At 38.7% G+C, this 57,671-nt stretch carries 61 protein-coding genes, 1 tRNA gene and 3 pseudogenes (1 of these 65 running past the window's edge); 12 read left to right on the top strand and 53 right to left on the bottom strand.

Annotated elements, in window-relative coordinates:
• The 9 genes and pseudogenes from STRINF_RS00970 to STRINF_RS00930 all read right to left on the bottom strand — a co-directional run.
• Positions 1 to 1,445, bottom strand: partial view of a hypothetical protein gene (locus STRINF_RS00970; RefSeq protein WP_006531143.1) — the 5' portion only. The gene continues 178 nt to the left of window position 1, outside the view; 1,445 of the gene's 1,623 nt are visible here — the first part of the coding sequence; it begins with the start codon at positions 1,443 to 1,445; the stop codon falls past the left edge of the window.
• 4 nt (positions 1,446 to 1,449) lie between these two features.
• Positions 1,450 to 2,181, bottom strand: a complete 732-nt coding sequence (locus STRINF_RS00965; protein WP_006531142.1) for an ABC transporter ATP-binding protein — start codon at positions 2,179 to 2,181, stop codon at positions 1,450 to 1,452.
• A 21-nt stretch (positions 2,182 to 2,202) separates the two neighbouring features.
• Complete coding sequence (locus tag STRINF_RS00960; RefSeq protein ID WP_006531141.1) at positions 2,203 to 2,496, bottom strand: bacteriocin immunity protein; 294 nt, start codon at positions 2,494 to 2,496, stop codon at positions 2,203 to 2,205.
• A 154-nt stretch (positions 2,497 to 2,650) separates the two neighbouring features.
• Positions 2,651 to 4,636, bottom strand: coding sequence for a transketolase (gene tkt, locus STRINF_RS00955; RefSeq protein ID WP_006531140.1), 1,986 nt, complete (start codon positions 4,634 to 4,636; stop codon positions 2,651 to 2,653).
• Positions 4,637 to 4,787: 151 nt separating this feature from the next.
• The gene (locus STRINF_RS00950) at positions 4,788 to 5,042 is read right to left on the bottom strand and encodes a DUF896 family protein (protein ID WP_006531139.1); all 255 of its coding nucleotides are present in this window, start codon (positions 5,040 to 5,042) and stop codon (positions 4,788 to 4,790) included.
• A gap of 130 nt (positions 5,043 to 5,172) precedes the next feature.
• Entirely contained in the window at positions 5,173 to 7,212 is a 2,040-nt protein-coding gene (gene glyS, locus STRINF_RS00945; RefSeq protein WP_006531138.1) for a glycine--tRNA ligase subunit beta, read from the bottom strand.
• Entirely contained in the window at positions 7,212 to 8,129 is a 918-nt protein-coding gene (gene glyQ / locus STRINF_RS00940) for a glycine--tRNA ligase subunit alpha (RefSeq protein WP_006531137.1), read from the bottom strand. Before glyQ ends, glyS begins: the two co-directional genes overlap by 1 nt.
• Positions 8,130 to 8,476: 347 nt before the next feature.
• Positions 8,477 to 9,625, bottom strand: a complete 1,149-nt coding sequence (nagA, locus tag STRINF_RS00935; protein WP_014334344.1) for an N-acetylglucosamine-6-phosphate deacetylase — start codon at positions 9,623 to 9,625, stop codon at positions 8,477 to 8,479.
• 102 nt (positions 9,626 to 9,727) lie between these two features.
• Positions 9,728 to 11,171, bottom strand: a pseudogene (locus tag STRINF_RS00930) (Na/Pi cotransporter family protein).
• A 384-nt stretch (positions 11,172 to 11,555) separates the two neighbouring features.
• Between STRINF_RS00930 and STRINF_RS00925 the strand changes: the two are divergent.
• On the top strand, positions 11,556 to 12,167 hold the full coding sequence (locus tag STRINF_RS00925; protein ID WP_014334343.1) for a hypothetical protein: 612 nt from the start codon (positions 11,556 to 11,558) through the stop codon (positions 12,165 to 12,167).
• 2 nt (positions 12,168 to 12,169) lie between these two features.
• Positions 12,170 to 12,679, top strand: coding sequence for a YgjV family protein (locus tag STRINF_RS00920; protein WP_081442253.1), 510 nt, complete (start codon positions 12,170 to 12,172; stop codon positions 12,677 to 12,679).
• A gap of 218 nt (positions 12,680 to 12,897) precedes the next feature.
• On the opposite strand, the gene STRINF_RS00915 is transcribed toward STRINF_RS00920, so the two are convergent.
• Complete coding sequence (locus tag STRINF_RS00915; protein WP_006531130.1) at positions 12,898 to 13,743, bottom strand: DegV family protein; 846 nt, start codon at positions 13,741 to 13,743, stop codon at positions 12,898 to 12,900.
• Between the two features lie 132 nt (positions 13,744 to 13,875).
• Between STRINF_RS00915 and STRINF_RS00910 the strand changes: the two genes are divergently transcribed.
• Positions 13,876 to 14,433 (top strand): TetR/AcrR family transcriptional regulator, encoded by a 558-nt coding sequence (locus STRINF_RS00910; protein ID WP_006531129.1) that lies wholly within the window; start codon positions 13,876 to 13,878, stop codon positions 14,431 to 14,433.
• Between the two features lie 37 nt (positions 14,434 to 14,470).
• Here STRINF_RS00910 and STRINF_RS00905 read toward each other — a convergent pair whose 3' ends face one another.
• From STRINF_RS00905 to STRINF_RS00805, 23 genes and pseudogenes are all read right to left on the bottom strand, one after another.
• A complete protein-coding gene (locus tag STRINF_RS00905) occupies positions 14,471 to 15,283 on the bottom strand; it encodes a Cof-type HAD-IIB family hydrolase (protein WP_006531128.1) in 813 nt (270 codons plus the stop codon).
• Positions 15,276 to 15,902, bottom strand: a complete 627-nt coding sequence (locus STRINF_RS00900) for a trimeric intracellular cation channel family protein (RefSeq protein WP_006531127.1) — start codon at positions 15,900 to 15,902, stop codon at positions 15,276 to 15,278. The genes STRINF_RS00905 and STRINF_RS00900 overlap by 8 nt, the downstream gene beginning before the upstream one ends.
• Before the next feature lie 89 nt (positions 15,903 to 15,991).
• The gene (locus STRINF_RS00895) at positions 15,992 to 16,198 is read right to left on the bottom strand and encodes a heavy-metal-associated domain-containing protein (RefSeq protein ID WP_006531126.1); all 207 of its coding nucleotides are present in this window, start codon (positions 16,196 to 16,198) and stop codon (positions 15,992 to 15,994) included.
• A gap of 11 nt (positions 16,199 to 16,209) precedes the next feature.
• Positions 16,210 to 18,448, bottom strand: a pseudogene (locus tag STRINF_RS00890) (heavy metal translocating P-type ATPase).
• Positions 18,449 to 18,485: 37 nt separating this feature from the next.
• Complete coding sequence (locus tag STRINF_RS00885; protein WP_006531123.1) at positions 18,486 to 18,917, bottom strand: CopY/TcrY family copper transport repressor; 432 nt, start codon at positions 18,915 to 18,917, stop codon at positions 18,486 to 18,488.
• Positions 18,918 to 19,098: 181 nt separating this feature from the next.
• Positions 19,099 to 19,647: a nucleotidyltransferase family protein gene (locus STRINF_RS00880; RefSeq protein WP_006531122.1), complete on the bottom strand. Its 549-nt coding sequence runs from the start codon at positions 19,645 to 19,647 to the stop codon at positions 19,099 to 19,101.
• Positions 19,616 to 20,194: an LOG family protein gene (locus STRINF_RS00875; RefSeq protein WP_006531121.1), complete on the bottom strand. Its 579-nt coding sequence runs from the start codon at positions 20,192 to 20,194 to the stop codon at positions 19,616 to 19,618. Before STRINF_RS00875 ends, STRINF_RS00880 begins: the two co-directional genes overlap by 32 nt.
• Positions 20,195 to 20,294: 100 nt before the next feature.
• Positions 20,295 to 20,645: a 30S ribosome-binding factor RbfA gene (rbfA, locus tag STRINF_RS00870; RefSeq protein WP_003067449.1), complete on the bottom strand. Its 351-nt coding sequence runs from the start codon at positions 20,643 to 20,645 to the stop codon at positions 20,295 to 20,297.
• Between the two features lie 260 nt (positions 20,646 to 20,905).
• Positions 20,906 to 23,560 carry a translation initiation factor IF-2 gene (infB, locus tag STRINF_RS00865; protein WP_006531119.1) on the bottom strand — a complete coding sequence of 885 codons (2,655 nt, stop codon included), beginning with the start codon at positions 23,558 to 23,560 and terminating at the stop codon, positions 20,906 to 20,908.
• Positions 23,561 to 23,579: 19 nt separating this feature from the next.
• Positions 23,580 to 23,882, bottom strand: a complete 303-nt coding sequence (locus STRINF_RS00860) for a YlxQ-related RNA-binding protein (RefSeq protein ID WP_006531118.1) — start codon at positions 23,880 to 23,882, stop codon at positions 23,580 to 23,582.
• Positions 23,875 to 24,171 carry an RNase P modulator RnpM gene (rnpM, locus tag STRINF_RS00855; protein ID WP_006531117.1) on the bottom strand — a complete coding sequence of 99 codons (297 nt, stop codon included), beginning with the start codon at positions 24,169 to 24,171 and terminating at the stop codon, positions 23,875 to 23,877. The genes STRINF_RS00860 and rnpM overlap by 8 nt, the downstream gene beginning before the upstream one ends.
• 18 nt (positions 24,172 to 24,189) lie before the next feature.
• The gene (gene nusA / locus STRINF_RS00850) at positions 24,190 to 25,374 is read right to left on the bottom strand and encodes a transcription termination factor NusA (RefSeq protein ID WP_043878260.1); all 1,185 of its coding nucleotides are present in this window, start codon (positions 25,372 to 25,374) and stop codon (positions 24,190 to 24,192) included.
• Between the two features lie 90 nt (positions 25,375 to 25,464).
• Positions 25,465 to 25,950 carry a ribosome maturation factor RimP gene (gene rimP / locus STRINF_RS00845; RefSeq protein WP_174221232.1) on the bottom strand — a complete coding sequence of 162 codons (486 nt, stop codon included), beginning with the start codon at positions 25,948 to 25,950 and terminating at the stop codon, positions 25,465 to 25,467.
• 252 nt (positions 25,951 to 26,202) lie between these two features.
• A complete protein-coding gene (locus tag STRINF_RS00840; RefSeq protein WP_006531113.1) occupies positions 26,203 to 26,436 on the bottom strand; it encodes a hypothetical protein in 234 nt (77 codons plus the stop codon).
• Positions 26,436 to 26,795 carry a hypothetical protein gene (locus tag STRINF_RS00835; protein ID WP_043878259.1) on the bottom strand — a complete coding sequence of 120 codons (360 nt, stop codon included), beginning with the start codon at positions 26,793 to 26,795 and terminating at the stop codon, positions 26,436 to 26,438. The genes STRINF_RS00840 and STRINF_RS00835 overlap by 1 nt, the downstream gene beginning before the upstream one ends.
• A gap of 83 nt (positions 26,796 to 26,878) precedes the next feature.
• Positions 26,879 to 27,535, bottom strand: a complete 657-nt coding sequence (locus STRINF_RS00830; protein WP_006531111.1) for a PilZ domain-containing protein — start codon at positions 27,533 to 27,535, stop codon at positions 26,879 to 26,881.
• Positions 27,536 to 27,636: 101 nt separating this feature from the next.
• A complete protein-coding gene (locus tag STRINF_RS10405) occupies positions 27,637 to 27,798 on the bottom strand; it encodes a hypothetical protein (RefSeq protein WP_006531110.1) in 162 nt (53 codons plus the stop codon).
• A gap of 5 nt (positions 27,799 to 27,803) precedes the next feature.
• Positions 27,804 to 28,763: a sensor domain-containing diguanylate cyclase gene (locus STRINF_RS00825; RefSeq protein ID WP_231158954.1), complete on the bottom strand. Its 960-nt coding sequence runs from the start codon at positions 28,761 to 28,763 to the stop codon at positions 27,804 to 27,806.
• A gap of 290 nt (positions 28,764 to 29,053) precedes the next feature.
• A tRNA-OTHER gene (locus tag STRINF_RS10095) sits at positions 29,054 to 29,121 on the bottom strand.
• A 45-nt stretch (positions 29,122 to 29,166) separates the two neighbouring features.
• Positions 29,167 to 29,805 (bottom strand): tRNA (guanosine(46)-N7)-methyltransferase TrmB, encoded by a 639-nt coding sequence (trmB, locus tag STRINF_RS00820; protein ID WP_006531108.1) that lies wholly within the window; start codon positions 29,803 to 29,805, stop codon positions 29,167 to 29,169.
• Positions 29,805 to 30,602 carry a cell cycle regulator CcrZ gene (gene ccrZ, locus STRINF_RS00815; RefSeq protein WP_014334332.1) on the bottom strand — a complete coding sequence of 266 codons (798 nt, stop codon included), beginning with the start codon at positions 30,600 to 30,602 and terminating at the stop codon, positions 29,805 to 29,807. Before ccrZ ends, trmB begins: the two co-directional genes overlap by 1 nt.
• A gap of 69 nt (positions 30,603 to 30,671) precedes the next feature.
• A complete protein-coding gene (locus tag STRINF_RS00810) occupies positions 30,672 to 31,706 on the bottom strand; it encodes an ABC transporter permease (RefSeq protein ID WP_014334331.1) in 1,035 nt (344 codons plus the stop codon).
• 2 nt (positions 31,707 to 31,708) lie between these two features.
• Positions 31,709 to 32,434 carry an ABC transporter ATP-binding protein gene (locus STRINF_RS00805; RefSeq protein WP_006531105.1) on the bottom strand — a complete coding sequence of 242 codons (726 nt, stop codon included), beginning with the start codon at positions 32,432 to 32,434 and terminating at the stop codon, positions 31,709 to 31,711.
• Between the two features lie 63 nt (positions 32,435 to 32,497).
• On the opposite strand from STRINF_RS00805, the gene STRINF_RS00800 reads away from it, so the two are divergent.
• Positions 32,498 to 32,917 (top strand): HIT family protein, encoded by a 420-nt coding sequence (locus STRINF_RS00800; RefSeq protein WP_006531104.1) that lies wholly within the window; start codon positions 32,498 to 32,500, stop codon positions 32,915 to 32,917.
• Positions 32,914 to 33,219 carry a hypothetical protein gene (locus tag STRINF_RS00795; protein WP_006531103.1) on the top strand — a complete coding sequence of 102 codons (306 nt, stop codon included), beginning with the start codon at positions 32,914 to 32,916 and terminating at the stop codon, positions 33,217 to 33,219. The genes STRINF_RS00800 and STRINF_RS00795 overlap by 4 nt, the downstream gene beginning before the upstream one ends.
• Positions 33,220 to 33,304: 85 nt before the next feature.
• Here STRINF_RS00795 and lytR read toward each other — a convergent pair whose 3' ends face one another.
• The 6 genes from lytR to STRINF_RS00765 all read right to left on the bottom strand — a co-directional run bounded on the left by lytR (position 33,305) and on the right by STRINF_RS00765 (position 38,422).
• On the bottom strand, positions 33,305 to 34,477 hold the full coding sequence (gene lytR / locus STRINF_RS00790) for a glycopolymer--peptidoglycan transferase LytR (RefSeq protein ID WP_006531102.1): 1,173 nt from the start codon (positions 34,475 to 34,477) through the stop codon (positions 33,305 to 33,307).
• A 10-nt stretch (positions 34,478 to 34,487) separates the two neighbouring features.
• Complete coding sequence (locus tag STRINF_RS00785; protein WP_006531101.1) at positions 34,488 to 35,000, bottom strand: GNAT family N-acetyltransferase; 513 nt, start codon at positions 34,998 to 35,000, stop codon at positions 34,488 to 34,490.
• Positions 34,993 to 35,436: a tRNA (adenosine(37)-N6)-threonylcarbamoyltransferase complex ATPase subunit type 1 TsaE gene (gene tsaE, locus STRINF_RS00780; protein ID WP_006531100.1), complete on the bottom strand. Its 444-nt coding sequence runs from the start codon at positions 35,434 to 35,436 to the stop codon at positions 34,993 to 34,995. The genes STRINF_RS00785 and tsaE overlap by 8 nt, the downstream gene beginning before the upstream one ends.
• Before the next feature lie 175 nt (positions 35,437 to 35,611).
• Positions 35,612 to 37,033: an NCS2 family permease gene (locus tag STRINF_RS00775; RefSeq protein ID WP_006531099.1), complete on the bottom strand. Its 1,422-nt coding sequence runs from the start codon at positions 37,031 to 37,033 to the stop codon at positions 35,612 to 35,614.
• Between the two features lie 104 nt (positions 37,034 to 37,137).
• Complete coding sequence (locus STRINF_RS00770; protein ID WP_006531098.1) at positions 37,138 to 37,737, bottom strand: DUF1361 domain-containing protein; 600 nt, start codon at positions 37,735 to 37,737, stop codon at positions 37,138 to 37,140.
• A 100-nt stretch (positions 37,738 to 37,837) separates the two neighbouring features.
• A complete protein-coding gene (locus tag STRINF_RS00765; protein ID WP_043878265.1) occupies positions 37,838 to 38,422 on the bottom strand; it encodes a membrane protein in 585 nt (194 codons plus the stop codon).
• Positions 38,423 to 38,508: 86 nt separating this feature from the next.
• Between STRINF_RS00765 and STRINF_RS00760 the strand changes: the two genes are divergently transcribed.
• From STRINF_RS00760 to serS, 6 genes and pseudogenes are all read left to right on the top strand, one after another.
• The gene (locus STRINF_RS00760) at positions 38,509 to 39,324 is read left to right on the top strand and encodes a Cof-type HAD-IIB family hydrolase (protein WP_006531096.1); all 816 of its coding nucleotides are present in this window, start codon (positions 38,509 to 38,511) and stop codon (positions 39,322 to 39,324) included.
• Between the two features lie 328 nt (positions 39,325 to 39,652).
• Positions 39,653 to 40,645, top strand: coding sequence for a PTS sugar transporter subunit IIB (locus tag STRINF_RS00755; protein WP_006531094.1), 993 nt, complete (start codon positions 39,653 to 39,655; stop codon positions 40,643 to 40,645).
• Between the two features lie 103 nt (positions 40,646 to 40,748).
• Positions 40,749 to 41,552, top strand: a complete 804-nt coding sequence (locus tag STRINF_RS00750; RefSeq protein ID WP_014334328.1) for a PTS mannose/fructose/sorbose transporter subunit IIC — start codon at positions 40,749 to 40,751, stop codon at positions 41,550 to 41,552.
• 14 nt (positions 41,553 to 41,566) lie between these two features.
• Entirely contained in the window at positions 41,567 to 42,478 is a 912-nt protein-coding gene (locus STRINF_RS00745) for a PTS system mannose/fructose/sorbose family transporter subunit IID (RefSeq protein ID WP_006531092.1), read from the top strand.
• Between the two features lie 77 nt (positions 42,479 to 42,555).
• Positions 42,556 to 42,928, top strand: a pseudogene (locus tag STRINF_RS00740) (DUF956 family protein).
• A 248-nt stretch (positions 42,929 to 43,176) separates the two neighbouring features.
• Complete coding sequence (gene serS, locus STRINF_RS00735; RefSeq protein ID WP_006531089.1) at positions 43,177 to 44,454, top strand: serine--tRNA ligase; 1,278 nt, start codon at positions 43,177 to 43,179, stop codon at positions 44,452 to 44,454.
• Positions 44,455 to 44,581: 127 nt separating this feature from the next.
• On the opposite strand, the gene STRINF_RS00730 is transcribed toward serS, so the two are convergent.
• The 14 genes from STRINF_RS00730 to STRINF_RS00665 all read right to left on the bottom strand — a co-directional run bounded on the left by STRINF_RS00730 (position 44,582) and on the right by STRINF_RS00665 (position 56,160).
• Positions 44,582 to 45,355 (bottom strand): acetyl-CoA carboxylase carboxyl transferase subunit alpha, encoded by a 774-nt coding sequence (locus tag STRINF_RS00730; RefSeq protein WP_006531088.1) that lies wholly within the window; start codon positions 45,353 to 45,355, stop codon positions 44,582 to 44,584.
• Positions 45,352 to 46,218, bottom strand: coding sequence for an acetyl-CoA carboxylase, carboxyltransferase subunit beta (accD, locus tag STRINF_RS00725; protein ID WP_006531087.1), 867 nt, complete (start codon positions 46,216 to 46,218; stop codon positions 45,352 to 45,354). Before accD ends, STRINF_RS00730 begins: the two co-directional genes overlap by 4 nt.
• 8 nt (positions 46,219 to 46,226) lie before the next feature.
• Positions 46,227 to 47,597, bottom strand: coding sequence for an acetyl-CoA carboxylase biotin carboxylase subunit (locus STRINF_RS00720; protein ID WP_006531086.1), 1,371 nt, complete (start codon positions 47,595 to 47,597; stop codon positions 46,227 to 46,229).
• An 87-nt stretch (positions 47,598 to 47,684) separates the two neighbouring features.
• Positions 47,685 to 48,107, bottom strand: coding sequence for a 3-hydroxyacyl-ACP dehydratase FabZ (gene fabZ / locus STRINF_RS00715; protein ID WP_006531085.1), 423 nt, complete (start codon positions 48,105 to 48,107; stop codon positions 47,685 to 47,687).
• Positions 48,104 to 48,580, bottom strand: coding sequence for an acetyl-CoA carboxylase biotin carboxyl carrier protein (accB, locus tag STRINF_RS00710; protein ID WP_006531084.1), 477 nt, complete (start codon positions 48,578 to 48,580; stop codon positions 48,104 to 48,106). Before accB ends, fabZ begins: the two co-directional genes overlap by 4 nt.
• A 2-nt stretch (positions 48,581 to 48,582) precedes the next feature.
• Positions 48,583 to 49,815: a beta-ketoacyl-ACP synthase II gene (gene fabF / locus STRINF_RS00705; RefSeq protein WP_006531083.1), complete on the bottom strand. Its 1,233-nt coding sequence runs from the start codon at positions 49,813 to 49,815 to the stop codon at positions 48,583 to 48,585.
• Positions 49,816 to 49,881: 66 nt separating this feature from the next.
• Positions 49,882 to 50,613, bottom strand: coding sequence for a 3-oxoacyl-[acyl-carrier-protein] reductase (gene fabG / locus STRINF_RS00700; protein ID WP_006531082.1), 732 nt, complete (start codon positions 50,611 to 50,613; stop codon positions 49,882 to 49,884).
• Between the two features lie 9 nt (positions 50,614 to 50,622).
• Positions 50,623 to 51,543, bottom strand: a complete 921-nt coding sequence (fabD, locus tag STRINF_RS00695; protein WP_006531081.1) for an ACP S-malonyltransferase — start codon at positions 51,541 to 51,543, stop codon at positions 50,623 to 50,625.
• 45 nt (positions 51,544 to 51,588) lie between these two features.
• Entirely contained in the window at positions 51,589 to 52,557 is a 969-nt protein-coding gene (fabK, locus tag STRINF_RS00690) for an enoyl-[acyl-carrier-protein] reductase FabK (protein ID WP_006531080.1), read from the bottom strand.
• Between the two features lie 164 nt (positions 52,558 to 52,721).
• Positions 52,722 to 52,946: an acyl carrier protein gene (locus STRINF_RS00685; protein WP_006531079.1), complete on the bottom strand. Its 225-nt coding sequence runs from the start codon at positions 52,944 to 52,946 to the stop codon at positions 52,722 to 52,724.
• Between the two features lie 60 nt (positions 52,947 to 53,006).
• Positions 53,007 to 53,981: a beta-ketoacyl-ACP synthase III gene (locus STRINF_RS00680; protein WP_006531078.1), complete on the bottom strand. Its 975-nt coding sequence runs from the start codon at positions 53,979 to 53,981 to the stop codon at positions 53,007 to 53,009.
• Positions 53,982 to 53,983: 2 nt separating this feature from the next.
• Positions 53,984 to 54,418, bottom strand: coding sequence for a fatty acid biosynthesis transcriptional regulator FabT (gene fabT / locus STRINF_RS00675; protein WP_014334322.1), 435 nt, complete (start codon positions 54,416 to 54,418; stop codon positions 53,984 to 53,986).
• Positions 54,419 to 54,533: 115 nt separating this feature from the next.
• Complete coding sequence (locus STRINF_RS00670; protein WP_006531076.1) at positions 54,534 to 55,322, bottom strand: enoyl-CoA hydratase; 789 nt, start codon at positions 55,320 to 55,322, stop codon at positions 54,534 to 54,536.
• Between the two features lie 190 nt (positions 55,323 to 55,512).
• A complete protein-coding gene (locus STRINF_RS00665) occupies positions 55,513 to 56,160 on the bottom strand; it encodes an HAD family hydrolase (protein ID WP_006531075.1) in 648 nt (215 codons plus the stop codon).
• A gap of 96 nt (positions 56,161 to 56,256) precedes the next feature.
• On the opposite strand from STRINF_RS00665, the gene STRINF_RS00660 reads away from it, so the two are divergent.
• Positions 56,257 to 57,615 (top strand): aspartate kinase, encoded by a 1,359-nt coding sequence (locus STRINF_RS00660; protein WP_006531074.1) that lies wholly within the window; start codon positions 56,257 to 56,259, stop codon positions 57,613 to 57,615.
• Positions 57,616 to 57,671: the final 56 nt, after the last annotated feature.

Below are 57,671 nucleotides of genomic sequence, written 5' to 3'. Positions count from 1 at the left end.
GCAAAAGCAAGCCACTGACCTGAATGTCGATTAAAAAGTTGGGTCACATCTTGCCAAAGCAGATTCAGATTTCTATAGTCACGCCAGTACATTAATTGACCTTGGACAACAATCATTGCACACAAACCTACCAAAAAGGCTAGCATCAAAAGTACATTTAACTGTAAGAAAACCAAGCCAACGACTAGGTAAACACAAGCAGGAACAAGAGCTTGAAGTCCTGCTAAAACCACAAACTTCTGAACAAGGAAAGCTTTAAAGTTAAGTGGTAAACTTCTCAAAAAGTTATAGTTCTCTTTTTCAAGTGAAATGCCGACACCTAGTAAAGTTGTTGGCATAGCACAAGTTGTTCCCAAAATGACTCCAACTAACAAAGCTATACCAAAATAATCCGTAGATACCTTGGTTAAAGTAAACTCATTAGTCAGCATTGGTGTTAGGAAAAAAACCACATAAATCAAAGGCATCACATAAGTTTGCGTCAATAAGGTTGCATTTTGAAGCGTTGAAAGGTGATGATGAAGCATCATCTTTGTTAAAGAAGCTGAGCTCTTTGACGTTTTTTTCGTCTGCTTCTTAGTTTTAGCTTTTTTAGGACTAGCATACAAAGTATTTTGGTAATAATTTGGCATTGCCCATTTAACCAAACCAATCATTAAGCCTAAAAGAACGACTAAAGGTAAATAGAAGTTTAACAGTGCAGCCAAACTAAATGGCGCATTAACCACGTCATAAAAACCTCTAAAATAAGGAATGATTGGACGATCAGGAATCGTCAAGCTGTCACTTCCTATATTTTTACTGTTGACAACATTCATATAAAGAATCGTTCCGACAGCACCAATCGTCGAAAGAGACATCAAGACTGTTGAAATCAATTTACGATGATTGCTGCGAACAATCACCCCACCAACCAAGCTATTCACATAAAGTGCTAATACTGTCGAAGCTGTAAAGAGAATCCCAAAAACAATCACGGTAGCAATAATTGCCACAAATAGCCCTGCCATTTGCCAATAAGCGATGAAAAATAATGATAACAAAGGCATCAAAAACGTCACGCCCATCCCAAAACTTGAAATCACTTTTGCTAGATATAGCTCACTGGATTTAATCGGTAAGTGAGCATAAAGCTTCACATCATCGCTTTCGTAAAAAATGCTATACATGGCTGAGAAAGCATTCAAGGTTGCCATGATAAAGAAAATCGCTGTGTAAAAAGAAAAATAACCAGGATAATGCTTAAAATTAAGATTAGCATACATAAAAATGTAAATCACCGCAAAGAACAAACTTAAAAATATTTGCTGACGAATCACACTTTTATAAGTTGAAAAATTTTTTCTCGGATTCTTTTCTTGCTTACGTTTAACCGCCGTTACAGCTTGGGGATTTGAGTAAAGAATATTAATCTTAACGAGTTCCCTAACAGTTGACCAGTTCATACACTCACCCCTCTTTCACCTTGCGTCCAGCAAGTTCTAGGTAAATGCTTTCCAAATCTTTGTCAGGATAATTTGCTTTTAGCTCATCCAAAGAACCAACAAAAATCAATTTGCCTTCTTTTAAAATCCCAATACGGTCACACAATTGCTCTGCAACAGCCAAGACATGTGTTGAAAAAAGAACGGTATTGCCACCACGCGCATGCTCTTTCATCATCTCTTTCAAATCAAAAGAAGCTTGCGGGTCAAGACCAGTTAAAGGCTCATCCAAAATCCAAATATCAGGATTTGAAATCAAAGCTCCAATCACAATGACTTTTTGACGCATCCCATGTGAGAAACTTTCAATCAAATCATTAACATGCTCAGCAATATCAAATAAATGTGATAAGCGGTCAATACGTTCATCAACCTCTTTTTCAGCAACGCCGTAAATCTTTGCCAAGAAATGCCAATACTCACTAGCTGTCAAATTCAAGAATAAATCTGGTGAATCTGGAACATAACCAATACGTTTTTTAATGTCATCACGATGTTCTGATAAAGCCAAATCATCCACATAAATTTCACCATAAGTCGCATCAATGATTGACGTTAAAATGCTGATAGTCGTTGTTTTACCAGCACCATTATGACCAATCAAACCAAAAATTTCCCCATTTTCAATGGTTACATTTAAATCACTAAGTGCCTCCTTGTCTCCGTATAATTTTGAAACATGTTCAAAACGAATCATTTTTCTTTCCTCCTAATCTCCTCAAAGTGGCTTTATCCACTTTGAAACTTCCTTTTTCTCATAATATTCTGCTGCCCACTTTTGAGTTAATTTTTTTAATTCCTCAACACCTCGTGGGAGTGTTAAATCAGTATGAGCACTGTAAAGATTCAAGTCACAGTCTAAATGCAAAGCGCATAAACCAGCATCTCTACTCTTAATCACTTCATTAGACGCTGACAGCAAAATTTTAGATAATTTCACGTCCTGTCTAACGACCATATCTTCATAAGCGACTTTAATAGCTGAATATAGCTTGCTACATCTTTCATCCATTAAATCTCCCCCTCTCCCAAATTAAATACATTTGTACTATTAAAATAAGACAAAATAACTTTTACAATATCTTACCCTTTCTTACACTATTTGTCAAATGATTATAAAAAGCCCTTGCCAAAAGCAAGGACTTTTTATAATCATTTATTAAGGATTACAATGATTCGTAAAGGCTAACAGCGTTATCAACTGTGAATCCATATCCTTCAAAGATTTTAGCACCTGGTGCAGAAGCTCCCCAAGTATCGATTGTAAGAGTTTTACCTTGGAGACCAACGTATTTGCCCCAACCAAAGCTTGAACCAGCTTCGATAGCCAAACGTTTTGTGACGTTAGCTGGAAGAATGCTTTCTTTATAAGCAGCGTCTTGTTCGTCAAAGATGTTTTGTGCTGGCATTGAAACCACACGAACATGAACACCTTTTGCTTCCAAAGCAGCTTGCGTATCAAGCGCCAATTTCACTTCAGAACCTGTTGCAATAAGGATACCGTCAAGGTCACCTTTTGCTTCTGAAAGGATATAAGCACCTTTATTAACACCTTCTGCTGCCAATTCTTTTGTTCCTTCAAGGACAGGAAGATTTTGACGTGTCAAGATGAGCATTGTTGGACGATCAGTTTCAGCAAGAGCACGTTTCCATGCAGCATTTGTTTCGTTACCGTCAGCAGGGCGGATAACGTTAAGGTTAGGCATAGAACGAACGCTAGCCAATTGTTCAACTGGTTCGTGAGTTGGTCCGTCTTCACCGACAGCGATTGAATCATGCGTCATGACATAAACCGTTGGTAATTGTTGAAGAGCAGCCATACGAACAGCTGGAAGAAGGTAGTTTGAGAATACGAAGAATGTACCACCGTAAACACGAGTACCACCATGAAGGGCAATACCGTTCATGGCAGCTGCCATGGCAAATTCACGAACACCAAACCAGATGTTACGACCAAGGTAGTTATCTGGTTGGAAATCAGATTCTACCTTGACCATTGTATTATTTGATGCAGAAAGGTCAGCTGAACCACCCCAGAATGATGGGACTTGAGCTGAGATTTGTTGGATAGCTTGTTGACTTGATGAACGGCTAGCAAGGCTAGTTCCAAGTTCGAAGTCGTCAAGTTTCACGTCAACCGGTTTGTTAGCAAATGCAGCTTTGTATTCAGCAGCTAATTCTGGGTAAGCAGCTTCGTATTCACGGAATTTAGTTTCCCATGCGTTTTCAGCAGCTTCACCACGGAATTTAATACCAACTTCAAAGCGTTTAGCAACTTCTTCTGGTACTGTGAATTCTGGATATTCCCAACCGTAAGATTTTTTAGCATAAGCAATTCCATCAACACCAAGAGGGGCACCGTGAACAGCTGATGTACCTTGTTTTTCAGCACCGAAACCAATGATTGTTTTCACTTCGATGATAGATGGTTTTTCTGTTTCAGCTTTAGCTTCTTCGATAGCTTTAGCAATAGCTTCAAGGTCGTTACCATCTTTAACCAAGATATGTTGCCAACCGTAAGCTTCGAATTTACCTTTAATATCTTCTGTAAAGGCTTTTGATGTTGGACCATCAAGTGAGATGTCGTTTGAATCGTAGAGAAGGACTAATTTACCAAGTTTTAAGTGACCTGCAAGACTAGCAGCTTCTTGGCTGACACCTTCCATCAAACAACCATCACCATGCAAAGCATAAGTGTAGTGGTCTACAATATCAAAGCCTGGTTTGTTAAATTTAGCAGCTAAGTGAGCTTCTGCCATTGCCATACCAACAGCGTTAGCGATACCTTGACCAAGTGGTCCTGTAGTTGCTTCTACACCATCAGTGTGGTTAACTTCTGGGTGACCTGGTGTTTTTGAACCCCATTGACGGAAGTTCTTCAAGTCATCGATTGTTACATCGTAGCCTGATAAGTGAAGTAGGCTATACAAAAGAGCAGAACCGTGACCAGCAGACAATACGAAACGGTCGCGGTTAGACCAAGAACGACTTGTCTTTGGATTAACATTCATTACATGATTCCAAAGAACGTAAGCCATAGGTGCAGCTCCCATTGGAAGGCCTGGGTGACCTGAATTGGCTGCCTGAATGGCATCAATTGAGAGCGTACGGACAGTGTTTACTGCCAACTGATCAATAGCATCAAATGTCATGAGTGAAACCTTTCTGTTTTTAAGGACTTAAAGTATTATTGTTCGGATTCTATTATATCATAAAAAACTTGACTTTTTAAATTAAATTGTCATTTGCTTTCTTGTAAGCAGTTTCTAAAAAAGCCCAGCTAAACATAGCTGAGCGATTTTCTTATGAATTTGGATCGTCAAGGCTACGACCGTGCAAACCACGTTCACGTTGCAATTGACGAAGTTTTTCTGGTGTCACATCATTTCCATCTTCATCGACGATTTTAATACCAGAGATGTGGTGAAGAAGTGAATGACGGTAACCTTCAATATACTCTTTACGCAATTTAGCCTGTTCAACTTTTTCTGGACCAGTCAAACCAACTGTTTTTTTCTTGCGTGCAAGTTCATTAATACGTTGTAATTTTTTTTTCATTCATGAGTAAGACTCACCTAACGTCTAAATTATGTTTAAACGTTATTTCCTTTCTATAATTTACCAAAACCTCTAAACTAAGAAGTCTGATATACGCCAGAAATCTACTCAAAGAGTAGATTTCTTAAGTTTATTTGGTATTCAATTTGTTAAATGCGGCAACGCTGCTTGCTTTTGCTGTCAATTCAGCAAGAATAGCTAAACGGTTATTTTTAACAGCTTCATTATCCACCATAACCATTGTATTGTCAAAGAATTTGTCGATAACTGAGCTTAGAGCAAATAATTGTGCCAATTTATCGCTAGCAGAACCAGTCAAGTTTAGGTCAGCTGCGGCTTGTGCCAAAGCTTTTTCTTCATCATTTTCAAACAAGTTAGCATCAACTGCTACACCTGCTTGTGCTTTTTCAGCAAGGTTGAAGACACGTGAAAGACTTTCAACAGCGGCTTTGTAGCCTTCTGCTTTGCTTGCTTCAACAAGAGCGTCAGCAGCTTCAAGCATTTCAGCAACAACAAAGTTTGAACCAGCAAGAACAGCTTCTTTAATGTCTTTAGAAACTGATTTGTTCATCATTTTTTCAACACGTGCACGAATGAAGTCCATCACTTCTGCTTTGTGTTCGTATGTCAAGCTATCAAATGATAAAGCGTAAAGGTTGTCAACCAATTCATCCATTGGAATTTTCAAACCAAAGGCATCCATGATACGAACCACACCAGCTGTCGCACGACGAAGAGCGTATGGGTCGTTTGAACCTGATGGAATCAAGCCAACTGAAAAGAATGATAGGATTGTATCCAATTTATCAGCAAGTGCCAAAAGTGCACCAACTTTAGTTTCTGGAAGGTCACCATCAGCTGAGTTAGGAAGATAGTGTTCGCGAATAGCTGTTGCTACTGCGGCATCTTCACCAGCAAGAAGGGCATATTTTTCACCCATAATACCTTGCAATTCGTCAAATTCACCAACCATACCAGTCAATAGGTCAAATTTGTAGATTTCGGCAGCTCGTGCAAGTGCTTTGTTTTCTTCAGCAGAAGCGCCAGCTTTTTCAGCAAGGTAAGCAGCAATCACTTTGCTACGTTTCATGTGTTCTGAAAGTGAACCAATTTTTTCGTGGAATGTTACGTTATCAAGTTTCGCGACAAGGTCAGCGATTTTAAGTTTTTGGTCTTCACGCCAGAAGAATTCACCATCTTCCAAACGAGCGACAAGCACTTTTTCGTTACCTTTAATAACGTTTTCGATGTGGTTTTCATTACCATTACGAACTGAGATGAAGTTTGGCATCAAGTTACCATCAAGGTCACGAACAACGAAGTAACGTTGGTGGTTTTTCATTGATGTCACAAGCACTTCTTCTGGAACTTCAAGGTATTTAGTATCGAAGCTTCCCATGAAGGCAGTTGGGTATTCAACCAAGTTAAGCACTTCATTAAGCAATTCGTCATCGATTTCAACGCGAACGTTTTGAGCTTTTTCGATAGCTTTGATTTGGTTAACAATCATGTCTTGACGTTCTTTTGCGTCAGCGATAACAAAGACTTTACGCAAATCTTCTTCGTATGAATCAGCAGTTGTGATTTCTGTTTCGTGACCAAGGAAACGGTGACCACGGCTCACGCGACCTGAGTGGATATCCAAGAAGTCAAGGTCAAGAGCTTCGTCATCAAGAAGTACAGTCAATGTGTGGACTGGGCGAATGTATTCAAATGTATTGTTTGCCCAGTGCATGTTTACTGGGAAAGTCATAACTGACAAAATTTCTGGAATGTCAACAAGGACTTCTTTAGCAGCTTTTCCTGCTTCGTGTTTTGTAACGTAGACATATTCTTCACCTTTGACTTCGCGGAATTCGATGTCATCAGTTGTCAAACCTTTACCACGAACAAAACCTTGAGCAGCTTTTGTAAAATTACCTTCAGCATCCAAAGCAATTTTTTTAGAAGGACCTTTGAAGTCTTCTGTCAAATCAGTTTGAGCATCTGCAAGTCCAAGAACACGAACAGCCAAACGACGTGGTGTTGAGAAGGTTTGAATGCCTTCAAAAGCCAAACGTTTTTCTTTCAAAAATGCTGCCATGCGGTCGCCAAGTTGTTTTTCACTTGGAGTAACAACATAAGCTGGTAATTCTTCTAAACCAAGTTCTACAAGTAAATTTTTAGCCATTATTCAGCATCCTCCTTCAAAAGTTTTTCACGTGTTGCTTCATCAAGTAATGGGTAACCAAGGCGTTTACGTTCAGCAACAAATGTTTTAGCAACGACACGAGCTAAGTTACGGATACGAGCGATGTAACCAGCACGTTCTGTTACAGAAACAGCTCCACGCGCATCAAGCAAGTTGAACGTGTGTGAACATTTCAAAACGTAATCGTAAGCTGGGTGAACCAAGTTTTCTTCCAAGCAACGTTTTGCTTCTGTTTCAAATTTTTCAAAGTTTTCAAGAAGCATGTCTTGGTTAGAAATTTCAAATGAGTATTTTGAGTGTTCAAATTCTGGTTGAAGGAAGATTTCACCGTATTTTACACCTGGAGCCCATTCGATATCATAAACTGAATCCACTTCTTGGATGTATGATGCCAAGCGTTCAAGACCGTAAGTAACTTCTGAAGTTACAGGACCAGTTTGCAAACCACCAACTTGTTGGAAGTAAGTAAATTGAGTGATTTCCATACCGTCAAGCCAAACTTCCCATCCAAGACCAGCTGAACCAGTTGATGGGTTTTCCCAGTTATCTTCAACGAAACGGATATCGTGTTCCAAAGTGTTGATTCCCAAACGTTCCAATGATTCAAGGTAAAGTTCTTGAATGTTAGATGGAGATGGTTTCATAACAACTTGGAATTGGTGGTGTTGGTAAAGACGGTTAGGGTTTTCACCGTAACGACCATCTGCAGGACGACGTGATGGTTCTACATAAGCTGCATTCCATGGTTCTGGACCGATGGCACGAAGGAATGTGTAAGGGCTCATTGTACCAGCACCTTTTTCATTATCGTAAGCTTGCATTAACATACAACCTTGGTCGTTCCAAAATTGTTGCAAAGTCAAAATAATTTCTTGGAAAGTCAATTTTTTAGACATACATCTACTCCTTATTTTGTTAACTTAGTTTTTGCGAAGTATCTAAGGAAATCAGCTTTTTTACAATATAAAAAACCGCCAACACACCCATATGATACCTCATAAGGGGCGTTAAAACGCGGTTCCACCCTATTTTATTACTTCATTTATCTGATTTTAACTTAGCCTAGCTAAGCGAAAGCGCCAGCGACTCATTTCAGTTCCATCCGACTTCCACCACCTCGGACTCGCTAAGAAACACCATGAGGCTTTCTCTCTTTACCAGCTATTTTAGCACAAATGTAATTGAGTGTCTAGTAAGTATCAAAAAAGCTGAATCTACTACTGTAAATTCAACTTTTAGTCTATTACGCTTTCCAGGCTTCTTGTCCGCCTAGATATGTTGCTCGTAAGTCAAGGTCCTTGTCTAGAACGATAAAATCAGCTTTGTGTCCTTTTTTGATTTGACCACATTTATCGTCAATGCCAACTGAGATTGCTGCTGTGAGACTTGCCATACTAATGGCTTGCGCTTTTGAGGCGATTCCCCAATTAACCACATTTTTAACAGCATCCTTCAACTGAAGAATAGAGCCTGCAAGGGCACCGTTTGATTTCAAACGTGCTGTTCCTTTTTCAACGATAACAGGAAATTCTCCAAGCATATAATCGCCATCTTCAAGACCACCAGCACTCATGCAATCCGTAATCAGGACAACATGTTCGTGGTCTTTTTGATGCATCAAAATATCACATGCTGATGGATGCACATGATGCCCATCACAAATCAACTCAGCATAGGTATTTGGTAGTTCATAAACTGCACCGACCATACCTGGCTCACGATGATTAAGACCACGCATACCATTATAAGCATGAACCCAAACAGATGCCCCTGCTTCGACTGCTTGCGCTGCTTGCTGGTAAGTAGCATCTGAATGTCCTAGAGCCACAATCACATTTTTACGAGTCGCATAATCGATAAAGTCTTCGACTTCGCCTCGCTCAGGTGCCAAGGCAATTTTTTTCAACAAGCCTTTTGAACTGTCAAGCCATTGATCAAGTTCTGCTGTTGAAGGATTTTTCATATAAGACGGGTTTTGAGCCCCTTTGTATTTTTCTGTAAAATAAGGTCCTTCAAAGAAAAGTCCTTGGATACGCGCACCGCTTTCTTTACCAGCAAAATCAGCTGCCGTACGACAAATATCATCTAATGTCTCAAATGATGCTGTCAAAGCTGTTGGTAAAAAGCTTGTAACACCAGCTCCCAAAAGAGCCTGACTCATTGTTTCAAAAACTTCTTGATGATTGTCCATGACATCAACACCAGCAAAGCCATGGATATGTGTGTCTACTAAACCAGGTGCCACACTAAAACCTGTATAATCTATAATGTCTGCGCCATGCGGTGCTTCTGCTTGCCAATCACCAAAAGAATCGCCTTCGATAGCAAGGTAACCTGCACCTTTAACATGGTAAGGATAGTAAAATTCATCTGCTTTGATATATTTTGTCATTTGAATCGCCTCCATGCTTATATTATAAAATAAAAGCGCTTTTTTGTAAATGGTATATACCAAAATTAGACCAATTCTAAATTGGTATTCAAAAAAATACCTTCAAAAACAAAAAGGTTCAAAGGTATTAAATGTATGATTAAATTTGATTTTCAAGTACTTTTCAACCAAGTTAAGTGCGTGATCTGTGATACGTGTACATGGTGTAATCAAATCGATGAAGTTAACCCCTGCAAGTGGTGTACATTCACCGTTGTTCATGCGTTTGATGTAATTCTTACGGATGCGACGTTCCAAATGAGCGATATCTTTGTGACGATCTACCAACTCATTTGCTAAAGGCAGATCGTTATCAATAACAACTTTCAATGAATCCAAAATCATACGATGTGTTTCATGGTAAAGTTGATCGATTTCTTGAACAGCAACTGGAGAGAAAGTAATATCTTTTGAAATATTATGCTCCATCAAATGCACCAAGCTGATACTGTGGTCACCGATACGTTCCAAATCACGTGATGAATCTAAGATACTTGATAAAATTTCACTTTCGTGTTGATTCAATTGTTCACTTGAAAGGTCAATCAAATATTTAGTCAATTCTTCATCGACATTATTGATAGTATCTTCAAATTTTTATGTCTTATCAGCATATTTTTCATTACATGTTTCAACAAACAAGAATGCTGCTTCAAAGGCTTGTGTGGCAAAGGCAACCGTCATGGCTGGTGTCAATTTAAAATGAACTTCCATCCATTGCATCAAGCTAGTAAATGGCACCAAAAGAATCATAAAGAGCACTGTTACGACAACGTTGAAGAGAACTTGAGCACCAGCCACACGTTTGGCTGCGATATTTGAACCAATCGCTGCTATCACGGCTGTGATACAAGTATCGATATTACTTCCTAAAAGAATAGGAGTTGAGCCTTGAAGGTCAGGCAAATGACCTGCATATAACCCTTGTAAAATACCAATAATGGCAGCTGATGATTGGATAAGCATGGTCAATCCAGTCCCAATCAAAACACCCATAATCGGTTTGTCACCTAAGGTTGCTAAATAATCCTGAAAGGCTGGAACAGTTTTTAATAGTCCCATGGCGTCACCCCATGATATTAAGTGAGAAGAAAATTCCTCCAACACCAAACATGATACGCCCGATATTATTCAAACGTCAGTTTGACGTGAAGAATAACAAAGCGGCACCAATAAAAATCATTGGGAGTGCATAGTCACCCAAATTAAAACCAATCAGAAAGGACGTCACAGTCGTCCCGATATTGGCTCCCATGACAATACCAATCGCTTGTAGCAAGGTTAAAAGTCCTGCTGACACAAGACCAACAGTGATAACTGTTACCCCTGAACTTGATTGGATTAGAGCTGACATGGCTAAACCAACAAGAATTCCTAAGAAAGGATTACTCGTATATTTGTCGATATAAAAACGAAGTCTGTCTCCTGCAGCCTGTTGTAGACCGTCTCCCATATATTTAATACTGAAGAGAAAGAGTCCTAGACCTCCAAAAAAACCAAAAGCAATTTCTTACCAATTTACTGACACAGTCTTATCCTCAAATATTATAATTTTACCGGAAAAACCCGATACTTCCATTTTAATGTATTCAAAGAAAACAAACAAGCGTTTTTTAAGCTTTTTCTAAATTGATAACTAACTGAAAAATACTACTCTTTTAAGATAAGCGGTCATTTTCCCCTTTTTAGCAGCCATTTCTAAACATAAATGATAAAAATACTAAAATTTGAGGGAGCTTTTTAGAAAAAAATTAATGCGCTGTCATTTATATGTTATAATAGTTAAGGACGCTGTGCTTGCCACAGAATGCTACTAAATACGTTTATTATCAAAAATGTGATAACAACTTCTTTATCACATCACATTTATTTTATTATAGAAGGAGTTTTCATGAAAGCCTCAAAAAGTGAAGTTACTTATTTTATTTTAAGTATCATTTTAATTGCCTTTGCTGGTGGTATTTACCTTTTCTTTGGTAATACAAAGACTAATACGTCAAGTTCACAACCAAAAAGCTCAATCAGTTCTTCCTCTTCTAGTCAAACTGACTTAGAAGCTAAAGCCCAAGAATTGTTATCAGCTGCTCAAGCTAATCCATCTGATGAAGCTGTGACAAATGCACAAGCGGCTATCAACAAAATCTCTGATGAAGCTAAGAAAACAGATTTTCAATCTCAATTAGATGCTGTTTCTGCTGAAGTGACAAATCAAACAAATGCTGAAAATGCTGTAAAAACTGCTGAAGACAATCAAACAAGCGACAATGTTGCTGCTGCTCAAGCTGCGATTGATGTGCTAACTAACCAAGCTACTAAAGATCAACTTCAAGCACGTCTTGATGCTGTTTCTAACGCTATTGCTGCTGCCAATACAGCAACTACAGATACAGATACTGCCGCATCTTCTGACAGCACAACTGAGTCTACTATTGACCCAAACAATGCCTCTCGCACTCCTACATCAGTTACAACTGATGGTACTTACACTTATTATAGCTATTAATGATTTCAATTGGATTTATCTTCTCAGCAATTGGTGCAACTTGCTTAGCCATTTCATCATTTGCTAAAACGAAAAAAACTATGTTAACTTGGCAATTATCGGATTATTTCTTTACGATGATTGCTAATTTTTTACTCGGTGGTTACACTGGCGCCATCTCTATCAGCGTGTCTATTATTCGTAACACGTTAATGATTAAACACTGGGATTCCATCTACACAACCATTATTTTAGTGATTATCCAAGTTTCTGCGGGGACTTATTTTAACAACCTTGGTTTGATTGGCTTACTTCCGTTAATTTCTTCAGTATCGTATACTATCGTCTCTTTTGCAACTGATAAAGTGCAATGGTTACGCTGGGTTACTGTTGAAAATATGGTACTCTGGGCATTTTATGACTTCACTATTAAAGCTTATCCTGCTTTACTTATGGATATTGTCATCACACTAACAACCTTAATTGCTATTTCAAAATACAGTTCACTTAATCATAAGAAAAATAAGTCTTGATTTTTCATCAAGACTAGAAATAAACTCATTTTCTGATACTTTCTGCCGTGTGAAAGTATCTTTTTTGTTGCTCATTTCACTCGCAAACAGTCCTAAAATCAAATTGCGGCAATAATGGCTTGAAGCGGCAATAATGGCTTGAAATTGATTTTATTTAAGACTTTTTTCATTAGTATACAAAAACTGCATGAGTCATACTCATGCAGTTTTATATTGACTTACGCTGTTTCGTATCCTAATAAAATACCGCCATCTTCACCGTAAAAGCTGCAAAGACCTGATGCTGGGATAAAGCGAACATCAGCTTGTGGGTATTTTTCTTTGATTTTGTCACTCAATTGTTGACAAGCTTTTTCGTTATTTGCGTGAGCAATCATAACCTTGCCACCTTGGTAACCTTCTTTAAACATTTCCTCAACGGTTGCTTGAACAGCTTTCTTTTGACCACGCGCTTTGTGTAGGAGTTCCAATTTTCCTTCGTCACTTGCCTTACCAACCATGCGAATGTTCAAAAGTCCAACAACTTTCCCGACTAGCTTACTCAAACGTCCATTTTTGACAAGGTTATCCACACGTGCCAAAACAAACAACAATTTTGTCTTCTCTTGATAATCCGTGATAGCTTCGACCACTTCATCAAAGCTTAGGCCCTTAGCAATCAAACGATTTAATTCTTCAACGATTAAATCAATCTCACCACCTGCAGACAAAGAGTCGATAACATGAACATTGACATTTGGATGCTCCTCCAAAAGCATATATTTTGCAACCTGAGCACTATTTTGACTTCCTGAAAGATTACCTGTAATCGTGATGGCAATAACATTTTCAGCACCTTGGTAAGCTTGTAAGAAAGCATCTGGGCTAGGGCAACTTGATTTTGATGAAACAGGACTTGCGTACATGGTTGTCATCATATTAGCAACATCTAATCCTTCATCATCCACAAAAATTTCTGAACCAATTTGAATTGTTAGTGGGACATTTTGAAATTCTGTGTGTTCTGCAAGCTCTTCAATACGTCGAAGGTCACAACCTGAATCAGTCACAATTTTCCAAGTCATATCTATTTCCTCCAATCCATTCGAGATTTAAATTCATTTGACAAACAAACTATTTTCACCTAAAATTATATCATTAATGCCTTTATCTTAGTATTAAAAACAATCAGATGTCACAAGTAAGAGGGTTTTGTCATGACGGAAAAGACAATTTCAAAAAAGTCCTTGCAAAATTTGAAAGTTTCTAATAAAGAATCACGAAAATTGACACGTGAAGCGCTAGAAACTGCACTTTTGCTCCTTCTTGAAAAGAAAACCTTGAACCAAATTACGATTTCAGAACTCGTTGCCAAAGCAGGTGTCTCACGCAACGCTTTCTACCGTAATTATAAGTCTAAAGAAGCTATTTTAGAGTCTATTCTAACCCAAATCGTTCGTCGCATTTTTCGTGGTCTCAAAGCATTTGATTTGAGAAGTCAGCTCTCCCAAGCTTGGCTTTTCATTCTGAATGAAGCCAAAAAAGAGGCACAAGTTCTTGGCTTAATTTTTGAACAACGCCTTGAAAAACTCTTGACGGGCATCGTCTCTAAACGATTAAAAGCTTACCAAAGGTTCAAGAAAAAACATGATTCACGCTACACAAATTCTTTCTGGAGTAACGCCATCATCTCAGTTCTTTCAAACTGGGTAGCTGATGACATGCGTATCCCTGCTGAGGAAGTAGCTGCAATCGGTTTGCCACTTTTCTTATAAGAAGAAAATACCGACCATAATTAGGTCGGTATTTTTATTATTTCAAGACATAATCGTAAATAGCCTGAGCTACTCCGGCATTGTCATTAGTTGTTGTTTCGTAGCGGCAAATAGATTTGACTTCGTCTGTCGCATTTCCCATAGCAACGCTATGATAAGCAAATTCAAGCATTTCAAGGTCGTTGGCAGCATCACCAAGTGCCATGACTTGCTCTGGTGAGAAGCCAAGTTTTTCTGACAAAGCTTTAAGAGCTGTTGCTTTAGTGTAGCCTTTTGGCATAGCTTCAAAGATATATTCTTGGCTACGAACCACACTAAAATCTTTAGCCAAAGCTATTTCTTTTGCTTCTTGAAATGAATTTAATTGTGGCGCTTTTGCCATGTACATAGCTTGGAAGATGATTTCGTCTGTCGCCTTCATCTCATCAAGTGTGACTGCATGAGCGTTATCGAAGACAAGACCAGCATCGTATTGGACAAGTTCTGGAACTTCTTCACCTACAGCGTAATAATGTTTTTCACCTGTCAAGGTTAAGCAAACATCTGGGTAATTAGCAACAGCTTCATTCAATTTATCTAGCTCTTCATTTGTGACTTGAGCATGAAAAACAAGTTCCCAATTTTTGGTATTGTAAATGGTGCAACCATTATTCATGATGATATATTCTTCATCACCCAAGCCCAATTTTTCAAAAAATGGAAGAATTCCTGACTTTGGACGTCCTGTACAAAGAACAATTTTTACCCCTGCTTGTGCAGCTTTTTGGATTGCTTTGACATTTTCTTCAGGAATTTTTTTATCTGAATTAAGTAATGTTCCATCTAAATCGATTGCAATTAATTTAATCATTTTTAGTGACCTTCCGTTTAATTTTTGGCAAATGCCACTGACGCCAGTAGCCTATCATACGTAAGATTGTCAGAATTAAAACTAATACATAATAGCCTGGATCATTATGAACGATTTTAAAATAAATCGCAAGCGCCGCTAAAATTGCCCAACCAGCGTATACTTCACTTCTAAGCACACTTGGTTTTCGACCAGCTAAGATATCTCGGACAATCCCGCCACCTGCACCAGTCAAAACAGCTGCGACAATCACAGCGCTTAAAGGTTGATGAAGTTTAACAGCATACATGGCCCCTTGAACACTAAAAGCCGCAAGACCAATAGCATCCGTCAAGACTTCTGCTTTTCGCCAACCTTTGTGAGTAATGATATTTGGAAATACCATGATAAATAACATGGTTGCCAAGGCAAAATAAAAACACTGACTCTGAGACCAGAGGGCGCTAATCGGCAAACCAATCAAAAGATTACGAATAGCTCCGCCACCAAAGGCAGTCACAAAACCAAGGATAAAAATCCCAAGTATATCAAAATCTTCTTCCATCGCGACGATTGCCCCAGATAAAGCAAAGGCGATAGAACCAATGATACTTAATAAATCCCAAACATTCATCCTCATTTTGATTCCAAACTATATTTTTTCTTACTAGACTAGTTTATCATTTTTAAAGAAGTAAAAAAACAGAGCAAGCTCTGTTTTTCTAAATTTTACTTAATTTCTTGTCCGAGGCTAAATTTTGTTCCTTTAAGCGCACGTTTTAAAAAGAACTTAAACGGACGTCCTGTGATAGTCGCTTGTTTTTTCTCTAAATCAACATTAACTGCTTTCACACCAGGAACAGCTAATAATTTTTCAGTCACTTTTGTGACACAACCTTGGCATTTCATGCCTGTTACTTCATATGTTTTTTCCATGAGAAACTCCTTTATTTTAATGTCATGTATTTTAAGCGAAGGGCATTTAGAACCACTGACACTGAACTAAAGCCCATAGCAAGTCCTGCAATCATTGGATTAAGCAAAGGTCCACCAAAGAGATACAAAACTCCCATCGCAACTGGAATCGCTAGAATATTGTAGATGAATGCCCAGAAGAGATTTTCCTTAACCACTTTAATCGTCAAACGACTGATGCTTAAGGCTCTTAGAACATCAGAAATTTCTGGTTTCATCAGAATAATATCCGCTGACTCAATAGCAATGTCAGTTCCTGAACCTACCGCAATCCCAATATCCGCTACTGCTAACGCTGGCGCATCATTAATCCCGTCACCGACCATAGCGACCATTTTTCCTTGGCTCTGCAAGTCCTTAATAGCTTGTGATTTTTGGTCAGGCAAGACTTCGCTAATCACAGTCTTGATTCCAGCTTGTTTGGCAATAGCTTGCGCGGTATTGCTGTTGTCTCCCGTTAATAAAACAACATCAATACCTTGACTTTGCAATTTGGCGACGGTCTCTTTACTGTCTGCTTTTAACAAATCCGCTACAGTAATTACTCCTAGCAGTTGCTCATTAGCCGAGATATAAATCGGAGTTTGACCTTTTTGGGTCGCAGCCAGCACCGCTGTTTCACTTGCGGTCAAGTCAACTTGTAACTCTTCCATCAACCTGCGGTTACCAACGTAAATGGTCTGCCCAGCAAGGTCAGCTTGTAAACCTCGTCCTGTTAGAGAAGTGAAATTTTCAACTTCTGCTAAAACAAGTTTTTCAGCGCTAGCTTTTTCCACAATCGCCTGACTAAGTGGGTGTTCTGAATATTTTTCAATAGATGCAACCTGACCAAGTAGCTTACTTTCGTCACCGTGATAGGCAATAATATCAACAACTTGTGGTTTTCCTTGCGTGATGGTTCCTGTCTTATCAAAGACCATGGTATCAATATGATGAGTATTTTCAAGGACATCACCACGTTTGTAAAGAATCCCATTTTCAGCACCGCGTCCAGTTCCGACCATGATGGCTGTTGGTGTGGCAAGACCAAGCGCACAAGGACAAGCAATCACCAAAATGGCGATAGCGACTTGGAGTGCAAAGACGAAACTTTCGCCCTTGGCAAAATACCAGAATAAGAAAGTGACCAAAGCAATAGTCATAACTGCTGGCACAAAAACCCCAGCAACCCTATCAGCAATCTTGGCGATAGGCGCTTTAGTTTGTTGAGCATCTTCTACCAATTTAACAATCTGTGCTAAAAGCGTTTCGTCACCGACTTTTTCAGCTCGAATAGTTAGCGAACCTTGTCCATTAATAGAAGCACCAAATACCTTATCATCTGCCACTTTCTCTACTGGAATACTTTCACCCGTCAACATTGATTCATCGATAGCCGAATGTCCTGACACCACATAACCATCAACAGGAATTTTTTCTACCTGGCTTGACCAAGATAAGGTCACCTACTTGAACCTGATCAATTGAGATTGTCTGCTCAGCTCCATCACGGATAAGAGTCGCCTCTTTAGCAGATAAAGTTAATAATTTTTGGATGGCATCGGATGTTCGACCTTTCGACAAGGTTTCAAAATATTTTCCCAAGGTAATCAAGGTCAAAATCACAGCAAGAGACTCAAAATAAAGCATATGCGCGTGATGCACATGGCCTAAGGCAATGTGGTAAGTGCTATAAAGACTATAAAGAAATGCTGCGCTCGTTGCCAGAGCGACTAAAGAATCCATATTAGGATGCGCTTTTAACAAAGCACGAAAACCATTAACATAAAAACGGCGTCCAAAGTACATGACTGGTAAAGTCAATGCAAGCTGAACCAGCGCAAAAATCAAAGGATGCTCACTCATGCCAATAGCCTTCGGCACCCACAATCCCATCATGCTACCCATCGATAGATAAAGCAAGGGAATCGAAAAAGCCGCTGACCACAAAAACTTATGCCACATATTATGAGTGGCTTCGCTCTGGCGTTCTGATTGGCTTTTAGCTGTTGTTGGGTCAAAGACACAAGCGCCATACCCAGCATCCACAACAGCTTTTTCAATCTCAGCTTCACTGACTAAGTCAGGATTGTAGCGTACAGTCATCTTCTCTGTTGTCAGATTAACAACCGCTGAATCGACATGATCTATTTTATTGACAGCATTTTCGACATTTAATGCACAGGCCGCGCATGTCATGCCATCAATGACAAAGACTTCTTCTTTTTTCATAAGATACCTTCCTATCAGAAATCTCACAAATCAACCGTTAAAGACCAAGATGTTCTTTACAACGACATTGTCCAGGAATACAATTACACGGTACTTCATCCAAAGCTTCTTTTTCTTTGGATGATAGCAGAGCTTGTAAATCAGCAATGTCAGAAAGTCTCATTGGCGTTTCTTTTAGCAAATGTTCAAGAATAGTCTTGTGCTTGCGCTGACAAAATTTATTAAATAAATCATCAGCTTGCTGGTTCATGGCTTCTTGCTCAGACAAGAGACTTGAGTAGATAAAAGCTTTACCAGACCTCTTTCTTGTCAAATAACCTTTATCAACTAGACGTTTCAAAAAAGTCTTAACCGTTGAGGCTGTCCAGCTATTTTTTTCACCTAGAATCTCAAGAATCTGACCACTCGTTGCCGCATCTTTGGTCCAAATCACGCGCATGATCTCCCATTCTGATTTTGAAATTGACATAGCATTCCTTTCTAAATATCTTTTTTGGTTTACATTTGTAAATTTATTATATTTCTATCGTCTAAATTTGTCAACTATAACTGCAAAAAATAGCCCGAAACCTAACATTTCGGACTTTAAACACAAATAAGCTCGTGTTCTGAGTAATTTAGAAGAGACTTTACACCTTCATTCTAGTTCTTTACGCTAGAATTTGCAAGCGCGGCCATTTCTTTTGCCAATCTTTCTTTTTCAAGCGATCATGATAAACTACCATACGATCTTTATCAGCTAAAAAATGTGGAGTGGGTTGGACGACAAAATTAACAATATCATCATCACCGTAAGGCAAAAATAATTCTAAATCCCCATCTTTTAAACGTGCTGCTATAGCTGTACAGCGTTCTGGATATTTACTGATAGCATCTCTAGCATTTTGATAAGGGGCTGTGTGCGGACTGTGACCATGCATAAAGAGCTGATTTTTGACTTCCCATTGATAACTAGGGTAAGCCGCTTGAAGCTGTTCTTGAATAACTTGAGTCTTCTTATAAGTTGTCTCAGGGTCAAAAAAAACAACATCAATGTCACTTGCATCCGACAAACCCGGCTTTCCTGATAAGGCATTCCAAAGGTAATTACGAAGTGTCCCCGCAGCTAACCAAGCATCTGGCAGCTCAAGCTCAGCTATTATGGTTAAAATCGCCATTAACTCTTTATCACTTGCAAATAAAGCTTTGAGATCTATCATTTTCCTCACTTTGATAAGCTTTTACAAATTTTTGCAGAGCCTTTAAATCATCTACAAAAATAGCCTTATCACGGTCTTCTTGTCTCAAAAATCCTGTGGTTACCATTTGGTCAAAAAGTTCTTTAAGAGGATTATAATAACCATTCAAATTAAGAAAAAGGCAAGGCTTATGATGCAGCCCAATGCGTGCCCAAGAAAAAGCTTGGACAATTTCCTCAAGGGTTCCGGGACCACCTGGAAAAGCCAAAAAAAGCTCCCCATTATCCATTAAGAGTCGCTTACGCTCATCCATATCAGCCACCAAAGTTAGATCTGTTAAATGCAAATGAGCTTTTTCACGCTTTTTAAAATCAAGCGGAATAATGCCATAAACCTCTCCGCCATCAGCTAAAACCGTATCTGCCAAAACGCCCATTAGACCATCTTTACTGCCACCATAGATTAATTGATGCTTCTGTTTGGCTAACCAATGACCTAATTCAATGATATTTTCCTTATAAATCGGGTCATTCCCAAAACTTGACCCCAAATAAACCGTAATTTTCATCTTCTCGATATTCCTCGCTAAAACACTTTCATTATATCACACTAAAAAAGGCCTGCCAAGTGGCAGACCTTTCTCATATAAAATTCTAGTTAACTAAAATTTATTTTTTAGCTTCCAAATCACGAAGCATTTGATCGATTTTATTTCCGTATTCGATTGATTCATCTTTGATGAATGTCAAATCTGGAATTTTGTACATTGTCAAGTTGCGACCGAGTTCGCGTTTGATTGTACCTTTAGCTTTTTCAAGACCAATTTGGGCTTTTTGGTTATCTGATGCAAGTTCAGAGTGTATTGTGTAATACACTTTAGCCATTGAAAGGTCTCCAAGCATTTGAACATCAGTAATTGTCACATCTTGAACACGTGGGTCACGAACTTTTTTGTGTAAAATTTCATTGACTTCGCGTTTGATTTCCATGCCAACACGATCAACACGATGATTAGCCATAATCATTTCCTTTCTAATCTTTTTGAAAAAGCTAGGCTAAGCAAGCCTAGCTTCTATTCATTTATAACTGTAACGTTTAAGAACAGCTACATAGGGATTGCCATATTCTCATTAGAGATTTTAGTTTCTTAGAAAATGGAGCGTTTCGACGTCTAAAACTTTCAGTCGATTATACTGAAAGTTTTAGACTAGTGTAACGTTTAGGCGAAGCACAATAGTGCTTGCCGTATTCCCATTAGAAACTTCAGTCTCAATGGGAATTAACGTTTAATTTCTTCCATAACATAAGCTTCGATAACGTCATCAACTTTAATATCGTTGTAGTTTTCAATCCTCAAACCACCTTCTTGGCCATTTCCGATTTCTTTAACGTCATCTTTGAAGTGTTTAAGGCTGGCAAGTCTACCGTCGAAGATAACGACACCGTCACGGATAACACGTGCGTTAGCATCACGAGTGATTTTACCACTTGTAACCATGAATCCACCGATTGTACCAACTTTAGAAACTTTGAAGGTTTCGCGGATGATAGCTTCACCGATGATTTTTTCTTTGTATTCAGGGTCAAGCATACCTTTCATGGCATCTTCAACTTCTTCGATAACTTTGTAGATAATTGAATGAAGACGAATTTCCACTTCATCAGTTTCTGCTTGTTGACGTGCTTGTGGTGTAGGACGTACGTTAAATCCAATAATGAAGGCTTTTGAGGCTTCAGCAAGGGTAACGTCTGATTCGTTAATAGCACCAACAGCTGAGTGGACAACTGAAACTTTCACGCCTTCAACATCAATTTTAAGAAGTGAGGCTGCTAGGGCTTCAACAGAACCTTGTACGTCGGCTTTGATGATGACGTTAACAGTCTTAACTTCACCTGCTTTAAGGGTATCAAAGAGGTTTTCAAGGCTAACACGTTGAGTGACTTGACGTTGTTTCATCAAAGCACGTTTAGCACGTTCTTCACCGGCTGCACGCGCAGCTTTTTCATCTTCGTAAACCGCGAAGTGGTCACCTGCCATAGGCACATCATTCAAACCAGTGATTGATACTGGTGTTGATGGTTCTGCCACTTTAACACGGCGTCCAAGGTCATTAACCATGGCACGAACACGACCGAATGTGTTACCAACAACGATTGGGTCTTGAACATGAAGAGTACCTTGTTGGACAAGAAGGGTTGCCACAGGTCCTTTACCTTTATCAAGACGAGCTTCGATAACAGTACCGATAGCGCGAACTGTTGGGTCAGCTTTCAATTCTTCCATTTCAGCAACAAGAAGAACTGTTTCTAGCAATTCATCAATGTTTTTACCAAATTTGGCTGAAATTTCAACGAATTCACAGTCACCACCCCAAGCAGTTGAGATGATTCCGTGTTCTGCCAATTCACCGATAACACGTTCTGGGTTAGCACCTGGTTTATCAATCTTGTTGATGGCAACGATGATTGGAACACCAGCAGCTTTAGAGTGGTTAATGGCTTCGACTGTTTGAGGCATAACACCGTCATCAGCGGCAACAATCAAGATAGTGATATCTGTGATTGAGGCACCACGCGCACGCATTGATGTAAAGGCCGCGTGACCTGGTGTATCAAGGAAGGTGATTTTCTTACCATTTTCAACGATTTGGTAAGCACCGATGTGTTGAGTGATACCACCAGCTTCGCCTGTAGCGACACGTGAATTACGAAGGGTATCAAGAAGGGTTGTTTTACCATGGTCAACGTGTCCCATGATAGTTACGACAGGAGCACGTTCAACCATTTCGTCTGGGTTGAGGTAGCCTTCGTCAGCAAAGAAGCGTTCGATATCAGCTTCGTCAACTTCGACTTTTTTGTGTGCTTCAATACCATAATCAACCATCAACAATTCAATTGTATCGCTGTCGAGGGATTGGTTTTGAGTGGCCATAACACCCATCAAGAAGAGTTTCTTAACGATCTCCGCTGGTTCGCGTTTGATACGTTTTGCGATTTCAGCAACAGTCATGCCTTCAGTGTATTCAAATTCTTTAGGTAATTCGTGGAACTTACGCTCTGTTACAGGTTTTGGAGCGTTGTTACGATTGTTATGTTTACCTTTTTTGTTTTTCTTGTTATTATTCCAGTTACTATTTTTTTGATTTCTCACTTGGTTATGATTATTCCAGTTTTTTCTATTCTTGCGTGGTCCATCTTCATTATCACGTTCATAATCACGTGATTTTTCAGGATGAGCTTGTTTCTTACGATGTTTATCTACAGCAGGTGCTGCTTGTTCTGCTACCACATGTTTAGGAGCAGGCGCTGCAGTTTTTGCTGCTTTTGCTTTACGCTTAGTGGCTTCTTTTTCGTGAATGCGATTTTCGCTTTGGCGAGAATACTCAGCATTTTGTTCTGCTTTCAATGCAGCTGCACGTGCCTTGAAATCGATACGTGGTTTTGCTGCTTGATTGCGATCGTTTCGTTGATCTCTTTGGCGATTATCACGCTGTTGATCTCTTCGATTATGATTTTGAGAATTGCGATCGCGTTGTTTGCGATTATTTTGAGCATTCTCTTGTCTGTCACGATTAGAACGATTGTCGCGTCCTTGATTGTTATTGCGCTTTTTATCGCCGCCTTTAGCTCGTTTTTCAGCTTCGGCTTTAGCACGCGCTTCACGTTCTGCCTTAAAATTACGGCTCTGAGGTTTAGCAGGAGCTGCTTTAGGAGCTTCTGCAACTGGTTTCTCGGCTGCTTTTTCAACTTTGACTTTTGCCGCAGCTGGTTTGGCATTTCCTGAGAATTTCGCCGCAATTCGTTTGGCATCAGATTCGTCAACGCTAGAAGAATGGCTCTTCACATCAAGTCCTAATTCTTGAGCATACTCAACAACCTCTTTGCTTGACTTGCCCAGTTCTTTAGCGATTTCATATAATCTTTTCTTTGACAATTGATGTCCTCCTATTCTGTTAGTTCATAAGAGTCCTCATTTTCTTTGAAAATCCAGCGTCTGCTATGGCAACCACTTTACGTGGTTTACCAAGCGCAGCACTTAATTCCAGTGTGTTAAACACTGTGGAGACTTCTACTTTGTAATAATGACTTTTATCAGTTGTTTTCTTTGTCAAATTATCACCAGCATCATTTGCCAGAAAAACAAGTTTTGCTTTGCCAGATTGGATGGCCTTAATGACCAATTCTTCTCCAGAAATGACTTTTCCTGCACGCTGTGCTAGTCCAATTAAATTTGACAATCTTTGGTGGTTATTCAAGACCTAACTCTCTTCTTTTGACTTTGTGATCTACGTAAGCAATCAATTCATCATAAAATGATTCAGGAACTTCCATTGAAAAGCTACGGTTAAAGACGCGTTTTTCTTTGGCTTGAAGAGCTTCTGCATTATCAAGTTTGATGTAAGCGCCACGTCCGTTTTGCTTACCAGTTGGATCGATAAAAATCTCACCTTCCTTATTTTTAACAATGCGAAGTAAATCACGTTTATCAATCACTTCACCTGAAACAACTGATTTTCTTAAAGGTATTTTACGTGTTTTAGCCATGAAACACCTCCATCTTTCTTATTCTGCGTCGTTTGCTAAAACTTCTGTATCAGCAGATTCAACAACTTCCTCAGCTGGTGCTTCTTGTGCTTCAGCTGCTTTAGCTTCACGTTCAGCTTCAAGAGCTTCGTATTCTGAAGCAGATTTAATGTCGATACGGTAGCCAGTCAAGTGTGCGGCCAAACGGACGTTTTGTCCACGACGACCGATAGCAAGTGATAATTTGTTGTCAGGAACAACAACAGTTGCACGTTTGCTATCTTCTTCGTCAAAAAGAACCATATCAACTTCAGCTGGTGCAATAGCGTTGTAGATGAATTCAGCTGGATCTTCAACCCATTGGATAACGTCAATGTTTTCTTCAACAGGAACTTCTACGCCAGCTTTAGCATCATAACGTTTTGGATGGAATTTGCTGATAACTTTCTTAATGTTGCTTCCACCACGACCAACGATTGTACCGATAGCATCAACATTTGGATTGTGGCTACGAACAGCAACTTTTGTACGATCTCCAGCCTCACGTGAAACGCTCATGATTTCAACAGTTCCGTCAAATACTTCAGGAATTTCTTGTTCCATGATACGTTTGATAAATTGAGGGTGGCTACGACTTACAAAGACGTTAACACCTTTTGGATTATTTTCAACTTTGTAAACGTAAACTTCGATACGGTCGTGTGATTTCCATGTTTCACCAGGAATTTGGTCTTGGTGTGACAATTGTGCTTCAAGAGAACCAAGGTTAACATAGATGAAACGTTGGTCGAAACGTTCAACAGTACCAGTCATGATTTCGCCTTCGTGTTGTTTGTACTCGTTGTAAGTCACTTCACGAATTTGACGACGCATTTTTTCCATGATTGTTTGTTTAGCTGATTGAGCAGCCACACGACCAAATTCAGCAACAGATTCTTCAAAGCGAATTTTGTCACCTAGTTCGTAAGCTGAGCTAATTTTCAATGCATCTGACAAGCTGATTTCTAGACGGCTATCAAAAACTTCTTCAACAACTTCACGAACTGTGTAGACTTTAAAGTCACCTTTTTTGTCGTCGAATTCAATAACACATGATTCAGATTGACCATAACGACGTTTATAAGCTGATTTCAAAGATTCTTTGACAGCGTCGATGATATCGTCTTTGTTAATGTGTTTTTCTTCTTCCAAAATACGGAAGGCTTCTAGCATTTCTTTGCTCATTTTTTTCATTGCCCTGCATGGCTAAGCAGGACGTAATCCTTTCGTTTATATCTAAGTAAAATCAGATTGTAGTTTGTTATAGTAGTTTGACTACAATTTCACTGCTAAACGCGCTTTTGCAACTGTTGAATATGGAATTTCAACGGTTTTCTTGCGTGTTTTGTCCAAATAATCAATAGTCAATGTTTCACCATCAAAAGCTACAAGGTCTCCTTGGAATACCTTAACTTTATCAATAGCTTTGTAAAGACTAACATTGACATAAGAACCTAAAGCTTTTTCAAGAGCTTCTTTAGTCTTCAATGGACGCTCCAAACCAGGGCTAGACACTTCCAACATGTATTGTTCTGGGAATGGGTCTGGTTTGATGGCATCAAGTAGAGGACTAATGATTTCAGTCAAATCAGCTGTATCATTTACGGTGATCCCTCCTGGTTTGTCAATCAAGATACTAAGGACATAGTCGCTGCCCATTTTTCCATACTCAACATCAACCAATTCAAACGGCTCTTTAATAGCTGGTGCAACCACTTCTGTAACGACATCAATGATTGTATTTGCGTTTGCGATAAGAATCGCCTCCTTTATCTTTCAAAATCAAAAATAGAAAGTTCACTACGCTCATTCACTTCTAAAAAGTGGATTTGTAGCGTCTCATCGTAGAACTTTTCTCTTAACCTCGTGTAATCACTAGCCTTTTGGGCTAAAATGAGATTTAAGCACCACAAGAGGCGAAGTCACAAACTCCGCCTCCTTCTACTTATTTTATATTATAGTAACATAATTCAAGGTCTTTGACAAGTCAAAAGCTTGATATAATAGGAAATATCATCCTTTTCCCGCAAGAATATCAGATATCTTGTAAACTCCTGGAGCATAGGTACATCCAAAAAGTTTCTTCGTCAAAGCATTGAAGGTGTAGTGGTCATCCAAAATAACAACTTCATCATAAGTTTTTAGCATGGCAATAAAATCTTTATCCGTAAAGGTGAAATCATCCCTTGCTTCAATATTTTCATTCCAAAGGTAATAACTTGTTGCGTTGTTACTGTAAGACTTCATCAATTCAAGAAATTCCTTATCTGCTTGGACAAAGTTTTCCCTGGCATCAACGTTAACATCCCAAATAAAAGCAGGTAAAAAATCATGCCAATAGAGATGTAATCCAACCTACGAATCTTAACCTTTTTCTTCCAAACCGACCACAAATAGTAAAGACTTAATAGACAGCCTATAGCAGATAAGACATAAACCGTCTCAAGCATCTCACCAACTAAACTACTAAGATGCAAGACCAAGGTAATAAATGAAAAAGTAAAGACCCAAGTCAAACGGCGATTCATCTTCAACCCATTGCGGAAAAAGGCGTCATACCCCATGGTGATAGCAAAGAATAAAAGTAATCCCAAAATCGTTATCATACTTTTTCCCTCCATTCATTTGCTAAAGCTTTAAAAGCAGGTAATTTTTCCAGAGTTGGAAGATTCACCACTTGGTACAGTGACTAATCTCTATCAATATCGTAAGAGACAAAGGCAAGCTTAAAGAACATGTCATGATAGATAAAGTCGACAATTGGCTTTCTTCGTGGGTTTTCTAGTTGCCCAGAAAAAGTCATATAATAATAATTCGTCTTTCTAAGTTGACGTCTTGTGCCGTTGTATTCAACATCCTCATTTAGACGCACTTTTGGTAAGGCAATTTGGTCGTATGCTGAAACTGGACGTTCATTACTTTGGAAACGTCGGTTAAAGTTTTTAAGCAAATCATCCCAAGTTGTCATCCAAGAATCCTTATGTGTTGGTAAATTGTGATTGATACGGTCGTAAATGTATTGATAAAATTCACGGATATCAGCTGGATTAACTTCCGTAAATTGCACACCGTAGCGCCAGCATTTTTCACCAACCACAACACGAACCACATGTCCTTTAGATCTCGCACGATAATCGCGTGATTGCAAGTGAAGCGTTATTTCCTTCGTTTTTGGCAAATAAAGTGGCAAGTTAGAACTAAAGGAAATACCTGTTTCTGAAATATCACAGACCCTCACTTGGTAAGAATCATTATCAACCTCGATAGTCATCGGTTCATCAACAGGGAAACGTTCACTGCCTCTATAATGAGGACGACCAATCGCACAGAAAATAGCAAATGTCAAATTAACAATGTGATAAAAGAGTCAGAAACTAATGATACTACCATAGAAAAGTTCCGAACCAAATTTACCATAGTTAAAGGTTACCAAACCATACATAGCTATCAGCCAAAGAACCGCATAAGGGATAGCATATAGATATAAGGTCCATGAAGAGTCGTTTCCTTAGGTTTATCTTCTCGTAAGCGAATATCTCTTAACAATTCTAGCATGCGTTGATCAGGTTCAAAGGCAGGAATAACAATAACAACATCTTGATAGATCATAAGCTTTATCCCTTCTGATTTTTATCACGATACATTCTCTCATTAGCACAAGCACAAAAATCAACAAATGTCTTATGGGCCTGATAAGAATCTGTATAAGAATCGAGCGAAGCCGTTACCGGCATATCTTTTACCATCATCTCAATCTTAACAAGATTGATCAAAAAATCTGCCTGTTGTTTCGTAACCCCCGGAAGTAAAACAGCAAATTCATCGCCACCTAGCCGTGCCACCACAGCATCTTCTGGCATAACCTTAGTTAATAACTCACCATATTCAATTAAAATCTGGTCCCCACGAGTATGACCATAAATGTCATTAGCCTCTTTAAATTTATTCAAATCAGACATGATAACCGTAATTTCTTCAGTCTTGTTAAGAACACATTCGTCAAAAGCAAGCTCAATGTAGCGACGATTATGAACTTGAGTTAAGACATCCTCATATGCCAATCTCTGCATTTCGAGTTCTTGTTTTCGTTGCTCCGTCACATCAACAACGATTGAAAAAGCTCCAATAATTTTCTTGCGACGATTATAAATCGGCGAAAACATATTTTGCCAATAAAGTGTCTTACCATCATATTCGATAGTATCTAAGGACGTAAAATTCTCACCTTTCAGTGCTCTATCGTCATTAGCTTTTAGCTCTGCTGATCTTTCAGCATCTAAATGCCGTAGCGGACAATCACCAATCTTTGGAGTGAATTTAAAGATTTCTTGCATGAGACGAATATCATTTCGATTGATAGCCATAAAACGATAATTCAAATCAAGAGCATACATATTGATATACTCAGAACTCTTAAGGATAAAGTAGGATAACATGTGACGTCTTCGATTGAGATAAGATGCCAATAAACTCACACCTAATATAATAATTGAAATGAGTAGTTCCACAGGATTCTTATGATTAATAACAATCTCATCATAAGCCAGCTTCAACATCAAATTAAATGCTACCAAAGCCCCAAGATAGGTCAACCAGCCTTAATACTTATATAATAATTCTTTGATTCTACCTAAAAGCATACAGCCTCACTATTCTAAGCAAGCTCTAAATCACTTGCTAATATCACCTAAATAACGTTTTCTAACAACATACCGCCATTAACTCTAGTAAGTTTTCCTTTTCATAATCTTATCCCCTTTTTCTTATTTAATCACTAAAACCATTAAAGAAGCAAAAAAACGCCCCAAATATTCAGATTTGTTTAAAAAATCAAAGGACGTCTCTTTTTCTATTCAATTGTGTAAGGAGAGGAAGGGACTTGAACCCTCGAAACCTAAAATTCATTTACGCTTCTCCACTAAGTACCTCTCCAACAGAAGATTAGCAGACTAACTTCTTTTTGCTAACATTAGCTGTTTACTGAAACTGTGCTTCCACACGATAAATGACTTGACCTTTTTTAGAAAATTTCTCTTCATATTCAGTCATGACATTTCCTTCAAAATCACTAGCATGTAAGTCTAACCAAACTTGTTTTAAAATCATGCCATATTGTGAGAAACTTGCCAAACTGTATTCGAACAAGCCACGGTTATCAGTTTTAAAGTGGATTTCACCGTCTTCAGGTAAGATTTGACGGTAAGTATCTAAGAATGTTTTATAAGTCAAACGACGTTTTTCGTGACGCTTCTTAGGCCATGGATCTGAGAAATTCAAATACATCAAATCAATTTCGCCATCCGCAAAATAATTTGTCAAATCAGAACCATCAACTAGCAACAACCGAACATTTGGTGCTTGACTATCTAAAACTTTATCCAAAGCGTAGCTAAGCACAGATACTTGAATGTCAATTCCGATATAGTTAATATCTGGATTTTGCAAAGCCATTCCTGTAATGAATGCTCCTTTTCCTGAACCAACTTCGATGTGGATTGGTTTATCATTACCAAAGACTTCACGCCAATGTCCTTTTGCTTCTTCTGGATTTAAGATAACATAGTGTGGGTTATTTTCTAAGTGCTCCTCAGCACCCTTACGTTTTCTAACTCGCATTATTTCTTTTTACTAACTAACTCCCTAAATTTTCGTAAGCCGTATATTTCTTGATTGACGTGTTCCATATCACGTTTGTCAAAACATTTCAAAATCTGTGATAGATATGAAAATTGTCCGTACCAAGCAACTTTACTGCGAACTTTTTCATTGTCTTTATAGCCATAATAATTCAACCACTCACCCCAACGTGTGTAAGGAATGTAGTGACTCAAAAGAAAGGCTACGTCGTACATTCGATCTGTCAAACGAACAGAATCCCAGTCAACAAGATAAATCATACCACTTGTTGTAATGACCCAGTTACTGTGCTTGATATCTCCATGTACAATGGTCGCAACTTCAGAACGAAATTCTGGTAAGCTACGTTTTAGTTCTTTTACAATACCTTGCAAATATGTATTTTCACGAATTTGCAACGGTGCATTTTTTTCCCAGTCAACCAACAAATCATATGGATTTTCAATCTTATAGTTTAACTGCAACAATTGGTTAACCAATGGTCGTGACTTGTGTAAACGCAAAAGAATATGGACAATCTGTTTACTACCCATATCCTCTTTAGTCAAAATTCTTCCATCAAGCCATTCCTGTGCACTCATTGTATCGCCATTACCAGTGCGACGCACCCACAACAATTGTGGCGCAATCTGCTCTTTAGCAAGAGCTGGTAAAATTGGTGTCGTGTTAAACTTGATAAAGATTTTTTCACCATTCGGATATTGACCAATAAAGGCTTTCCCACTTTTTCCTCGAAGTGGTGTCATTGTCAATTCCTGATCTGATACTATTGTCACCTGTCTGCCCTCCTTTTCTTTCTTATATAATACGATTCGTCACTTTTTATTTTACTTGTTTTACAGTTCCTAGTCAATCATCTTCGCAATTTTGTAAGGAAGATACCATTCTGTAACAATTACAGTAATTAAAATCAGAAGCCCTGCAGCCTTCAAAGAAAAGCATAATAACACATCAAGCAAGCAAATCATATAGGACAAAGTTCGTAGAAAAACCTTTAAATTCGCCATTTTCTGCGTTTCTGAAATGGGGTATAAGCGTGTTAAATATTGATACTCAAAATGTTGAGCAAGTCCTAACAACTGAAACAGTAAAAGATAATTAAAAGTCAAAGCAAGGCCAGCTGCTACCAGATGATTTGGAATAAATAATAAAACAAGAACACCTAACAAAACCAGACGCAAAGTCAAAGCCAGATAATCAGAACTACGAAGAAAGGCCCTGAGATAAAGGTTCGACCACGTTTTATCGTGACGTTTCTTAACCAAACCGAGTATCTTATCTAAGTAAACACGACGTTTGACACTTGCCGAAATTCCTTTAACCGTTGTAAAGAGGGCAAAGAATTTCAAAATAGATTGACGGCGCTTGGTTTCATAAGTAATGGCAGCTTCCCAAGAAAAATGCCCAGCTCTAAAAAAGACTTGTTCCTTTCTCGCCATAATCACCCACTTAATAGCAAGTAAAGCAAGTAAACAGACCACAAAAACAGGAACTGAGAAACCTAATTTAAAGAAAATAGGTGCTAGCAACAAGAAAACAGCTGTTTGTAGCACTGCCCAAACACCAAAAGAACGGACTCTTGCTTGGTGAATCCAAGCCACCACTTCTTCTTCCTTTGGCAAATAAAATAGCTTATCTGGTGCCTCAATATAAGTTGCAATTTTACCAAGACTAAGAAGAGCAAGCGTCACAATGACCAAAATGACATCAATCCACCAATGTTGCTTTGGAAAATGCTTTAATAACTCACCGTATTGGACCATCAAAAAACCTGATAAGAAAAGCAAGACCAAGACAAAATGATCATTTAAGACATAACGCAAGTATTTCAGACATTGCCCTAAAAAGAGGCTGCGTCGTTTTCGAAAAACTTCTTTCATTTCTATCCCTCTTTAGTTAAAGCCATGTAAATATCGTTCAAACTAGCATCTTCTTTTCCAAAAGCTTGACGCAATTCAGCTAGATTTCCCATTGCACGCACTTGACCATGATGCAAAATCACAAATCGATCACACATTTTTTCAGCAGCATCTAGCACGTGTGTTGACATCAAAATAGCTTTGCCTTTTGATTTTTCCTGCGCTAGCAAATCCGTCAAATCAGAAATCGCCAAAGGATCTAGTCCCAAAAATGGCTCATCAACGATAAACAAATGAGGATCAATCATAAAGGCGCAGACAATCATAACCTTTTGTTTCATCCCTTTTGAAAAATTAATCGGGAACCACTCAAGCTTATCAGACAAACGAAAAAGTTTTAATAATTCTTTCGCACGCGCCATTGCTTGATCAAAATCAAGATCATAAGCCATAGCAACCGTTTCTAAATGCTCACGTAAAGTTAGCTCTTCATACAAGCTTGGCATTTCAGGAATAAAGCCAATCTTTTTGCGATACTCTGCTTGGTTATCAGCCAAAGTCAAGCCGTCAAGCGTAATCTTTCCTTGATAAGGTGTCAAAAGTCCGATAACCTCATTAATCGTCGTTGATTTCCCAGCACCATTTAGCCCAATCAAGCCGACCAACTCACCGTCACCAACTTCAAAAGAAATATTTTTTAAAACAGGGATATTAATGTATCCACCTGTGACATTTTCAATTTTTAACATAATCTACCCACATTTTTTTGATATAATAATTATAACAAAATCAAAGGATTATAGGTGATTCAAATGGAAAATTGCATCTTTTGTAAAATTATCGCAGGTGACATTCCGTCATCAAAAGTTTATGAAGACGATAAAGTCTTAGCTTTCTTAGACATTTCACAAACCACTAAAGGACACACTCTTCTCATTCCAAAAGAACACGTTCGTAACGTCCTTGCTATGTCTGAAGAAACATCACAAGAACTCTTTGCGCACTTACCAAAAGTTGCGCGTGCTGTTCAAAAAGCGACTGGAGCTGTTGGCATGAACATTATCAACAATAACGAAGAAGTCGCTGGACAAACCGTTTTCCACGCTCATGTTCATCTCATTCCACGTTATGCTAACGACGACGAATTCTCACTTAACTTCACAGAACATGAACCAGATTTTGAAGCTCTTGGAAAATTAGCAGAGCAAATTGCTAAAGAGGTAGAAGCATGAAATTAAGCTCTTTTATCGCCTTAGGCCTAGCTGGATGCGCTGGATTTACAGCTTACCAAACTTACCAAAAACGCGAAGAGATTAAAGACGATATCGATGATGCTAACGATATCAGTGACAAAATTGCTGCAGATATTACCAAAATCAACCAAGCGATTGATAATATCAACCAACAATTACCAAAACTTGAAAGCATTAGCCAAGAATTGGACTACAAACGTCGCTTATTTGAACAAGAAAGCAAAAGCCGACTTGAACAAATCAAAATGACACTTTCAAAATACCAAGAATTAGAACAATAACAAAAAGTACTGGAAAATTCCAGTACTTTTTGTACGCCTCTCAAATCTAAAATGTAAAGCCGACCAAATAGTCGACTTTTTTATGTTAATATGCATAAGCACTTGCATCTTGTGAATAAGTATCGGTTGAGTAATCACTGTAGCCACTGTTGCTATAATCACTATAACCAGTGTCATAACCTGTGCTATAGCCACTATCATAACTGCTATAATCGCTACTGTAATCACTACTATAATAAGATGAAGTACCGTAAAGATTCTCAGAAAGAACTGCTGTCGTTTTTAATTCTGTGCTTTCTTCTAAACCAAGTTGTTTCTTAATACGGTTTTGCACCTCAAGCAAATGATCAGAACTTACGATTTCGTAAGAAATTTCATTAATCGTTTGTCCTTCACCCTCTAACTGATACGTTTCAATATTTTTTAGAGAATCCGCATAACCAAGAAGACTTGGAATGGTACGTGATGAAATTTCAACATTTGTTTGCATGTTCTTACTTACAGCAGATAGAATTTTCTTGTAAGATGACACGCTATCAAGAGCTAAAATTTTCTTAAGCACTTTTTGAATAACTTCACGTTGACGTTGTTGACGACCGTAGTCACCTTTTGGATCTTGGTGACGCATACGTGCGTATACCAAAGCTTGGTCACCATTAATTTTGTGAGTTCCAGGTTCGATTGATGACGTATACTCAGGCTCTGTTTCTTCAATTGAGATTGGGAAATCAAAATTATTTGTGACTGTGATACCACCTACGGCATCAACTAAGTCGACCAAACCTTGCATGTTGATTTGCATGTAGTAATCAATTTTAATATCTAGCAAATCTTGAATGGTCATAATAGCCATTTGAGCTCCGCCTGAAGCATAAGCAGCATTCAATTTAGCTTGAGCACCATTCATATTATTGTCTTCAGGTCCTGTTAATTCAATAAGAATATCACGTTCAAGACTTGTCATTGTTGTTGTCTTCGTCTTAGGGTTAACAGTTACCAAAATCATTGAGTCACTGTTACCTTCCCAAGTTGAATGACGTTCAGAATCCCCTGTATCAACCCCCATCAAGAGAATTGAGAAAGGTTTTGTCTGTTTAATAGCGTTGCTACTTGAACCAGACGTCTTGTAATCCTTAAACGTTTTTGAGAGCTCACTTGTCGAGAAATTGTAAGCACTTGTAATATAAACACCTAATGCAACAACTGTTGTCACAACGATTGCTGCTATCATAAGCAGAATTTTTTTTCCGAGTTTCATTTGTTTACTTTTAGTCTATCAACCTACTCATCAAGTAGACGTCAAGAAATTCTCCATCTTTAGTTTTTGCGCCACGTTCTTTAGTAGCTTCAATCTTAAAACCGAACTTTTCATAAAGGTGAACAGCTCTGCTATTTCTATCCTGAACCGTCAACTCCAAACGACGAATCACTGGCGTGTGGCAAGCCCAATCAAGAGCAACTTCCATAAGAAGCGAACCGAGACCATATCCCCAGTATTTTTCTTGCACAGCAATGAAAATATCGCCGATATGATTAGTTTGTGGTGAGCTAGTGCTGGATACATTTAAAACACCAGCCAACTCTTTACCAACTCTTACGACCAAGCAAATTTCATTAACAGACTCAAGATGTCGCTCCAAGAAAATCTCCATATCTTCTTGTGACAAAATCGTTTCTGCAACCACAAAATCTGTCTCTTGACTAACCTGACTAAGCAAGTCAACCAAGGCTTTGGCATCAGAGAGTTGGGCTTCTTCAACGATTACCTCTTGTTCAGCCACGTTCTATAGCCTCCGAAAGCTCCTTACTTCGTGGGCCATTAGATTGTAACTCAATGTCACGACCATCTCCTGAAGGAGTGATAATGATTTCTAAGTAATCGCCAAGCAAATCTTCTTCTAAAAGTTCACCCCATTCGATAACAGCAACACCATCACCATACAAGAAATCATCCAAATCAATAGAGTCTGGGTCATTTCCAATACGGTAAACATCTAAATGATAGAGTGGTAAACGCCCCTCGTATTCCCGAACAATTGTATAGGTTGGGCTCTTAATCATCTGATCGATATCAAGTCCCTTTGCGATTCCTTTGGTTAATGTCGTCTTACCGGCACCAAGATTTCCAGTTAAAACCAGAACATCTCCTACTTGTAATTTTCGACCGAGTCGATAACCATAAGCCATCAACTCATCTTCATTATGACTATAAAACATGAGTCCATTATATCAAAATTCTGCTTACCTTCCAAGTCTCGCCAGTTTTTTCATCGGTAGATTTTATCCAATAGGCTATTAAATTCACTAATGACAAGTTTTCTACCTCTTTCACCATACAAAAAAAGCCGAAGGTGAGAGAACATACCTTCAGCTTTTTGTCAAAAATTATATTTTATAAAATAGCCAAGCTAACGAAATTAAGAATGAATAAGAAGTCAAGAACCCACATAACAGCGTGAACTTCTTTTGCTTGACCTTTTACAATTTTAACTAATGTGTAAGTGATGAATCCAGCAGCGATACCGTAAGTAATGCTGTAGCTGAATCCCATAAAGATTGATGTGAAGAATGCTGGAACTGCTTCGCCAAGATCGTCCCATTTAACGTTTTTAAGATTTGAAAGCATCATAACACCAACGATAATAAGAATTGGAGCTGTTGCTTGTGTAGGAACGATTGAAACAAGTGGGCTAAAGAAGCTTGAGATAGCAAATAGTACGGCAACTGTAAGAGCAGTCAAACCAGTACGACCACCAGCACCAATACCTGCAGCAGATTCAACATAAGTTGTAACGTTTGAAGTACCTGCGATAGCACCCAATGTAGTACCAAGTAAGTCAGAATAAAGTGCACGATCAAGTGCTTTAGATTCTTTGCTTTCACCAGTTGAAGCAATAATACCAACTTTTTCACCAGTACCAACAAGTGTACCGATTGTATCAAAGATATCTGTCAATGAGAAAGCAAGAATTGCCATCAAGACACCTGGAATACGTGAAGCATCTGAGAATAATGAACCAAGGCCTTGACTACCAAGAGCTACACCAAAGATTTCTTTCAAATCATTGATTGAAGCAGACAAGTTAGTTGCAGCCCAGTTAACTGAACCAAGATCAACAACACCAATCAAAATACCAACAACTGTAGTTGCAGCAATTGAAAGGATAACACCACCACGAATTCCTTTAACGATAAAGAAGATTGAGATAGCAAGACCAATCAATGCAAGAATAACACCTGGGTTGTTAAAAGCGACCAATCCTGGTGTAGCTGATGCGTTAGCTGTAATTGAAGCAAGACCTTTATCAGCTCCAGTACCAGCTACCGTATAAGTACCAGCATCAATAGAGAATTTCAAGAAACCTGCATTTTTAATTCCGACATAAGCAAGGAAAATACCGATACCAGCTGAAATAGCTGATTTCAATGCTGCTGGGATTGATTCAATAATCAATTTACGAACTTTAGTTACTGTAATAACAAGTGAGATAAGTCCGCAGATGAAGACCATCGCAAGAGCTTCTTGCCAAGAGTAACCTAGTGAAAAGACAACTGTATATGTGAAGAAGGCGTTAAGCCCCATACCTGGTGCTTGTGCATATGGAAGATTAGCGTAGAAAGCCATCATCAATGTACCAACGACAGCACCAATAATTGTGGCAAGGAACACACCTTGGGCAGGCATTCCAGCTTGTGAAAGGATTGATGGGTTAACAAACAATATGTATGACATTGCAAAGAATGTTGTTAAACCAGCAGTTACTTCTGTACGAACATCTGTACCATGTTCTTTAAGTTTAAAAAACTTTTCCATTTTTAAATGGTTTCTCCTTTAATAAGGTTAATAATAGTCGCTTTTTCTTCTATTTCCGAACGACTTATATAGTCTACCAAAATATTGTTCAGTTTTCAATGACTTTATTTAAAATTTTCACGATCTAAAAAAATAAGACATAAAACCTGCAAAAAAGTGAAACCAAGCACGAAATGAATAGCATTCCAGCTAATTACATTCAAAATTTCATCAACAACAAGACCAGGTCTAGTGAAAATATCCCAAGAATTTAACCTTGCATAACGTCCAATATGAATCGCAAAACTCGAAACAAAAGATAGAATTAGGATAAAAAACATTCGGATATAATAATTTTTCAACTTAAAAGTCACCACAATGTTTTTCACACTTTCAATGCCACATAGAACCCCAAATAAAATACTAGACACGTACAACATGTACAGAATCAAGCTAGTTTTATTCCATAAAACCGAATCAGTAAAATTCATATGAACAATATCGGTTAGCATATAAAAGGTGTTCGGATAAAAAAGCAACCATAAGAGACCACTTGACCATCTCACCACTTTTTGCTTTGTACAGTAGGAAAGAAGTGAAAAATCAAGAGCTAGCAGCGCCAAAAACATGTTCCATACCAAATCTGGACCTCGCAAATGGTAGTAATAAATGCCAAACGAAATGATTCCAAAAAAGACATGAATCAATACATTCTTTTTAGCCATATTTTCTCCCCTTTCTTAAGGCTTATTATAGCAAAAAAGCCTTAAAATTACCCCTTAAAACAAGTAATGGAGACGAGAATAACTCGCCTCCATTTTTCTACTAATCATTATCAAGAACAACAAACATCATGACCTGAACGACCATCAACCCAAGAATAAAAGGCATGTTAATCGTCGATAAAGCTTTCGCCGCTTCTTCAAAGATATTTAAGTGTTGATTAATAATCACCTTCCATGTAATGCCTAATGTTCGGAGTACCTGAAAAAGTAAACTTGCAAAGAAAGCAACTCCCATCACAAAGAATACTTGAATATACTGATTTAATTTCAAAGGTTTTAAAATCATTCGCAAACTTAGTGTCCCTGCAACCAATGAAAATACTAGCACTGCCAAATAAATCATAAATGATGTCATCCCGTCAGCTGACCATAAAACAGATGTTGCCCATGACCTATCTGCCACACTGAACAAGACATTTAAATTATTCGGGTAGAAAAAACACCATAAGACAAATGCTGCCACTCGTAGAACAGTGTGTTTAAAATAAAAAAAGAAAAATCCCATTTCCACTGTTAACAATGAAAATAGCACATCATTCATCAACCCATTGCTATCTGCATGAAAGAAAGTAATGCTTAAAATAATCCCTAAAGCAAACACATGACTCCAAAAAATTTTATACATTAGCGTAACCTCATTTTTTATTAAAACCATTATATCATACCTACTTTGCTTTTTCTTTGCCACTCTTTTTTGTTATAATAACATCTATGACAAAGAAAAAAATGATTGCTCTTGATTTGGATGGTACACTGCTGCGCAGTGACAATACCATCTCAGATTATACTGTTGATACGATTAAAAAAATACAAGAAAAAGGTCACAAGGTCGTTATTGCGACAGGTCGCCCATACCGTATGGCTCTTGAGCACTACCGTCGCTTACAACTTGAGACACCCATGATTACCTTTAACGGTTCCTTGACACACCTTCCCGAAAAAAAATGGGACTTTGAACACAGCGTCACTATCGATAAACAATACCTGCTTGATGTCCTAGACATCAAAAAAAGTATCCAAGCAGACTTTATCGCTAGTGAATACCGTAAAAAATTCTTCATCAGTGCCGATAATCACGACATCATCAATCCACAACTTTTTGGTGTCGATAAAATCACCAATAAAATGACACTGGATGTAACAAAAATTACCGAAAATCCAAATGGTCTTTTGATGCAAACTCATCACGAAGACAAATATGCTCTTGCCGATGAAATGCGCAAATACTTCAACCACGAAATCGAAATTGATTCATGGGGAGGACCGCTTAATATCTTAGAATTCTCACCTAAGGGCATCAACAAAGCTTATGCTCTCAATTACTTACTAAAAACTCTAAATATGGGCCGAGAAGACTTGATTGCCTTTGGTGATGAACACAACGATACCGAAATGTTGACCTTCGCCGGTACAGGCTACGCCATGAAAAATGCTAGCAACGTACTCCTACCATTTGCTGACAAACAAACAGACTTCACCAACGAAGAAGACGGTGTTGCGAAAGAATTGGCGAAAATTTTTCTATAAATTTCTGAAAAACTTCTTTTTAGGAAGTTTTTTCTTTTTTTCATCGTTTTCAAAACATTTTCATGAATTTTACAATAATCATAGCGCATTATCCGAACGTTATTTTGTGTTTTATACAATTTAATCGCTTTATTTTGTGAGTTTCTGAAAATTTTTCATGATTTCTGTTATTTTTTCTCAAAAAGCTATTGCATTTTTTGTGAAAACGTTTTACAATAATATCGTTCTTAAAATTTCCTTGGAACGGAAAAGAATTGCCGGACTTGTCCGGAAGGAGATTATTCTTTTTTGTTTCAACGAAAAATAATAATAAGGAGGAAGAACAAGAATGGGTATCGGTATTATTATTGCCAGCCATGGTAAATTTGCTGAAGGTATTCATCAATCAGGTTCTATGATCTTTGGTGACCAAGAGAAAGTTCAAGTTGTAACTTTCATGCCAAGCGAAGGACCTGATGATTTATATGCACACTTCAACGATGCTATCGCACAATTTGATGCTGATGATGAAATCCTCGTACTAGCTGACCTTTGGAGTGGTTCTCCATTTAACCAAGCTAGTCGCGTAATGGGTGAAAATCCAGACCGCAAGATGGCTATCATTACAGGTCTTAATTTGCCAATGCTTATCCAAGCCTACACTGAGCGTATGATGGACGCAAATGCAGGTGTTGAACAAGTTGCCGCAAATATCATTAAAGAGTCTAAAGACGGTATTAAAGCACTTCCTGAAGAACTCAACCCAGCTGAAACAGCTGCTGCAGCGCCTGCCGCACAAGCTGATCCTCAAGGTGCTATCCCTGAAGGAACTGTCATCGGTGATGGTAAACTTAAAATCAACCTCGCTCGTATTGACACACGTCTTCTTCACGGACAAGTTGCAACAAACTGGACACCAGCTTCTAAAGCTGATCGTATCATCGTTGCATCAGACACTGTATCTAAAGATGAATTGCGTAAAGGCTTGATCAAACAAGCAGCACCAAACGGTGTTAAAGCAAACGTAGTTCCAATCAAGAAATTGATTGAAGTTTCTAAAGACCCTCGTTTTGGTAACACACACGCACTTATCTTGTTTGAAACACCTCAAGATGCTCTTGAAGCTATCGAAGGCGGTGTGCCAATTAAAGAACTTAACGTTGGTTCAATGGCTCACTCAACAGGTAAAACAATGGTTAACAACGTATTGTCAATGGACAAAGATGACGTTGCTACATTTGAAAAATTACGTGACCTTGGCGTAACATTCGATGTTCGTAAAGTCCCTAATGATTCTAAAAAAGACTTGTTTGATCTAATCAAAAAAGCAAACGTTCAATAATTTTTGAATCAAACTTTCCTGTTTTTATCCAAAACACGTAAGCCTTGGTTTCTGGCTTACAATTGCACATTGAAAACTTTTATAAACGAAAGGAACTAGAATAATGTCAGTTATTTCTATGATTTTAGTCGTTGTAGTTGCCTTCTTCGCTGGTCTTGAAGGTATCCTTGACGAATTCCAATTCCACCAACCACTAGTTGCCTGCACACTTATCGGTCTTGTTACTGGTAACCTTGAAGCAGGTATCATCCTTGGCGGTTCTCTACAAATGATCGCTCTTGGTTGGGCTAACATTGGTGCCGCTGTTGCGCCAGATGCTGCCCTTGCTTCTATAGCCGCTGCTATCATCATGGTTAAAGGTGGAGACTTCACTTCTAAAGGTATCGCCGTTGCAACAGCAACAGCTATCCCTCTTGCTGTTGCAGGTCTTTTCCTTACTATGCTTGTTCGTACTGCTTCTGTTGCCCTTGTTCACAGTGCTGATGCTGCTGCTAAAGAAGGTAACATCGCTGCAGTTGAACGTACTCACTTGGTAGCTCTATTCCTTCAAGGTCTTCGTATTGCTGTTCCTGCTGCTCTTCTTCTTGCAGTACCAACTTCAGCAGTACAATCTATCCTTAACGCTATGCCAGACTGGTTGTCAGGTGGTATGGCTGTCGGTGGTGGTATGGTTGTTGCCGTAGGTTACGCTATGGTTATCAACATGATGGCTACAAGCGAAGTATGGCCTTTCTTCGCAATCGGTTTTGCCGTTGCTGCTATCTCTGACCTTACTCTTATCGCCCTTGGTACAATTGGTGTTGCTCTTGCCTTCATCTACCTTAACCTTTCAGCGAAAGGTGGAAACGGTGGTGGAACTGTTTCAGGTTCTGGTGACCCAATCGGCGACATCTTGGAAGACTACTAGAAAGGGGTACAAACATGGCTGAAAAACTTCAATTATCAAAATCTGATCGTCAAAAAGTTTGGTGGCGTTCTACTTTCCTACAAGGTTCTTGGAACTACGAACGTATGCAAAACTTAGGTTGGGCATACGCTTTGATCCCTGCTATCAAAAAACTTTATACATCTAAAGAAGACCGAGCTGCTGCTCTTGAACGTCACTTGGAATTCTTCAACACTCACCCATACGTTGCTGCTCCAATCATCGGTGTAACTCTTGCACTTGAAGAAGAACGCGCAAATGGTGCTGAAATTGATGACACAGCTATCCAAGGGGTTAAAATTGGTATGATGGGACCTCTTGCTGGTGTTGGTGACCCAGTCTTCTGGTTTACAGTTCGTCCTATCCTTGGTGCTCTTGGTGCTTCACTTGCTATGGCAGGTAACATCGTTGGTCCACTTCTATTCTTCTTCGGATGGAACATCATCCGTATGGCATTCTTGTGGTACACTCAAGAACTTGGTTACAAAGCTGGTTCTGAAATCACTAAAGACCTTTCAGGTGGTATCATCCAAAAAATCACTAAAGGTGCTTCAATCCTTGGTATGTTCATCTTGGCTGTCTTGGTTGAACGTTGGGTATCAATTAGATTCACTGTTAATCTTCCTTCAACTAAACTGTCAGAAGGTGCTTACATCGAATTTCCTAAAGGAAACGTAACTGGTACTGAACTTCAAGGTATTCTTGGTAAAGTGGCTGATGGACTTAGCCTTTCACCAGAAAAAGCTAATACACTTCAAGGTCAATTGAACTCATTGATTCCTGGTTTGATGGGACTTGCCCTTACATTCCTTTGCATGTGGTTGCTTAAGAAAAAAGTTTCTCCAATCACAATCATCATCGGATTGTTCATCGTTGGTATCGCCGCTCGTTTCTTCGGAATCATGTAATAAAAGAAAGGAAGGATTTCGGTCCTTCTTTTTTTATTATGTTATAATAGAGTAAAAGCTAATTCAGAGGAGATTACATGGCACAATCACTTAACTCTACCGTGGAATTAACGACTACTGGTGTTTCTTATCTTGGCATGGGGGGAAAAGTAGGGAAATTCCTTCTCGGTAATAAAGGTCTTGAATTTTATAGCAACGCTAACGTCGAGGATTATATCCAAATTCCTTGGGAAAACATCGAAAAAATACGGCGCTAACGTTTCTCGTAACAAAGTCAGCCGTCACTTTGAAGTCTTTACAGATAAAGGAAAATTTCTTTTTGCCTCAAAAGACTCAGGAAAAATCTTAAAAGTGGCTCGCCAACATATTGGAAATGATAAAGTTGTTCGTATGCTTACACTTGTTCAAGTCCTTATGAAAAAACTAACAATATTTGTCAAAAAGAAATAAATCTAGTATAATAAATAGTACGGATAAGTAAGAGTGGAGCTCTTTCAGAAAGTCTGCGGTTGCTGTGAGCAGATAGAGCGACAGGTCTGAAATTCTACCGTTATATCAATTAAGAATAGAAATTAAGTGCACAGGATGTGAAGCTGGATGGAACCGCGCGATTGCGCTCCAGCAGTTAACATGCTGTGTTTTTTGTTCATCTGGGCACAGCTAACCCCTATGAGCACTAAAAAAACTGGAGGAAACTTATGTTAGACATCAAACGTATTCGTAACGATTTCGACGAAGTCGCTAAAAAATTGGCTACACGTGGCGTTGCTGCTGAAAAACTTGCTGAACTTAAAGAACTTGACGACAAACGTCGTGAATTGCTTGTTAAATCTGAATCAGCTAAAGCTGAACGTAACACTGCTTCTGCAGCTATCGCTCAAGCAAAACGCAACAAAGAAGACGCTTCTGAACAAATCGCTGCAATGCAAAAATTGTCAGCAGACATCAAAGCTACTGACGCTGAACTAGCTGAAATCGATGAAAAATTATCTGAATTCACAGCAACACTTCCAAACATCCCAGCTGCTGATGTTCCTGTCGGTGCTGACGAAGACGAAAACGTTGAAGTTCGTCGTTGGGGAACACCTCGTGAATTTGACTTTGATATCAAAGCTCACTGGGATCTTGGTGAAGATCTTGACATCCTTGACTGGGAACGTGGTGCAAAAGTTACTGGTTCTCGTTTCCTATTCTATAAAGGTCTTGGAGCTCGCCTAGAACGCGCTATCTACAACTTCATGTTGGATGAACACGCTAAAGAAGGCTACACAGAAGTTATTCCTCCATACATGGTAAACCATGACTCTATGTTTGGTACTGGTCAATATCCAAAATTCAAAGAAGACACATTTGAATTGGCTAATTCTGACTATGTTCTTATCCCAACTGCTGAAGTCCCACTTACAAACTACTACCGTGGTGAAATCCTTGATGGTAAAGAACTTCCAGTTTACTTCACAGCGATGAGCCCATCATTCCGTTCAGAAGCTGGTTCAGCTGGTCGTGACACACGTGGTTTGATTCGTCTTCACCAATTCCACAAAGTTGAAATGGTTAAATTCTCTAAACCAGAAACTTCATACGATGAATTGGAAAAAATGGTTGCTAACGCTGAAAACATTCTTCAAAAACTTGGTTTGCCATACCGCGTTATCACACTATGTACTGGAGACATGGGATTCTCAGCTGCTAAAACTTACGACCTAGAAGTTTGGATTCCAGCTCAAAACACTTACCGTGAAATCTCAAGCTGTTCAAATACTGAAGACTTCCAAGCACGTCGTGCACAAATCCGTTACCGTGACGAAGCTGATGGTAAAGTTAAACTTCTTCACACTCTTAACGGTTCAGGTCTTGCAGTTGGACGTACAGTTGCTGCTATCCTTGAAAACTACCAAAACGAAGATGGTTCTGTAACAATTCCAGAGGTACTTCGTCCGTACATGGGTGGAGCTGAAGTTATCTCACCTAAATAATAAACCTAAAACACCTACTAATCACTTGATTAGCAGGTGTTTTTGTATAAGAAAAAATCCCCTTTGAACCATCCTCAAAATCAAGAAAATGATTTCTATGACTTGAGGCTAGTACAATGCGGAATTTTTAAAATTTTCTAAAGCGTTGATAACGATTTTCAAGTAATTGTTCCAAAGGAAGTTGGCTAAGCTCCTCTAGTTCAGAAATAAGATTTGTCTTAATCATCTCAACGATTTCGCTTGAGAAATAACCATGTTCTGGAATCACTTTATCGATAACTCCCATATTATAAAGTTCTCCAGCTGTTATTTTCATCAGTTCTGCTGCTTCGGTTGCACGTGAACCATCTTTCCAAAGGATTGAGGCAAAGCCTTCTGGGCTCAAAATCGCATACATGCTGTGTTCAAGCATCCAAACCTTATCAGCTACAGCGAGCGCTAAAGCACCACCAGAGCCACCTTCTCCAATGATAATAGCAATAATCGGCACCTTAAGATTGCTCATTTCAAGCAGGTTACGCGCGATTGCTTCACCTTGCCCGCGTTCTTCAGCACCAACACCTGGATAAGCTCCAGCAGTATTGATAAAAGTAACGACAGGACGACCAAATTTCTCGGCTTGTTTCATCAAGCGAAGCGCCTTGCGGTAACCTTCTGGATTCGGTTGACCAAAATTGCGTTTTAGATTCTCCTGTAAATTTTTCCCTTTTTGAATACCAATAACCGTCACAGGACGACTGGCAAGTCGAGCAATTCCCCCAACGATTGCTCCATCATCAGCAAAATGACGATCTCCATGAAGTTCCATAAAGTCATCAAAAATCAAATTAGCATATTCCAAGGTTGTCAAACGCCCTTGATCACGCGCTTCTTTCAAAATTCTTGATACGTCGCTACTCATTTGGCACCTCCATGAAACGCAACTAATTTAGCAATTGTGTCTGGCATTTCTGTACGTTTAACAATGGCATCCACAAAACCGTGTTCCAAAAGAAACTCTGCTCTTTGGAAATCTTCAGGTAAATTTTCGCGCACTGTTGTCTCAATAACACGACGACCGGCAAAACCAACCAAAGCTTGCGGTTCTGCTAGGATAATGTCACCTTCCATGGCAAAGCTTGCTGTCACCCCTCCTGTTGTAGGGTCAGTCAAGATTGTCAAATAGAATAAACCAGCTTCAGAGTGACGTTTAACAGCAGCTGAAATTTTCGCCATTTGCATCAAACTCATAATACCTTCTTGCATACGAGCACCTCCTGATGCTGTAAAAATAACAACAGGTAGTTTTTCAGCAGTCGCCATTTCAAATAAACGCGTGATTTTTTCGCCGACAACTGTTCCCATGGAAGCCATGATAAAGTTAGAGTCCATGATAGCAAGTGCTACTTTTTCTCCCTTAATCAAAGCTTTACCAGTCATGACAGCCTCTTCAAGACCAGTTTTTTCACGCATTTTAGCTAATTTTTCCTGATAGCCAGGAAACTTAAGTGGGTCACTTATTTCAAGCCCAGTAAAGAGTTCTTCAAAGCTTCCTTCATCTACTGTAATCGCCAAACGTTCTTTAGCAGAAATACGGAAGTTATAAGAACAAGCTGGACAAATCTTTGCAACCCCTAAGTCTTTTTGATAAATCATGTGCTTACAAGCTGGACACTTGGCAAACAATTCATCAGGAACCTCAGGAACTTCACGAGGTTCCGATTGTTTAATAGAGCTATTGGGAGTAATTCGGATGTACTTATCTTTTTTACTAAATAAAGCCATGAAATCTCCTAATCATTTTCCTTATTGTAGTTTGGTAAGAATGTCTCCATCAAGAATGAAGTATCATAATCCCCTGCAATCACATGCTCATCACAAATCAAATCCATTTGGAATTCGACGTTTGTTGTCACACCTTCAATTTCCAATTCATAAAGGGCACGTTGCATTTTCATCAAAGCATCAAAACGATTTTCACCATGTACAATGATTTTAGCAATCATACTATCATAATATGGTGGAATCGTATAGCCATTATAAACAGCAGAGTCTACACGCAATCCAACACCACCACTTGGCAAATACAAATCTGTAATTTTACCAGGACTTGGTGCAAAGTTAAATTTCGGATTTTCAGCATTGATACGACATTCGATAGCATGACCTGTGATTTTAATGTCGTCTTGTGTCACAGACAATTCTTGTCCTGCTGCAATACGAATTTGTTCTTTGACAATATCAACACCAGTGACGAATTCTGTTACAGGGTGCTCAACTTGAACACGTGTATTCATTTCCATGAAATAGAATTGTGATGTCTTTTCATCAAGCAAGAATTCAATCGTACCTGCATTTTCATAACCAACAGCTTTGGCTGCGCGTACAGCAGCATCACCAATCTTACCGCGAAGAGTTTTACCGATAGCAATTGATGGGCTTTCTTCAAGTACTTTTTGGTTATTGCGTTGAAGCGAACAATCACGTTCACCAAGGTGAACCACATTACCGTAAGAATCCCCTAAGATTTGAACTTCGATATGGCGAGCCGGGTAAACCACTTTTTCAATGTACATAGCACCATTACCAAACGCTGCCAAAGCTTCTTGAGAAGCTGATTCAAAAGCTGGTACAAGGTCTTGGGCTGATTCAACTTTACGAATTCCTTTACCGCCGCCACCAGCTGAAGCTTTAAGCATCACTGGGTAGCCAAGTTTCTCAGCAACTTCTAAAGCTTGCTCAGCTGTAAATACTTCACCGTCTGATCCAGGAATAACCGGGACATTAGCTGCAATCATTTCAGCACGGGCATTAATTTTATCACCCATTTTGTCCATGATTTCAGCACTTGGTCCTATAAACTTGATATGCATTTCTTCACACATGGTTGCGAATTTTGAGTTTTCACTCAAAAAACCAAATCCAGGGTGAATCGCTTCAGCACCTGTTACAACAGCAGCTGACAAGACGGCATTCATATTAAGATAAGAGTCTGTCGAACGAGCTGGACCGATACAAATTGCTTCATCAGCCAAAATCGTATGCAAAGAATTTTTATCAGCTTCAGAATAGACAGCTACCGTATTGATTCCCAATTCACGTGCCGCACGAATAATACGCACCGCAATTTCTCCACGATTGGCAATTAATATTTTTTTAAACATACGTCTGCTTTTTCCTCCTATTTGGAATGTATTAGCATTCCAGTCAAAATTCTTTTTTTGTCACAGTTTACGTTAAACTACTATTTCTTAACTACCAATAGCAAACGTCAATGTGCCAGAAGCTGCTAATTCCCCATCAACTTCTGCTTTTGCCTCAACCACAGCAATCGTACCACGGCGTTTGACAAATTTCGCTGTCATAATCAATTGGTCACCTGGAACAACTTGTTTTTTGAAACGTACTTTATCCATTCCGGCATAAAAGACCAATTTCCCTTTATTTTCTTCTTTTGAAAGTTCTAAAACACCTGCTGTTTGAGCAAGAGCTTCCATGATGAGAACCCCTGGCATAACAGGGTATTCTGGAAAGTGACCATTGAAAAATGGTTCATTGATTGTCACATTTTTAACAGCAACAATTTCATCATCACTCACTTCAAGCACACGGTCAACCAAAAGCATTGGGTAACGGTGTGGTAGAGCTTCACGAATTTGTTTAATATCAATCATTTAATACGTACCAATCCTTGTCCAAATTCAACAACGTCATCGTTATTTACCATCACTTCTGTCACAATACCATCTTTTGGAGCTGGAATTTCATTCATGACCTTCATAGCTTCAATGATTAACAAAGTTTGACCTTTTTTAACAGCATCACCAACTGATACAAAGGCTGGTTTATCTGGAGCTGGTGCAAGGTAAGCTACCCCAACAAGTGGGCTTGGTACTTCTTCACCTTCAGCAAAAATATCAGTATTGGCTGCTACTTCGGCCTCAGCAGGTGCTGCTGCTTGTGGTGCTTGTGCCGCAGCCACTTCACCAGTTGCTGAAACAGGTGCTGCTTCAGCAACTGGTGCTACAGGCGCAGTGTATTCATTTTTACTAAATGTTAATTCAGACTCACCTGTTTTAAATGAGAATTCACGTAGACTTGACTGGTCAAATTGAGCCATCAAGTCCTTCACTTCAGAAATATTCACGCTTAAGCCTCCCAACGTTTAAATGCTAGAACAGCATTGTGTCCGCCAAATCCGAATGTATTTGAAATGGCATATTCTAATTCTGCTTCTTGACCTTGTCCGTAAACTACATTTGCTTCGATATCTTCTGACAATTCACGAGTACCAGCAGTCATTGGAATGTAGTTATGGCGAATAGCTTCGATAGTTGCGACAGCTTCAACAGCACCAGCAGCACCAAGAAGGTGTCCTGTGAATGATTTTGTTGAAGATACTGGAACATCTTTACCAAGGACAGTGACGATAGCTTTGCTTTCACCTTTTTCATTAGCTTGAGTTGATGTACCATGTGCGTTAACATAGTCAACATCTTCTGGTGAAATGCCAGCTTCTTTGATAGCCAATTCAATAGCTTTTGCAGCACCTGAACCATCAGGAGTTGGTGTTGTTTGGTGGTAAGCATCACAGTTACTACCATAACCAACAACTTCAGCAAGAATTGTTGCACCACGTTTTTGAGCGTGTTCAAGACTTTCAAGAACAAGCACACCAGCACCTTCACCCATAACAAAACCATTGCGATCTTTATCAAATGGAATAGCAGAGCGAGCTGGGTCTTCTGTTGTAGAAAGGGCAGTCAAAGCATTGAAACCACCGATACCAATTTCATTAATTGTAGATTCAGCACCACCAGCAAGAATCACATCATGGTAGCCGAATTTGATTTCACGGAATGCTTCACCGATAGCATCGTTAGATGAGGCACAAGCAGTTGTGATTGATTTACATACACCACGCGCACCAATACGAAGAGCAATGTTACCAGCAGCCATATTTGACAAAGCTTTAGGGATGAACATTGGTTGAATACGTTTGATACCTTTTTCGTGCATACGAATGATTTGCTCTTGCATTTCTTGCAAACCACCGATACCAGATGATACGATAACACCAGTACGGTCACGATCAACTGTATCCATATCAAGTTTTGCATTTTCAAGAGCTTCTAAAGTCGCATAAATCGCATAAAGTGAATATTGATCCATGCGGTTTTTATCTTTACGAACAAAATATTTATCAAAAGGAAAATCATGGATTTCCCCAGCATTATGAACTGGGATTTCAGAATTATCAAATTTAGTAATTGGTCCGATACCAATTTTACCGTCATGAAGATTATTCCAGAATTCTTCTGGAGTATTTCCGATAGGTGATGTTAAACCATAACCTGTTACTACAACTCTATTTAATGTCATTTTTGTCTCCTTTTAAGAGAAATTATACTTCTAATTTTAAACTATTACAGCAAAGCAAACAATAGTTTACATTGCCATACCACCATCAATTGCAATGACTTGTCCAGTCAAGTATTCTTGCTCAGCTAAGAAGCTTGCTACTGTTGCCACTTCTTCAGCTTTACCGATACGTTTCATTGGAATACCAGCCAGAATAGCTTCTTGCATTTTTTCAGGAATCGCATCTGTCATATCTGACTCGATAAATCCAGGAGCAATGGCATTGACGCGAACTCCACGTGCTGCGACTTCACGCGCAACTGATTTTGTAAAACCAATCAAACCAGCTTTTGAAGCTGCATAGTTTGCTTGACCTACATTTCCTGTCAAACCAACAACGCTAGACAAATTAATGATAGCACCCTGACGCGCTCTCGTCATCGGTTTCAAGACTGATTGCGTCATGTTGAAAGCACCTGTCAAATTCACTTTAAGCACTGATTCAAAATCAGCTTCAGTCATTTTCAACATCAATTTATCATTTGTGATACCAGCATTGTTAACCAAAATATCAACAGAACCAAGTTTCGCGATAGCTTCATCAACCATGCGTTTAGCATCATCAAATTGTGACACATCACCAGAAATGACAATAACTTTCACTTGATAATCTTTAAAACTATTAATCAATTCTGCTGAAATTTCTGAACGACCGTTAAGCACCACATTAGCCCCTAGGCTTGCAAAACGGTGGGCAATAGCTAAACCAATTCCGCGGGTTGACCCAGTTACAAAAACATTCTTATTTTTGATATCCATGACTATCTCCTATTTTTCTAGCAAAACACTTAAGCTTGCTTCGTCTTCAACACTTGCTGTTGGAATACTTCTATCAATTTTACGAAGGAAGCCACTCAAAACTTTACCTGGACCAATTTCAATAACTTCTGTCATGCCAAGCTTACGCATAGTCTCGATAGAATCATAAAAACGAACTGGTTCTTTCACTTGTCTAGCAAGTAAAGCTTTGATATCGCCGTACTGCATGACTTTAGCTTCTGTATTTCCAATCAAAGGAATTTCAAAATCAGAAAAAGTCACTTTATCAAGTACTTCTGATAAACGTTTGCTAGCTGGTGCCAACAAAGCAGTGTGGAAAGGTCCTGAAACTTTCAAAGGAATCAGGCGTTTCACACCGCCTTGCTTAAGTAATTCCACAGCATAATTCACAGCTTCAGTCTCACCACCAATCACAATCTGTGCTGGTGTGTTATAGTTAGCTGGTGTCACTACACCCTTAATAGAAGCTTTTTGACAAATCTCTTCAATAAGAGACGCTTCTGTATTCATGACAGCAACCATTTTCCCAGTTCCAGCTGGAGCTGCAGTTTCCATAAATTCTCCACGTTTTGCCACCAAAGCAACAGCATCTTCAAAGTTTAAAGCTCCTGAAGCTACCAAGGCTGAATATTCACCAAGTGAAAGCCCTGCAACCATATCTGCTTTAAAGCCCTTCTCTTGCAATAAACGATAAATCGCAACAGAAGTTGTCAAAATAGCTGGCTGTGTATAGCGTGTTTGATTTAATTTATCCTCTTCCTTATCAATTAAATCACGAAGATTATAGCCAAGAATAGAACTAGCTTGATCAAAAGTCTCCCTTACAATAGGATATTTTTCGTATAAATCACTTGCCATTCCAAGTTTTTGAGCCCCTTGACCAGCAAATAAAAAGGCAATTTTCGTCATTAAATCCTCCCAAACGGAATTTGATTTTTTATTTAAATAGAAATTTTAATCTTTCTCAATGTCAGCCCAACGTTTAGCTTCTTCTAAGATAACTTTTTGAGCTCCATAGTAGAGATCTTTTAAGATTTCTTCACATGTTTCTTCTTTACGAATCAAACCTGCGATTTGACCTGCCATGACTGAACCAGTCACAACATCACCATCGACAACAGCATTACGCAAAGCACCTGCTCCCAATACTTCGATGTCTTCTTTTGTCTTACGACCTGCCAAGAAGTCTTTCTCTGCGTGAGCATATGATGTTGTCAATTTATTTTTAACGGCACGTACTGGATGTCCAACGACAGACGCAGAAATAACCGTATCAATATCTTTTGATTTTAAAATTTTGTCTTTGAAGTTTTGGTGAGCATTAGATTCTTTGGCAACAGCAAAGCGAGTTCCCACTTGAACGGCTTCAGCACCAAGCATAAAGACAGCTGCTGCACCACGTCCATCACCGACACCACCAGCACCAATAACTGGAATACTAACCGCATCAACAACTTGACGCACAAGAGTCATTGTTGTTAATTTACCAATATGGCCACCAGCTTCCATACCTTCAGCGATAACCGCATCTGCACCAAGTTTTTCCATACGTTTTGCAAGCGCAACACTAGGAACAACTGGAATGACAGTGATACCTGCTTCGTGAAAACGTTCCATGTATTTACCTGGATTACCAGCACCAGTTGTGACAACTTTGACCCCTTCTTCAATCACAAGGTCAACAATGTCATCAACAAATGGTGACAAAAGCATAATATTCACACCAAAAGGTTTATCAGTAATTTGTTTAACCTTATCAATATTTGCTTTAACAACTTCTTTAGGGGCATTACCACCACCGATAATACCTAAACCACCAGCGTTTGAAACGGCACCAGCCAAGTCACCATCAGCAACCCAAGCCATACCTCCTTGAAAAATTGGATATTTGATATTTAATAATTCTGTAATACGTGTTTTCATGTTAAACCTTCTTAGTCTTTACCAAACAATAATTTGATAGTCAAACTATCATAATAAGAAGAGAGGGAGTAAGATAAGTTTTCGCTTACTAGCAACCTATCCCACAGCCCTTTCTACTAAATATATAGTGGAGTTAGTTTTTAATTCCAACTCCATCCATGTCATTATTTTGTTTTTTCTTCAACGTAAGCAACCAAGTCACCTACAGTGTTAAGACCTTCTTCAGTTTCGATTTGAATATCAAATGCATCTTCGATTTCTGAGATTACTTGGAAAACATCAAGTGAATCAGCATCAAGTTCATCGAAAGTAGTTTCCAATTTAACTTCTTCTGCTTCTTTACCAAGTTCTTCAACGATAATTTCTTGTACTTTTTCAAATACTGCCATGATTAATTTCTCCTTAATAAATATATATAATATCTCATGCTATAATGCACAAGTTTGTAACTAGATTTTAACAATTAGACTTCCCCATGTCAAACCTCCACCAAATCCTGATAGAAGAATTGTCTGAGAACCATCTAATTTTATAAGTCCCTTATCCACTGATTCTGATAAGAGAATTGGAATACTCGCCGCACTGGTATTACCATATTCCATCATATTTGCCAAAAACTTATCTCGGTCAATAGACATTTTTCGTGCCATTTTGTCCAAAATGCGAATATTAGCCTGATGCAAAAGCAAATAGTCAAGATCTTCAACTGAAACTTCAGAAGCATCAATAAGAGTCTTGATACTCTTAGCCACATCTCTGATTGCAAAATCAAAGATAGCCCTACCATCCATTTTCAAGAACTTATCATCCTCTTCTTTTTCAGAAAATGGCGAAGACAAGCCAACTTTGGCTGATGTCAAGCTAAGACCACGACTTCCATCAGTATTTAATGATTCTGCTAGGAAATGTTTTGTTTCTGTTGCTTCAAGCAAAACACCACCAGCACCATCACCAAATAAAACTGAAGTGCTTCGGTCAGACCAGTCCAGTGTTTTTGACAATGTTTCAGCACCAATGACGATACCGCGCTTATAGATACCCGATTGAATAAATTTATCCGCAGTCGAAAGAGCAAACACAAAGCCACTACATGCTGCTGTCACATCCATGGCAAAAGCATTTACAGCACCGATATTTCCTTGAATACGAGCTGCTGTTGCCGGCATCAGACTATCAGGGGTAATTGTTGCAACAATGATGAAATCAATATCCACAGCTGATAAACCAGCTTTTGAAAGTAGTTTCTTGGCAACTTGCGTCCCTAAATCACTAGTTGTTTCATCTCGAGTGATATGTCGTCTTCTAATTCCCGTACGTGATGAAATCCATTCATCGCTGGTGTCCATGATTTCAGACAAATCATCGTTTGTAATCACTTGTTCAGGGGCATAGGCTGCTGCCTGAGCAATTCTTGCAAATACCATTATTACATTAACTCCTCAAGAAACTGGTGAAGATTTTTAAGCCCTCTCAAAAGAGCTTCTAGTTCTTCTTCATTCATGTCTTCCGCAATATGAGAAACCATATTTTTGTGGAATTTATGATGAAGCCTATCTAATAATCTTCCTTTTTTTGTCAAAGTTAAATGAACCACACGACGGTCCAATTTCGAACGTCGTCTTTCAATATAACCTTTTGCCTCAAGCTTATTTAAACTAGTGGTTATTGTACCGAGGGTCAACATCAACTCACGTGCAATATCACTTGGAGTCACATTAGAATTCTTACCAATAATCTCAATGGTATGCATTTCCTTTAATGAAACATCGTTGAATTGACTTGTTCGCAAACTAGTCTCTTCGATAACCTGAACACGATTAAAAATATCAACCAAATATTCATTAATTCTATTATAATCCAAGATTTCACCTCCTAAATAAACTTTGACAATCAAATTATATCAAACATCAAAATATTTTGCAAGGTATTTCGGGTCAAACTGGAAAAATAATTTAAAAATCAAACTATTATTTACATTACTTTCCTGAAAATTTCGGACGGCGTTTTTCAGCAAAAGCACGAACACCTTCTTTGAAATCTTCCTTAAAAGCTAATTCTTCTTGAAGTTGCAATTCAAGTTTTGTATAGTCTTCCCAGCCTTCATATTGGGCTTTCCAAGACATTTCCTTAATGGCACGGTATGAATTAATTGAACCGCGAAGCAGACGTTTCGTTAACTGATTTGTCGTTCTTTCTAGTTTTTCAGATTCACAAAGACGATAAACAATGCCATATTCAAAGGCTTTTTCTGCATTTACCCCTTCACCTGTCATAGCTAACTGAACCGCACGTGTTGTTCCGATAGCGCGACTCATCAAGAAAAGTCCTCCAGCATCTGGAGCAAGACCAACACCAACAAAGGCTTGAATAAATTTGGCTTTTTCACTTGCGACCACAAAATCCGCCGCAACAGCCATATTTGCTGCTGCACCAGCAACCGCACCATCTACGCTCATAATCACTGGTTTTGGTAATTTTTTCATGGCAAAGGAAATTTTATTAACTAAACTTGCAATTTCAACTAGCGATTCGACGTTATCAGATTCAACCGCACGTTGCATCTCAGCCACGTCCCCACCAATTGAAAAAACTTTACCAACTGCTTGAATGACCAAAATTTTCACAGAATCATCTGTTTTCACTAAGTCTAAAACCTCAAGAATTTCTTGACAAGTTGGAATATTAAAACCATTCGAAATATCTGGGCGATTCAAGGTCAAAGTTGCGACTTCTCCCTTTTCATAAATCACATTATCGAAAGACATCTACCTACCTCCATCAGATGTGATAAAAATAGTTTGATAATTTAACTATTTAGCACCAGCTATTTTAGCACATTATTCATTGATAAATCAAGAGAAAAATGGCATTTTAAGTAATTTAGTTTGACTTTTTAATATTTGAAATATCAAACTATTATAATAAAAAAGTAGGAGTAATCCTACTTTGACATCATTATTTGCTTAATTCTTCAATAACTTGTGTTAGATTGTTCACCAGACGACTTGCCTTACTTTGGTTCATATCAAATAACTGATCTTCAATCGCCCAAACCTCTAAATCGGCAGAGACACCAGCCTGAATACCTTTTTCACTATCTTCAATAACTAGCGTTTCGTCATTGTTAAAGCCAAGTTGTTTTCGTGCTTCTTGATAAATCGCAGGATGTGGTTTTCCCTTTTCAAATTCCTCACCTGATAAAATCACTGAAAAATATGCTAACAACTGAGTTTCCTCAAGAGCTTTCAAAATATCATGTTTAGTTGAGCTAGAAGCTAGCCCTAAACGGTACCCTCTTTCAAAAAGTCCTTTAACCACTTTAAAAGTATCTTCAAAAATCAAGTCTTTGTATGGAAGCGGATGCGTTTTTTTGTAAATAGAATACTCTTTTTGCAGCTGATCAGTATCCCATTTGTCCAAATCATCACGCAAAATGTCTCGCCAGATTTGTTTCATATTACCGCCGATAAAGAAACTAGGTGGTAAGTGCTTTATACTGATCCCTTTGTCAGCCAAAAACTTCTCGCGACGGCGATAATAAAACGTCTCAGTATCGAATAAAACACCATCCATATCAAAAATAATTGCTTTAAATTTTTCCATTCCTCTATTATACTATCTTTTTATTTGAAAAACTACTGACAAGTTTTCAGAATTTTGCTATAATTGTATACGAATTTTAGAAAAGTGGAGAAGGTCATGAAAGTAATCAAATTTGGTGGTAGTTCACTGGCTTCGGCTGAACAACTAAAAAAAGTTTTGAATATTGTGAAATCTGATAACGAACGACGTTTTGTTGTTGTATCAGCACCCGGAAAACGTAACTCAGAAGATACTAAGGTAACCGATGCTCTTATTAAGTATTACAAGAACTACACCTCAGATGATGATGTCACTGCTGCACAAGAATGGATTATTAACCGTTACCAAGCCATTGCAGATGAGCTTGGACTCAGTTCATCAATTATGAGCAAAATTGCAGGTGCGATTACAAATCTTGCGACACTTCCTATTGAATGTAACGAATTCCTATATGACACATTTCTTGCAGCTGGTGAAGATAACAACGCAAAACTTGTAGCAGAATTTTTCCGTAAAAACGGCCTCAATGCACGCTATGTTCACCCTAAAGAAGCAGGTATCATTGTTTCAAGTGAACCAGGAAATGCTCGTATTCTTCCATCAAGCTACGATAAACTCGAAGAATTACGTGATTCGGAGGAAATCCTTGTTATCCCAGGTTTCTTTGGTGTAACAGTTGATGGTCAAATCTGTACATTCTCACGTGGGGGTTCAGATATTTCAGGTTCTATCGTTGCAGCAGGTGTTAAAGCAGACTTGTACGAAAACTTTACTGATGTCGATGGTATCTTTGCAGCTCACCCAGGAGTGGTTCACAAACCTCACACAATCCAAGAATTAACATACCGTGAAATGCGTGAACTTGCTTATGCTGGATTTTCAGTGCTCCACGACGAAGCACTTATTCCTGCTTACCGCGGCAAAATTCCTCTCGTTATCAAAAACACCAACAACCCTGAACACCCAGGAACTCGAATCACACTAAAACACAGTGGACCAACTGTACCTGTTATTGGTATCGCAGCTGATGACGAATTTGCAAGTATCAACTTGTCTAAATACCTCATGAACCGCGAAGTCGGATTTGGTCGCAAAGTCCTTCAAATTCTTGAAGACCTAAATATACGTTGGGAACACATCCCAACAGGTATCGATGACATGTCAGTCATCGTTCGCGAACGTGAACTTACACCAATCAAAGAACAAGAAATCACTTCATACTTAACTCATGAACTTGGCGTAGATGAAGTCTATATTGAACACAATCTTTCAATCATCATGATTGTAGGTGAAGATATGAAAAACCATATTGGTGTCACAGCAACAGCAACCAAAGCTCTCTCCGATAAACACATTAACTTGGAAATGATTTCTCAAGGATCAAGCGAAGTATCTGTCATGTTCGTTACACAAACAGAACACGAAAAGCAAGCCGTTCGAGCACTTTACAAAGCCTTCTTCCGGGCAGAAGAGTAAGCAAAAGACCAGAATCCTCTGGTCTTTTCTTATGGTCTAAAATCTGAGAAATACGG

This window comes from Streptococcus infantarius subsp. infantarius ATCC BAA-102, from assembly GCF_000154985.1.
In the GTDB taxonomy this organism is placed as follows: domain Bacteria; phylum Bacillota; class Bacilli; order Lactobacillales; family Streptococcaceae; genus Streptococcus; species Streptococcus infantarius.
Note: the sequence above shows the minus strand (reverse complement) of the source record. Positions and strands in the feature narration are given on the sequence as shown.

What these genes read in the sequence shown, in the direction of transcription:
- STRINF_RS00965 (WP_006531142.1), bottom strand. Translation starts at nt 2,181, where the DNA reads ATGATTCGTTTTGAACATGTTTCAAAATTATACGGAGACAAGGAGGCA.
- STRINF_RS00960 (WP_006531141.1), bottom strand. Translation starts at nt 2,496, where the DNA reads ATGGATGAAAGATGTAGCAAGCTATATTCAGCTATTAAAGTCGCTTAT.
- tkt (WP_006531140.1), bottom strand. Translation starts at nt 4,636, where the DNA reads ATGACATTTGATGCTATTGATCAGTTGGCAGTAAACACTGTCCGTACG.
- STRINF_RS00950 (WP_006531139.1), bottom strand. Translation starts at nt 5,042, where the DNA reads ATGAAAAAAAAATTACAACGTATTAATGAACTTGCACGCAAGAAAAAA.
- glyS (WP_006531138.1), bottom strand. Translation starts at nt 7,212, where the DNA reads ATGGCTAAAAATTTACTTGTAGAACTTGGTTTAGAAGAATTACCAGCT.
- glyQ (WP_006531137.1), bottom strand. Translation starts at nt 8,129, where the DNA reads ATGTCTAAAAAATTGACTTTCCAAGAAATTATTTTGACTTTGCAACAA.
- nagA (WP_014334344.1), bottom strand. Translation starts at nt 9,625, where the DNA reads ATGACAAAATATATCAAAGCAGATGAATTTTACTATCCTTACCATGTT.
- STRINF_RS00925 (WP_014334343.1), top strand. Translation starts at nt 11,556, where the DNA reads ATGAAAGCCTCAAAAAGTGAAGTTACTTATTTTATTTTAAGTATCATT.
- STRINF_RS00915 (WP_006531130.1), bottom strand. Translation starts at nt 13,743, where the DNA reads ATGACTTGGAAAATTGTGACTGATTCAGGTTGTGACCTTCGACGTATT.
- STRINF_RS00910 (WP_006531129.1), top strand. Translation starts at nt 13,876, where the DNA reads ATGACGGAAAAGACAATTTCAAAAAAGTCCTTGCAAAATTTGAAAGTT.
- STRINF_RS00905 (WP_006531128.1), bottom strand. Translation starts at nt 15,283, where the DNA reads ATGATTAAATTAATTGCAATCGATTTAGATGGAACATTACTTAATTCA.
- STRINF_RS00900 (WP_006531127.1), bottom strand. Translation starts at nt 15,902, where the DNA reads ATGAGGATGAATGTTTGGGATTTATTAAGTATCATTGGTTCTATCGCC.
- STRINF_RS00895 (WP_006531126.1), bottom strand. Translation starts at nt 16,198, where the DNA reads ATGGAAAAAACATATGAAGTAACAGGCATGAAATGCCAAGGTTGTGTC.
- STRINF_RS00885 (WP_006531123.1), bottom strand. Translation starts at nt 18,917, where the DNA reads ATGTCAATTTCAAAATCAGAATGGGAGATCATGCGCGTGATTTGGACC.
- STRINF_RS00880 (WP_006531122.1), bottom strand. Translation starts at nt 19,647, where the DNA reads ATGATAGATCTCAAAGCTTTATTTGCAAGTGATAAAGAGTTAATGGCG.
- STRINF_RS00875 (WP_006531121.1), bottom strand. Translation starts at nt 20,194, where the DNA reads ATGAAAATTACGGTTTATTTGGGGTCAAGTTTTGGGAATGACCCGATT.
- rbfA (WP_003067449.1), bottom strand. Translation starts at nt 20,645, where the DNA reads ATGGCTAATCATCGTGTTGATCGTGTTGGCATGGAAATCAAACGCGAA.
- rnpM (WP_006531117.1), bottom strand. Translation starts at nt 24,171, where the DNA reads ATGGCTAAAACACGTAAAATACCTTTAAGAAAATCAGTTGTTTCAGGT.
- nusA (WP_043878260.1), bottom strand. Translation starts at nt 25,374, where the DNA reads ATGAGCAAAGAAATGCTAGAAGCCTTCCGTATTTTGGAAGAAGAAAAA.
- STRINF_RS00840 (WP_006531113.1), bottom strand. Translation starts at nt 26,436, where the DNA reads ATGAAGTCTTACAGTAACAACGCAACAAGTTATTACCTTTGGAATGAA.
- STRINF_RS00835 (WP_043878259.1), bottom strand. Translation starts at nt 26,795, where the DNA reads ATGATAACGATTTTGGGATTACTTTTATTCTTTGCTATCACCATGGGG.
- STRINF_RS10405 (WP_006531110.1), bottom strand. Translation starts at nt 27,798, where the DNA reads ATGATCTATCAAGATGTTGTTATTGTTATTCCTGCCTTTGAACCTGAT.
- trmB (WP_006531108.1), bottom strand. Translation starts at nt 29,805, where the DNA reads ATGCGAGTTAGAAAACGTAAGGGTGCTGAGGAGCACTTAGAAAATAAC.
- STRINF_RS00810 (WP_014334331.1), bottom strand. Translation starts at nt 31,706, where the DNA reads ATGAAAGAAGTTTTTCGAAAACGACGCAGCCTCTTTTTAGGGCAATGT.
- STRINF_RS00805 (WP_006531105.1), bottom strand. Translation starts at nt 32,434, where the DNA reads ATGTTAAAAATTGAAAATGTCACAGGTGGATACATTAATATCCCTGTT.
- STRINF_RS00800 (WP_006531104.1), top strand. Translation starts at nt 32,498, where the DNA reads ATGGAAAATTGCATCTTTTGTAAAATTATCGCAGGTGACATTCCGTCA.
- STRINF_RS00795 (WP_006531103.1), top strand. Translation starts at nt 32,914, where the DNA reads ATGAAATTAAGCTCTTTTATCGCCTTAGGCCTAGCTGGATGCGCTGGA.
- lytR (WP_006531102.1), bottom strand. Translation starts at nt 34,477, where the DNA reads ATGAAACTCGGAAAAAAAATTCTGCTTATGATAGCAGCAATCGTTGTG.
- tsaE (WP_006531100.1), bottom strand. Translation starts at nt 35,436, where the DNA reads ATGTTTTATAGTCATAATGAAGATGAGTTGATGGCTTATGGTTATCGA.
- STRINF_RS00775 (WP_006531099.1), bottom strand. Translation starts at nt 37,033, where the DNA reads ATGGAAAAGTTTTTTAAACTTAAAGAACATGGTACAGATGTTCGTACA.
- STRINF_RS00770 (WP_006531098.1), bottom strand. Translation starts at nt 37,737, where the DNA reads ATGGCTAAAAAGAATGTATTGATTCATGTCTTTTTTGGAATCATTTCG.
- STRINF_RS00765 (WP_043878265.1), bottom strand. Translation starts at nt 38,422, where the DNA reads ATGTATAAAATTTTTTGGAGTCATGTGTTTGCTTTAGGGATTATTTTA.
- STRINF_RS00760 (WP_006531096.1), top strand. Translation starts at nt 38,509, where the DNA reads ATGACAAAGAAAAAAATGATTGCTCTTGATTTGGATGGTACACTGCTG.
- STRINF_RS00755 (WP_006531094.1), top strand. Translation starts at nt 39,653, where the DNA reads ATGGGTATCGGTATTATTATTGCCAGCCATGGTAAATTTGCTGAAGGT.
- STRINF_RS00750 (WP_014334328.1), top strand. Translation starts at nt 40,749, where the DNA reads ATGTCAGTTATTTCTATGATTTTAGTCGTTGTAGTTGCCTTCTTCGCT.
- STRINF_RS00745 (WP_006531092.1), top strand. Translation starts at nt 41,567, where the DNA reads ATGGCTGAAAAACTTCAATTATCAAAATCTGATCGTCAAAAAGTTTGG.
- serS (WP_006531089.1), top strand. Translation starts at nt 43,177, where the DNA reads ATGTTAGACATCAAACGTATTCGTAACGATTTCGACGAAGTCGCTAAA.
- STRINF_RS00730 (WP_006531088.1), bottom strand. Translation starts at nt 45,355, where the DNA reads ATGAGTAGCGACGTATCAAGAATTTTGAAAGAAGCGCGTGATCAAGGG.
- accD (WP_006531087.1), bottom strand. Translation starts at nt 46,218, where the DNA reads ATGGCTTTATTTAGTAAAAAAGATAAGTACATCCGAATTACTCCCAAT.
- STRINF_RS00720 (WP_006531086.1), bottom strand. Translation starts at nt 47,597, where the DNA reads ATGTTTAAAAAAATATTAATTGCCAATCGTGGAGAAATTGCGGTGCGT.
- fabZ (WP_006531085.1), bottom strand. Translation starts at nt 48,107, where the DNA reads ATGATTGATATTAAACAAATTCGTGAAGCTCTACCACACCGTTACCCA.
- fabF (WP_006531083.1), bottom strand. Translation starts at nt 49,815, where the DNA reads ATGACATTAAATAGAGTTGTAGTAACAGGTTATGGTTTAACATCACCT.
- fabG (WP_006531082.1), bottom strand. Translation starts at nt 50,613, where the DNA reads ATGGATATCAAAAATAAGAATGTTTTTGTAACTGGGTCAACCCGCGGA.
- fabD (WP_006531081.1), bottom strand. Translation starts at nt 51,543, where the DNA reads ATGACGAAAATTGCCTTTTTATTTGCTGGTCAAGGGGCTCAAAAACTT.
- fabK (WP_006531080.1), bottom strand. Translation starts at nt 52,557, where the DNA reads ATGAAAACACGTATTACAGAATTATTAAATATCAAATATCCAATTTTT.
- STRINF_RS00685 (WP_006531079.1), bottom strand. Translation starts at nt 52,946, where the DNA reads ATGGCAGTATTTGAAAAAGTACAAGAAATTATCGTTGAAGAACTTGGT.
- STRINF_RS00680 (WP_006531078.1), bottom strand. Translation starts at nt 53,981, where the DNA reads ATGGTATTTGCAAGAATTGCTCAGGCAGCAGCCTATGCCCCTGAACAA.
- STRINF_RS00670 (WP_006531076.1), bottom strand. Translation starts at nt 55,322, where the DNA reads ATGTCTTTCGATAATGTGATTTATGAAAAGGGAGAAGTCGCAACTTTG.
- STRINF_RS00665 (WP_006531075.1), bottom strand. Translation starts at nt 56,160, where the DNA reads ATGGAAAAATTTAAAGCAATTATTTTTGATATGGATGGTGTTTTATTC.
- STRINF_RS00660 (WP_006531074.1), top strand. Translation starts at nt 56,257, where the DNA reads ATGAAAGTAATCAAATTTGGTGGTAGTTCACTGGCTTCGGCTGAACAA.